Origin of the sequence: Flavobacterium aeripolare (assembly GCF_013294025.1) — a bacterium.
Taxonomy (GTDB): domain Bacteria; phylum Bacteroidota; class Bacteroidia; order Flavobacteriales; family Flavobacteriaceae; genus Flavobacterium.
In genome coordinates this window covers 403,701-461,371 of sequence record NZ_JABSNL010000002.1, presented here as the reverse complement: position 1 = coordinate 461,371, position 57,671 = coordinate 403,701, and the positions used below count along the sequence as shown (strand labels likewise).

At 34.4% G+C, this 57,671-nt stretch carries 45 protein-coding genes and 4 tRNA genes (1 of these 49 only partly in view); 15 read left to right on the top strand and 34 right to left on the bottom strand.

All coding sequences use genetic code 11. The annotated features are described in order from the left end of the window. From HNQ00_RS04405 to HNQ00_RS04380, 6 genes are all read right to left on the bottom strand, one after another. Nucleotides 1–399: the 5' end (the start) of a tetratricopeptide repeat protein gene (locus HNQ00_RS04405; RefSeq protein WP_173837111.1), read on the bottom strand. Its footprint begins 2,202 nt before the window's first position; 399 of the gene's 2,601 nt are visible here — the first part of the coding sequence; the start codon lies at nt 397–399; its stop codon lies beyond the left edge, outside the window. Then, complete coding sequence (locus HNQ00_RS04400) at nt 399–2,033, bottom strand: 5'-methylthioadenosine/S-adenosylhomocysteine nucleosidase family protein (protein ID WP_173837110.1); 1,635 nt, start codon at nt 2,031–2,033, stop codon at nt 399–401. The genes HNQ00_RS04405 and HNQ00_RS04400 overlap by 1 nt, the downstream gene beginning before the upstream one ends. A gap of 71 nt (nt 2,034–2,104) precedes the next feature. Beyond that, nucleotides 2,105–4,984, bottom strand: coding sequence for a type I restriction endonuclease subunit R (locus HNQ00_RS04395; protein ID WP_173837109.1), 2,880 nt, complete (start codon nt 4,982–4,984; stop codon nt 2,105–2,107). Nucleotides 4,985–4,986: 2 nt separating this feature from the next. After that, the gene (locus HNQ00_RS04390) at nt 4,987–5,559 is read right to left on the bottom strand and encodes a hypothetical protein (protein ID WP_173837108.1); all 573 of its coding nucleotides are present in this window, start codon (nt 5,557–5,559) and stop codon (nt 4,987–4,989) included. 10 nt (nt 5,560–5,569) lie between these two features. After that, nucleotides 5,570–6,811: a restriction endonuclease subunit S gene (locus HNQ00_RS04385; protein ID WP_173837107.1), complete on the bottom strand. Its 1,242-nt coding sequence runs from the start codon at nt 6,809–6,811 to the stop codon at nt 5,570–5,572. Nucleotides 6,812–6,813: 2 nt separating this feature from the next. Then, nucleotides 6,814–8,376, bottom strand: coding sequence for a type I restriction-modification system subunit M (locus tag HNQ00_RS04380; RefSeq protein WP_173837106.1), 1,563 nt, complete (start codon nt 8,374–8,376; stop codon nt 6,814–6,816). 548 nt (nt 8,377–8,924) lie between these two features. Between HNQ00_RS04380 and HNQ00_RS04375 the strand changes: the two genes are divergently transcribed. Continuing rightward, nucleotides 8,925–9,443 carry a hypothetical protein gene (locus HNQ00_RS04375; protein ID WP_173837105.1) on the top strand — a complete coding sequence of 173 codons (519 nt, stop codon included), beginning with the start codon at nt 8,925–8,927 and terminating at the stop codon, nt 9,441–9,443. Nucleotides 9,444–9,559: 116 nt separating this feature from the next. Here HNQ00_RS04375 and HNQ00_RS04370 read toward each other — a convergent pair whose 3' ends face one another. The 13 genes from HNQ00_RS04370 to proS all read right to left on the bottom strand — a co-directional run bounded on the left by HNQ00_RS04370 (nt 9,560) and on the right by proS (nt 18,031). Further along, nucleotides 9,560–10,006: a hypothetical protein gene (locus HNQ00_RS04370; RefSeq protein ID WP_173837104.1), complete on the bottom strand. Its 447-nt coding sequence runs from the start codon at nt 10,004–10,006 to the stop codon at nt 9,560–9,562. A gap of 25 nt (nt 10,007–10,031) precedes the next feature. Then, complete coding sequence (locus HNQ00_RS04365) at nt 10,032–10,835, bottom strand: relaxase/mobilization nuclease domain-containing protein (RefSeq protein WP_173837103.1); 804 nt, start codon at nt 10,833–10,835, stop codon at nt 10,032–10,034. Between the two features lie 2 nt (nt 10,836–10,837). Next, the gene (locus HNQ00_RS04360; protein WP_173837102.1) at nt 10,838–11,134 is read right to left on the bottom strand and encodes a plasmid mobilization protein; all 297 of its coding nucleotides are present in this window, start codon (nt 11,132–11,134) and stop codon (nt 10,838–10,840) included. Between the two features lie 164 nt (nt 11,135–11,298). Next, complete coding sequence (locus HNQ00_RS04355) at nt 11,299–12,150, bottom strand: toprim domain-containing protein (protein ID WP_173837101.1); 852 nt, start codon at nt 12,148–12,150, stop codon at nt 11,299–11,301. A gap of 297 nt (nt 12,151–12,447) precedes the next feature. Continuing rightward, nucleotides 12,448–14,316, bottom strand: coding sequence for a hypothetical protein (locus tag HNQ00_RS04350; RefSeq protein WP_173837100.1), 1,869 nt, complete (start codon nt 14,314–14,316; stop codon nt 12,448–12,450). Nucleotides 14,317–14,413: 97 nt separating this feature from the next. After that, a complete protein-coding gene (locus tag HNQ00_RS04345) occupies nt 14,414–14,698 on the bottom strand; it encodes a helix-turn-helix domain-containing protein (protein ID WP_173837099.1) in 285 nt (94 codons plus the stop codon). Between the two features lie 119 nt (nt 14,699–14,817). Then, nucleotides 14,818–15,591: a hypothetical protein gene (locus HNQ00_RS04340; protein WP_173837098.1), complete on the bottom strand. Its 774-nt coding sequence runs from the start codon at nt 15,589–15,591 to the stop codon at nt 14,818–14,820. Between the two features lie 140 nt (nt 15,592–15,731). Next, a tRNA-Arg gene (locus HNQ00_RS04335) sits at nt 15,732–15,805 on the bottom strand. An 83-nt stretch (nt 15,806–15,888) separates the two neighbouring features. Beyond that, the gene (rpsT, locus tag HNQ00_RS04330) at nt 15,889–16,140 is read right to left on the bottom strand and encodes a 30S ribosomal protein S20 (protein ID WP_173837097.1); all 252 of its coding nucleotides are present in this window, start codon (nt 16,138–16,140) and stop codon (nt 15,889–15,891) included. Between the two features lie 38 nt (nt 16,141–16,178). Continuing rightward, nucleotides 16,179–16,250: transfer RNA gene (locus tag HNQ00_RS04325), tRNA-Glu, on the bottom strand. Nucleotides 16,251–16,287: 37 nt separating this feature from the next. Continuing rightward, nucleotides 16,288–16,359 (bottom strand) — tRNA-Glu (locus tag HNQ00_RS04320). Nucleotides 16,360–16,403: 44 nt separating this feature from the next. Next, nucleotides 16,404–16,475: transfer RNA gene (locus HNQ00_RS04315), tRNA-Glu, on the bottom strand. A 77-nt stretch (nt 16,476–16,552) separates the two neighbouring features. Then, on the bottom strand, nt 16,553–18,031 hold the full coding sequence (proS, locus tag HNQ00_RS04310; RefSeq protein ID WP_173837096.1) for a proline--tRNA ligase: 1,479 nt from the start codon (nt 18,029–18,031) through the stop codon (nt 16,553–16,555). A 101-nt stretch (nt 18,032–18,132) separates the two neighbouring features. Here proS and HNQ00_RS04305 point away from each other — a divergent pair, with 101 nt between their 5' ends. The 5 genes from HNQ00_RS04305 (at nt 18,133) to HNQ00_RS04285 (ending at nt 23,712) form a co-directional block, all read left to right on the top strand. Further along, on the top strand, nt 18,133–19,221 hold the full coding sequence (locus tag HNQ00_RS04305; protein ID WP_173837095.1) for a hypothetical protein: 1,089 nt from the start codon (nt 18,133–18,135) through the stop codon (nt 19,219–19,221). A 39-nt stretch (nt 19,222–19,260) separates the two neighbouring features. After that, the gene (locus tag HNQ00_RS04300; protein ID WP_173837094.1) at nt 19,261–20,769 is read left to right on the top strand and encodes an OmpP1/FadL family transporter; all 1,509 of its coding nucleotides are present in this window, start codon (nt 19,261–19,263) and stop codon (nt 20,767–20,769) included. A 205-nt stretch (nt 20,770–20,974) separates the two neighbouring features. Continuing rightward, a complete protein-coding gene (gene rimO, locus HNQ00_RS04295) occupies nt 20,975–22,288 on the top strand; it encodes a 30S ribosomal protein S12 methylthiotransferase RimO (RefSeq protein ID WP_026706678.1) in 1,314 nt (437 codons plus the stop codon). Between the two features lie 40 nt (nt 22,289–22,328). Further along, a complete protein-coding gene (locus tag HNQ00_RS04290; protein WP_173837093.1) occupies nt 22,329–22,793 on the top strand; it encodes a hypothetical protein in 465 nt (154 codons plus the stop codon). Between the two features lie 16 nt (nt 22,794–22,809). After that, nucleotides 22,810–23,712 carry an N-acetylmuramoyl-L-alanine amidase gene (locus HNQ00_RS04285; protein ID WP_173837092.1) on the top strand — a complete coding sequence of 301 codons (903 nt, stop codon included), beginning with the start codon at nt 22,810–22,812 and terminating at the stop codon, nt 23,710–23,712. Nucleotides 23,713–23,911: 199 nt separating this feature from the next. Here HNQ00_RS04285 and HNQ00_RS04280 read toward each other — a convergent pair whose 3' ends face one another. The 6 genes from HNQ00_RS04280 to HNQ00_RS04255 all read right to left on the bottom strand — a co-directional run bounded on the left by HNQ00_RS04280 (nt 23,912) and on the right by HNQ00_RS04255 (nt 32,701). After that, entirely contained in the window at nt 23,912–24,925 is a 1,014-nt protein-coding gene (locus HNQ00_RS04280) for an outer membrane beta-barrel protein (RefSeq protein WP_173837091.1), read from the bottom strand. 531 nt (nt 24,926–25,456) lie between these two features. After that, the gene (locus HNQ00_RS04275) at nt 25,457–26,998 is read right to left on the bottom strand and encodes an acyl-CoA carboxylase subunit beta (RefSeq protein ID WP_173837090.1); all 1,542 of its coding nucleotides are present in this window, start codon (nt 26,996–26,998) and stop codon (nt 25,457–25,459) included. A 3-nt stretch (nt 26,999–27,001) separates the two neighbouring features. Next, nucleotides 27,002–28,444 (bottom strand): acetyl-CoA carboxylase biotin carboxylase subunit, encoded by a 1,443-nt coding sequence (gene accC, locus HNQ00_RS04270; protein ID WP_173837089.1) that lies wholly within the window; start codon nt 28,442–28,444, stop codon nt 27,002–27,004. Nucleotides 28,445–28,534: 90 nt separating this feature from the next. Then, nucleotides 28,535–29,020 (bottom strand): acyl-CoA carboxylase biotin carboxyl carrier protein subunit, encoded by a 486-nt coding sequence (locus HNQ00_RS04265; protein ID WP_173837088.1) that lies wholly within the window; start codon nt 29,018–29,020, stop codon nt 28,535–28,537. Nucleotides 29,021–29,107: 87 nt separating this feature from the next. Further along, on the bottom strand, nt 29,108–31,312 hold the full coding sequence (locus HNQ00_RS04260) for a B12-binding domain-containing radical SAM protein (RefSeq protein ID WP_173837087.1): 2,205 nt from the start codon (nt 31,310–31,312) through the stop codon (nt 29,108–29,110). Between the two features lie 105 nt (nt 31,313–31,417). Further along, nucleotides 31,418–32,701 (bottom strand): MFS transporter, encoded by a 1,284-nt coding sequence (locus HNQ00_RS04255; RefSeq protein ID WP_173837086.1) that lies wholly within the window; start codon nt 32,699–32,701, stop codon nt 31,418–31,420. Between the two features lie 346 nt (nt 32,702–33,047). Between HNQ00_RS04255 and HNQ00_RS04250 the strand changes: the two genes are divergently transcribed. From HNQ00_RS04250 to HNQ00_RS04215, 8 genes are all read left to right on the top strand, one after another. Continuing rightward, the gene (locus HNQ00_RS04250; protein ID WP_254598437.1) at nt 33,048–33,659 is read left to right on the top strand and encodes an RNA polymerase sigma factor; all 612 of its coding nucleotides are present in this window, start codon (nt 33,048–33,050) and stop codon (nt 33,657–33,659) included. 90 nt (nt 33,660–33,749) lie between these two features. Beyond that, on the top strand, nt 33,750–34,862 hold the full coding sequence (locus HNQ00_RS04245) for a FecR family protein (protein WP_173837084.1): 1,113 nt from the start codon (nt 33,750–33,752) through the stop codon (nt 34,860–34,862). Between the two features lie 147 nt (nt 34,863–35,009). Beyond that, nucleotides 35,010–38,723 carry a SusC/RagA family TonB-linked outer membrane protein gene (locus HNQ00_RS04240; RefSeq protein ID WP_173837083.1) on the top strand — a complete coding sequence of 1,238 codons (3,714 nt, stop codon included), beginning with the start codon at nt 35,010–35,012 and terminating at the stop codon, nt 38,721–38,723. Between the two features lie 11 nt (nt 38,724–38,734). Next, nucleotides 38,735–40,213: a RagB/SusD family nutrient uptake outer membrane protein gene (locus tag HNQ00_RS04235; protein ID WP_173837082.1), complete on the top strand. Its 1,479-nt coding sequence runs from the start codon at nt 38,735–38,737 to the stop codon at nt 40,211–40,213. A 12-nt stretch (nt 40,214–40,225) separates the two neighbouring features. Further along, nucleotides 40,226–41,083: a zinc-binding metallopeptidase gene (locus HNQ00_RS04230; RefSeq protein WP_173837081.1), complete on the top strand. Its 858-nt coding sequence runs from the start codon at nt 40,226–40,228 to the stop codon at nt 41,081–41,083. A 15-nt stretch (nt 41,084–41,098) separates the two neighbouring features. Then, on the top strand, nt 41,099–42,430 hold the full coding sequence (locus tag HNQ00_RS04225) for a DUF4302 domain-containing protein (protein ID WP_173837080.1): 1,332 nt from the start codon (nt 41,099–41,101) through the stop codon (nt 42,428–42,430). Nucleotides 42,431–42,609: 179 nt separating this feature from the next. Continuing rightward, entirely contained in the window at nt 42,610–44,199 is a 1,590-nt protein-coding gene (bshC, locus tag HNQ00_RS04220; protein ID WP_173837079.1) for a bacillithiol biosynthesis cysteine-adding enzyme BshC, read from the top strand. A gap of 83 nt (nt 44,200–44,282) precedes the next feature. After that, complete coding sequence (locus HNQ00_RS04215) at nt 44,283–44,702, top strand: nucleoside-diphosphate kinase (RefSeq protein WP_173837078.1); 420 nt, start codon at nt 44,283–44,285, stop codon at nt 44,700–44,702. A 107-nt stretch (nt 44,703–44,809) separates the two neighbouring features. Here HNQ00_RS04215 and HNQ00_RS04210 read toward each other — a convergent pair whose 3' ends face one another. The 3 genes from HNQ00_RS04210 to HNQ00_RS04200 all read right to left on the bottom strand — a co-directional run bounded on the left by HNQ00_RS04210 (nt 44,810) and on the right by HNQ00_RS04200 (nt 48,022). Then, on the bottom strand, nt 44,810–45,754 hold the full coding sequence (locus tag HNQ00_RS04210; RefSeq protein WP_173837077.1) for an NAD(P)H-dependent flavin oxidoreductase: 945 nt from the start codon (nt 45,752–45,754) through the stop codon (nt 44,810–44,812). 305 nt (nt 45,755–46,059) lie between these two features. After that, nucleotides 46,060–47,247, bottom strand: coding sequence for a tRNA 2-thiouridine(34) synthase MnmA (gene mnmA / locus HNQ00_RS04205; RefSeq protein WP_173837076.1), 1,188 nt, complete (start codon nt 47,245–47,247; stop codon nt 46,060–46,062). Between the two features lie 76 nt (nt 47,248–47,323). Next, entirely contained in the window at nt 47,324–48,022 is a 699-nt protein-coding gene (locus HNQ00_RS04200; protein ID WP_173837075.1) for a toxin-antitoxin system YwqK family antitoxin, read from the bottom strand. 337 nt (nt 48,023–48,359) lie between these two features. On the opposite strand from HNQ00_RS04200, the gene HNQ00_RS04195 reads away from it, so the two are divergent. Continuing rightward, nucleotides 48,360–49,319: a fasciclin domain-containing protein gene (locus HNQ00_RS04195; protein ID WP_173837074.1), complete on the top strand. Its 960-nt coding sequence runs from the start codon at nt 48,360–48,362 to the stop codon at nt 49,317–49,319. A gap of 67 nt (nt 49,320–49,386) precedes the next feature. Here the strand turns inward: HNQ00_RS04195 and yidC are convergent, their stop codons facing one another. The 6 genes from yidC to guaA all read right to left on the bottom strand — a co-directional run bounded on the left by yidC (nt 49,387) and on the right by guaA (nt 57,654). Next, on the bottom strand, nt 49,387–51,285 hold the full coding sequence (yidC, locus tag HNQ00_RS04190; RefSeq protein ID WP_173837073.1) for a membrane protein insertase YidC: 1,899 nt from the start codon (nt 51,283–51,285) through the stop codon (nt 49,387–49,389). A 67-nt stretch (nt 51,286–51,352) separates the two neighbouring features. After that, nucleotides 51,353–52,966 (bottom strand): CTP synthase, encoded by a 1,614-nt coding sequence (locus HNQ00_RS04185; RefSeq protein ID WP_173837072.1) that lies wholly within the window; start codon nt 52,964–52,966, stop codon nt 51,353–51,355. A gap of 319 nt (nt 52,967–53,285) precedes the next feature. Then, nucleotides 53,286–53,519, bottom strand: coding sequence for a DUF3820 family protein (locus HNQ00_RS04180; protein WP_026706700.1), 234 nt, complete (start codon nt 53,517–53,519; stop codon nt 53,286–53,288). 63 nt (nt 53,520–53,582) lie between these two features. Then, the gene (locus HNQ00_RS04175) at nt 53,583–53,984 is read right to left on the bottom strand and encodes an OsmC family protein (protein ID WP_173837071.1); all 402 of its coding nucleotides are present in this window, start codon (nt 53,982–53,984) and stop codon (nt 53,583–53,585) included. Next, a complete protein-coding gene (locus tag HNQ00_RS04170) occupies nt 53,984–55,996 on the bottom strand; it encodes a LysM peptidoglycan-binding domain-containing protein (RefSeq protein WP_173837070.1) in 2,013 nt (670 codons plus the stop codon). The genes HNQ00_RS04175 and HNQ00_RS04170 overlap by 1 nt, the downstream gene beginning before the upstream one ends. Before the next feature lie 128 nt (nt 55,997–56,124). Then, the gene (gene guaA, locus HNQ00_RS04165) at nt 56,125–57,654 is read right to left on the bottom strand and encodes a glutamine-hydrolyzing GMP synthase (RefSeq protein WP_173837069.1); all 1,530 of its coding nucleotides are present in this window, start codon (nt 57,652–57,654) and stop codon (nt 56,125–56,127) included. Nucleotides 57,655–57,671 lie beyond the last annotated feature (17 nt).

The window sequence follows — 57,671 nt, the reverse complement described above, 5'->3', positions numbered from 1 at the left end:
TAATTTTCCTTTAATAGATTTTAATAGCATCCTCAGCTCTTTCTCATGTTGCTTATGAGGAGGTAAGTCACTATTCGCTTTTCGATATTCCCTAACATCTATTTCAAGTTGAGAAAAAACATCTAAGTTAGTTTCAATTGCAGTATCAATAATATTTCTAAAACATTGAGTTTCATTGTCAAATAAATTTGATAAATCAATATAGATAAATCTGTCATCATCATTACTATATTTTCTTCGAGCATTAATTAACAGATTAGTCTTTCCCATTTGCCTTGATACCAAAACATAACCCGGTCTACCCATATCCTCCAAAATATTTTTTACTTGTCGGTCTGCACTTCTTTCAACATAAAGGTTTGAAGGTACAATTGTATATGGTTTAAGAATTTTATTCATTATACGGTAATTTCAGAAGTTGTTTGAATAATTGCATTTTCTATATTTAATGTAGTAATCCCACCAAGTATATAAACATTTTTGAAGAACTTTTTGATCCATCTTGGAGAACCTTTTGAAAGTCTAATTAATTTTTTATTAATTAAATTATCAAGTTTCAAATCGAGTTCTTTTTGAATTAAGGTTAAGAGTAAAGTCAGCTCATCATTTGTCCAATCTTCAAATTCAATAAACCTTATTAATGATCTAATTTTTTGCTGATACTCTTCTATGTTTTCTTCAGGGGAATAAATTGATGACAATACATATTTTATATTAACATTTGCATTTACAAGTGAACTGGATATAAATAAAGAGAATATTCTTTTTGTGAAAACTTTGAAAGATTCGTCATTTCCTAAAGGAATTTCATCTATTAAGATAAAAATAGTTTTATCGGGAAAATGTTTTTCCAAAAGTAAATTAATTTTGCGTATTGTCTTTTGATGATTTTTGTTAACATCTATTTTACAATCAGGCTCTAAAACAGAACTAAGCTCTATGTATATTTCATTAAAAAAGTCATCTATTCCAAACCCCACACAATTCGCAAGACTTACAGAAATACTTTGAAAACTATTCTGAATAATATTTCTAATTACAGAGATTGATTTTCCCCTACCTGATTTTCCATGAACCCAAATCGATTGATAATTTAAGCAGTTCAATATCAATTCATCTATTTTTCTTTCGATGTAATATTCTTCTTTTTCTACGTTGTAAAGATCAAAAAGTACTTTGTTAACTTCCGAAGGTTTTTTGTTTCTGGATAATATGTCCAAGATTTTATCTTCGTAAGGATTTAGTCCAATACTCTTAAATGCCTCAAAACTAGAGAAGACTTCTAAGCAAAGTGAAGTGGCAGAAAGCATCGCTGTTTTTTGATTTTCATCTTTGTTCTTATCTTTATTTCCATCTGCAAAATCACAAATTCCTTTTACTAAAATCCATTCGGTTTGACCATTGGCAGCTGCGTAAAGTCCAACCCCTTCCATCTCTCCTCCTTTAGCCTGTCCGTTAAAAGAAGTCAACTCATCCCGACGTTTGATACTATTGATTAATTCTTCACCAGAAAAAACTGGCGCTATAATTTTATTAGCTTTCCTTGAATCAAGTGGATAGTCCCAACCTCTAGCATTTTTAAACTTATTAATAAGTAAAGTACTGGTTGGAACAGCTTGTGCTCTTATAGTAGATTTTTCATCTGTTATTTTTTTGAAATTATATGGAATAATACTGTTGGCCACCAGAACATCACCTACTTTTTGTTCTTTGTCATCAACACCAAATGCGATACCTATCATCAATGTGACTTTAGGTTTAATAAACCTTATTGCTTCTCTAACTGTAATTATTGAACTTGTGGCTCCAATGGATCCCATTGTATCGCACTGCAAATGTATACAGAGATACCCACCAAAAACACCCTTATAATATGTTCTCTCTTCGTGATTTGCAAAAAGTATTTTTTCTTCACCAGAAACTGCTCTTAACTTAGAATGCAGTATTTCAGTTTCAACATCTGTTGCCGTTACAATTAGTAAAATTGTATCTTCAACATTAGTTAATTCATTTTGTTTTATTTCTTTATACATTTATTATAAATAGACTTTTAATATTTATCTTCTTCGTACTATTAGTACTTCATTGAATTTTCATCCCCCATCTAAGCTACCATCCCCTTCTCAAACAACTCCACAAACTCCTTCATCTTCGCAATAATCCTATCCCCAATGACTCTTGCTTGCAAAATACTTGGTCTGTTGTCTAGGCATTGAAAAACCTCGTCTTTGATGGGTTCACGACCGCTGTAGATGTAGGCATCGATTAAGGCTTTGAATTGTGCTTTGTCTAGGTGTTCCTCTTCACAGAGCTTTCCTAAAGCTAGTACTTTTTGTTCCTGCCAGAATTTCTCAAATTCTTCTTCAATGTTATCGCCGTCTTTGATGTTCGGCAGGTTCTCGTCTATGAATTTCTGAATCAATTCTCGCTTGCTTCGCAACTGAATGTCTCCACCCAATAAATCCAATATGGCTTTGCGCTGCGCTTTGGCCTCAGAAGTGTTCGTGCCTTTCAATTGTGATATCAATTTCAATATGTACGCCACATTGATTTGATCACGGTGGATCAATTCCAACTCAAAATCGATATCGTCTAAGATTGATGTTTTCTGTTTCTTGGTGTCTCGCTTTACCTTCTCATACAAATCAAGGTACTTACTTTTGTAATCCTCAAATTCTTGTTCGTCTATGGCAATATCTTCCCAATCAAAATCGGTGTAAGATTGCAGTACGTTCATGGCACGCAACAATTTCCTAAAGGCTTGCACAAACAAAGCTTCGGCATCTTCGGTTTCTAGGTCGTCAACACTTTGAAAGGTTGGCGTGATCTCTCGCATTGTTTTTAGAGCTTCTTCAAACCTTTCAGCGATTTTATCATAGTCCGGCATGGTCACCACCTCGATGGCATCTTTGTTCGAAAACAAAGTAATAGCCTCGTCTGTCGCTTTTTTTAGATTTCGAAAAGAAAGTATATTACCCTGCGATTTCTGTTCGCCTAAAATCCTGTTTGTTCTCGAATACGCTTGAATTAAGCCATGCTGTTTCAAGTTTTTATCTACGTACAAAGTATTTACCTTTTTAGCATCAAAACCAGTTAGCATCATGTTCACGACAATCACAATATCCAAACGATCTTTGGCATCATTGAAGTTTTTCTTCTCACGATCTTTCAATCGTTTGCTAATGTCTTTGAAATACGATTCAAACAACGCTGAATCCTTCGTTGTAAAACTCCCATTATACATTTGGTTGTAATGCCCAATATAGGTTTCTAGTTTGTCGCGACTGTGGCTAGACGCATAGGCCGTTGGCCCTTCTGCAGCCATACCAAATTCGGATTCTTCATCATCTGGAAGATAGTCTTGTGCTTGATCTGAATCTTCATTGGCGCCAAAAGTAAAAATTGTAGCAATGCGCAAATCATGTTCTCCTGCTTCTTTCTTTTGTTGGAATAAATCATAATACTGCACGGCATTCGGAATGCTACTTACCGTTAACAAAGCTGAATATTGCTTGTTGAACGTTTTTTGATCGTGATGTGCTATAATGTAATCTACAATTTTCTCGATACGCATAGGCGAATCCAATACTTCTTGTTTGTCGATGTCTTCGACTTCTATATCAATAAACGATTTGCTTTTGTTCTTGTATTTCCCCACGTATTCTATTCCAAAACGAAGTACGTTCTCGTCTCGAATGGCATCGGTGATTACGTATTTGTGAAGGCAGTCGCCAAATAAATCTTTGGTGGTGCGCTTTCCCTTATCATTTTTAGAAGCATTCTCGGCAAAAATGGGTGTTCCTGTAAAACCAATCAGCTGACTTTTATCAAAAAATTTGGTGATCCTTTCATGGGTTTCACCAAATTGCGAACGGTGGCATTCATCAAAAATGAAAACTATTTTTTTATGGCGTAGCGGTTCTATTTGGTGTTTAAAACGGTCTGAAACGGCATTGTTTAATTTCTGAATCGTCGTTAAAACTAACTTGGTGTTGTCTGTCAATTGTTTTACTAAAGATTGGGTATTGTCGGTTACATCAACGCTGTCTTTTTTGAAGGCGTTGAATTCATTCATCGTCTGGAAATCCAAATCCTTTCTATCTACCACAAAAACCACTTTGTAAACATCGGGCAAATCCATCAAGATCTGACTGGCTTTGAACGAAGTTAGTGTCTTACCCGATCCCGTTGTGTGCCATATATAAGCATTGTCACTAGTGTGCGTAACTTGCTTGATGATGGCTTCAGTCGCATAATATTGGTACGGACGCAACACCATCATGATTTTGTGGGTTTCGTTGATCACAATATAATGAGCAATCATTTTACCTAGTTGTGTAGGATTTAAAAACGCTTTCGCGAAAGGCATTAATTCGGTGATATTTTTATTAGTGGCATCTGCCCAAAAGAAAGTTTGCTTAACCGATTGCAGTTCGTTATTAGCCAAATATTTGGTATTTACACCATTGCTTATCACAAACAATTGCACGTACTGAAAAAGCCCGCTATTGCTCCAAAACGAATGCAATTGGTAGCGATTGATTTGGTTAAAAGCTTCTTTGATCTCTGTACCCGAACGTTTCAATTCTATTTGTACCAAAGGCAAGCCGTTGACCAAAAGCGTGACATCATAACGGTTTTTATAACTTCCTTCTAATGAAATTTGATTGGTAACCTGGTATACATTAGCCGCCGTATTTTCGCTATTAAAAAAACGAACATAAAACGAAGTACCATCTTCCTTAGTCAACTGAAAACGGTCGCGCAAGGTTTTTGCCTTTTCGAAAACACTGCCTTTGGCAAGATGATTCAAAACGGCATCAAATTCCTTGGTTGTAAATGTGGTTTGGTTGAAAAGCTCCAACTGACTTTTAAGATTAGAAACTAAAGCGTCTCCATCTTGAATTTTTACAGACGCATAGCCTAAACCCTGCAATTGCTGGATTAGGTTGTTTTCTAATTGTAACTCGGATTGGTGTGCCATAGTTATCTCCTTTGAAATAATGATAATTCTAATTCTGCTAGACTGTGATTAGCAAAGAATTCTTTTTTACTTATTAATTCACGTGCACTATTCATTACCTTCAAATAGTGATTTTCATCTGTAAATTGTGTCCAAGCTTTTAATTCTAGTCCTCTAATCCCTAAAGCTTTCAGTTCTTTATTCAACAGTTCTTGAATGATTCGATCTACTGGAAAATGCGGTGGAGATTGGATATGTCCCAATGACCACATGTACTTTAGATAGAGATTTAGCATTTTTTGCGCTATGCCAAAATTGATTTTCTCATTATTAAACAGTTCCGAAAAATTAGAACTATAATCACTTACTCTTTTAATATTTTCAATATGCTCAGTATCACTGACCATTGTTGTTTTATAACTATCTAATATCGTGTCTTCTATAAAAGATCTAATACTTTTTTTGAAAAATCCTTTTTTTTGTTCTTCCTGATCCTTCGATCTATAAATATTTGATCTTTGAAAAGCGCCGCCAAAAGTTAAGATCCAAATTTCATTTTGAATAAAATCGTATTGTAGTTTCTGTAATACTGTCATAATACTTTTTTTAAACAAACATTTGTTGCATCAACCCTTTTTTCCATATCGTGGCTTGGTCTATTTGTTCTTGGCAATGATTGATTTTGACATCAATCGCCGATAGAAAATTTGCGATTTTCGTTTGTTCGGGTAGTGAGGGAAACGGTATTGGCATTTTGTAAAAATCACCCGTTGAAAAACTCATTCTATCATCTCTTGCGCCATAATTTGAAATATCTTCCATATGTTTAAACCACATAGATGATGCAAAGAATTTTTCAATAAAATCTAGATTCCCAGTTTTGAATCTAAAAGCAGAATATAAAGGTGACATAATTCCAGTTTCTAAATGATTTCTTGATATTGGGCCAACTGGTGCTGTACTAGAAATTCTAGGGTTGTATATAAAGTCATCGTTTTCAATTACATAATAACCAGTCAAATTATTTTTATTGGCGATGTCTTTATCAAAAAAGTCTCTCTGATTTACAATTCCTTGCACAGCAGAATTAGTAAAAACTAAACTAATTTTATTGTCTTTATTCTTTACAATTCTTTTTTCAGCAACCTCCCCCAACTTTTTCTCCTCCCAATCCGCATAATCATTGCCATTATCATCTTTAAACCTAAGTTCTTGTGTGAAAATTTGCTGCATCACGCCTTTTTTGTATTGCTCCAAAAGGGTTTTCTTTTGGTTTAGTGCGGTTAATTTTTCGTCGACTGCGCTGATGAAATTGGCGATTTTGGTTTGCTCGGGAAGTAAAGGGATATATACTTTATATTCCAAGAGATCAGCTACTGTTATATTAGCTTGATTAGCATTACCTCTTTTTATTTCCTTTATATGAGAAATATATTTATCTGAATTAATGTATCCGAATATAAAGCCATTATCTATAACTGTGGAAGAATTAAATTTAAGTAAATTTTGATTTAAAAGTCCTTCATTATCATTTGTAACAAAAATTCCACGACCTACTGCAGATTCTATTAATTCTGGCTTTGATCCAACAGTAGTAATTATAATATCAGTCTTATTAATTTTATATTTACCATAACCTTCACTATTATCTACATAAATTTTATCATTCGTATTCTTAATTGTCCTAGCACTTAAATCTGAAACTCTGACAATTCTGGTTCCTTTATCAGAATAAAATTCAGACTTAAATGCAAATCCTTTTACATAATTTGTTACATCACCCAACTTGTTCTCTTCCCATTCCCCCGTAAACTCAGGAAAACGTACTTGTGGTATCAATTTTTCCATAATTAAAAAGGTATTTCAATTCCTAATTCTGTACAAAAAGCTGCAATCGATTTATCGGTCGTACTTATTTGTTGGTCTAAAGTTTTAATTTCGAGAGCAATGGCGTTGATATCGATACGAGCTTCGGCCTCGAAGGTGTCTACGTAGCGCGGGATATTTAAATTATAATCATTTTCGGCGATCATGGCCAAATTGGCGATTTGCGAATATTTATCCTCGGCCGTGCGGTTTTTATAGGTGTTGATAATTTTAGCAATGTGTTCGTCTAGCAGTATGTTTTGGGTTTTTACCTTATCAAAATGTTGGCTGGCATCGATAAATAAAATATCATCGGGGTTTTCGCGTGTTTTTTTGAGGACCAAAATACAAGTCGGAATCGAGGTTCCGTAAAAAATATTGGCGGGAAGGCCAATCACGGCATCGAGGTAATTTTTGTCTTCGATTAGGTATTTACGTATGTGACCTTCGGCACCACCGCGAAACAAAACGCCGTGGGGCAAAACGATAGCCATGGTTCCGTTGTCGTCCAATTGATGCACCATGTGTTGTACAAAGGCAAAATCGGCTTTGCTTGATGGCGCTAGTTTTCCGTAGGCTGAGAAACGCTCATCGGTCATAAACAGCGGGCTTGCGCTCCAGTTGGCCGAGAAAGGCGGATTGGCAACGATGGCTTCAAAACGCTGATCGATGTGTTGCGGACGCTCCAAGGTATCTTCGTTCTTGATGTCGAAGCGTTTGTAGTGTACGTCGTGCATAATCATGTTCATACGACAAAGGTTGTAAGTCGTAGGATTCATTTCTTGACCGTAAAACTCGCTTACGTCTTTGACCTCTTTGGCCACACGCAACAATAAGGAACCTGATCCACAAGTGGGATCATAAACGCTTTTTAGTTTGTCTTTGCCCACAGTTACCAGTTGCGCCAATACGCTACTGACTTGTTGTGGGGTGTAGAACTCGCCTGCTTTTTTTCCTGCGCCACTGGCAAATTGCCCAATGAGGTATTCGTAGGCATCGCCCAAAACATCAGAGTCGGTATTTTCTAGGTCGAAATCTATTTCGTCTAAGTGTGTAAGGACTTTTACGATGAGTTCGTTTTTGTCGTTTTCAGACTTTCCGAGTTTGTGAGAAGTCAAATCCAAATCAGAAAACAAGTTTCCGAAATCTTCTTCGCTTTCAGACCCCATTGTACTTTGCTCAATATGCGTGAGTACTTTGGCAAGGTCGCCTAGAATGAAATTGTTTTTACCGCCTGCGTTTCCTCTGTGTGCCAATTCAGAAAACAGCTCTGACGGCTCTAAGAAGAAACCGAGTTTATCAATAGCCAATTGCTTTAGTTCTTCAAGTAAAAGGGCTTCGTCTGGGTGGCCTTCGACTTGTGCAAAGGTCAATCCGTCGGGTTGTAAGATGGTGTTGGCATACAAATCCATCTTGGTGCTTAGGTATTTGTAAAAAATGAATCCTAATATATAATCACGGAAATCGTCGGCGTCCATTTTGCCACGAAGGGTGTTAGCGATGTTCCAGAGTTGTTGTTCTAATTTTTGTTTTTGTTCGGCTGCCATGAAGCAATTGGAGTTTTGTATTAAATAAGAAAATTATGACTGCTAATGTATAGAAATTATCCTAATCTATAATAAGAGAATCTGTAAGATCATCGAAAATAATTATATATTTTCTTTCCATTAGTTTCTTATGGCGTCTTTTAGTTGCTCCTTAACCTATTAGGAATTTGCTGTCGAAATAAAAAATGTAAGTTGAAAAGTTATTCTAAAAAATCCTTGAGCTCCTTCAAAAAGCTCTAAAGGATTTTTTGGAAATAACTTTGTTAATGAGTGAATTTAATTTTAAATCTAAGTGAGAAATTAAAACTAAAAAAGAATCATTCTCAATCATAACATTTTGTAAATTTGCCAAACAAACAAGCGTAAGCTGATTAGTTGAGTTACAGAAAACTGCGAATCTTCTTTAAAACTCTATAACTGGTCAGACTTACGCCCGTGCCTTATATGGGCGTGGGCTAAGTCTTTCTGAGTTTAAGGTTCTTCGCAGTACCTCTGTAACAGCTTGACATTAGACTCGCGCCTTTTTTTTAACTTCAAATAAGGCATACATGAATAACAACGAATTTTACAGCCCAATTAAATCATTAGTGAACTTGATCTTAACTGGTGAAAAGGAAATAAGTCAAGATGGTGAATCTATTCCAATAACACAGGAATTTGTAGATTCTATAGTCAACGAAGATGATGATTTTTACAACCTTCATTATTTAAACTGTATAGCTTTATTTTTAGATGAATGCGAAAGTCAGGAACGTATTGACATCATGAAAATTTATAATGAGAACATCATTTTCATATTTGGCACCTTGATTTTAAATGGTCAACTTATGGACGCAGCAATAACAGAGGATAAGGATGTCCATACTATACTTGACGAAATATTTTCCGATTATGTAATCTATAAAAGATTGCAACCTACCCTATGTTTAGCTATATATTTTTATATTGAGAACTTATCAAAAATTGAATTTAAGGATAGATTAATATCAAGATTTGAATATGAAAAATTTATCCAATATAATTCAATAAAGCGAGTGATTGATGGTGATATTGATATTGAAGCTTAAAATTATTTCTTTTAAAACCAAAAAAGCCAATCATCTTTGATTGGCTTTACTATTTAATATTTTTGATCTTAGTTTTGAGACCTCATAACATCGAAAGCATTTTTATTATAAAAATACTATTTCGTCATCTCTATTGCTGTTCCCATAGTTCTTTCTAAATGAGATTGATCGTTTAATGTAGAACTTTTATGTTTTTTATTATAGAAACTGATAGCTAATAAGCAGGCCATTATAGTCATGAAGAACAAAAATATGACTAAGGCACGCAGACGACTGAACATCGAGGAGCTTTGCAATTTTTCTTTTTCTAAAATTAGAGTATGTTCTTTCAGAACTTGGCTTAACTTATGATTCAATTCCTCCAATGCCACAATTTGTTTGTCATTTATAATTTCCAAAGGTTTAAAATCCAGCTTTGGTTCATAGTTAGACAATTGTTCCATTTTCTGAATTAATTCTTCGTTAACTTTCAACAGAAGGACATTGTTCTTTTCTATTTTTTCAATCTGTTCTACAAAGACTGATAGGCTATCTGCAAGCTTTGGTTGTATATTTTTTGCCATCACTACATTATGATTTATCTATTAATTAATATCCTGCACCTCTGTCCTTAGACAATGTTTTTACAACTTTCAAGGCAGTCTGAAATGGTGCTAGTGGCTGCATCATAGCTGATAAGCCTAAATGGCGATGTATTTCTGAAGCTTTGAAAACATTTTTAGATACTGTATCTATCAACTTGTGCCCTTGCACCTTACCTTGCTTATTTAATACAGTTTCAACTTTAATCCCAAGTTTTTGCATTCCTTGTTGGTATGCGGTGTAACTAATTGGCTTCGCTTTTAGGACCAACAGATGTTTTTCATGTATTTCCTTTCTCAATCCTTTGAAATTTCCTTGCTGCACTTCTAATGCTTTTATTTTTTCAATCATCTTTTCTTTGGCTGAAATCAATCCTCTATCTTTTGCAATTTCATGAGCTGCCCATTGTGCTTTTTTACCAATATGATGATCAGGTAGTAATTGACCATTACTCTTTACTCTATTGGCAATTACATGTATGTGTTTATGCTCTTTTTCAGTATGAACAAAGGCAATGTATTGTTGCTCATCAGTGTCTATACCTAATTTTTGAAGAAATTCTCTTGTCATGTCCTTTAAATCTTTATTAGATATTTTTTGACCTTCTATAAGATCGGGAGAAAGAACTAAGCTGAAGGTTTTGTTTGTAGCTCTTTGATTGAGGTCTTGTATGTCCTTCATTTCTTCCATAATTTCTTTTGGATTTGTTCCACAAAGAAGATTCCTATCTAATTCATAACCTTTTTCTTCATCAATAACGTAATTGCCAAGTGCTCCACCACCGCTGCATGCTTTTGCTAATCCTATCATAACTATTTGAATTTCATTAAATGCGCTCTAATCTCTTTACTTGCCTCTAACGTTTCCCTCTTAAATCCATCGGTATCACCAAGTTTAAAAAGATTTGAAATCCTTCTAAAATTATCTGAGAACTTTGAAAGTAGCTTATAGCATTCAACTTCTTCGGCCGTTAATTTACTGGATAATTTATAATTAAAAACGAGACCTCGCATTAGTTCCGACACAGTTATTCCGCTATCCAAAGCTTTCTTTTTTATAATTAAATTTTCTATTTTAGAAACTCTAAATTTGATTATATCTTTTTTCATTTATGTTCTATTGAAGTTTAGAGAATTGCTTATTTATAAGCACTTACATTCCTATTTTTGCGACCTTCGGGAGAAAAAACGAGTTGCCAATTTGGTTCAAATGCGGAGCAATTTGTGACCACATTGACACATCTCGATCAATTACTACTAAAACGAGACGGACATTAGATACTTAAAATCCATTCGTTAATATCCTTGTAATCTTTAAAAATAGCTCTACAATCAATTGCGTCAGGGAATCTTTCTCTAATAAAATTTGTGTACTTATCACCTGTAATATCATGGTCTAAATACAATTCTATCTTTGCATATTGATTCAAAATATTTACATTCTTAACTATTAAAACAGCTGAATTTAATATCAAATAATCGGATATATTTTGACTTTCATCATCGCTAATCTGAAGAAAACTCAAGTAGTCAAAGAAACCCTCGAATACTTTTAAACTACTGCTATGATTTTCTACAAGTGTGATATCTTTTTTCCCGATACAAATTTTAGCATATTTAGAACGAAGCTCCCATCCGTCACTATTATTTCTAAAACCAATTGCAAAATATTTTTTCTCGTTGATTATGTAATGTAATTCCTTAACAGATCCTATCGCATGTACCTTAGTTATACCTCTACTAGTTAAATATTGTTTTAGGGCGATATGCTGAACGAAATCTATTTTAACCACCTCGTTACCGTTATTATTCTTTTTTGTCTCATAAGCACCTATAATTTGCTTTTGAAAGGAAAAAGAATCGAGTGTACTCAGATATTGTAAAGCTTCGCTCACTGTACAACTTTTAACTTTGACAACTAGATCGATACCATTACATCCTCCAATTGCATTAGAAAAGCAGTACCAATAGCTATTTTTTCTGTTAATATGAAACGATGCGTTCTTTTCGGTCGGTGAAAAAGGACTTTTAATCCATATGTCATTCCCTGATTCTCTCTCAATTTCTAGCCCCAGAGATTTTAAAATTATTTCAATGGGAATTTGTTTTGCCTGTTCTATATTCATTGCTGATTTGTTTGTTTTATACAACGTAGTATTTAAAAAACTCTCCTTTTAAAGCGAAAACACTTCCTACACTTCCTACACTTCCTACTTTGTTGATATATAGTTATTTAAAAATAAAAAAGGCTAAAAAAGCGTAGGTTTGTGTAGGAAGTAGTAGGAAACCAAAAAATGACTTCCTACACCTTCCTACTACTTCCTACCATGTTTCCTACTACTTTTAACTATTAAAATACTAATAATCAATGTGTTAAATAAGTGTAGGAAGTGTAGGAAACCATTATTGCTTTAAAGGAGGGGTTAATGCTCATTAATTTGCCATTCTATGGCACTGATAATTTCATCTTGGATTTGTAATTTCGATACATCTATCTGATATCCAGAGGTTGTTCTTGCGTCTTTACCTTTTTCATACTTGATGCTACTAACTTCTTTTACGAAGCAAGCATCTTTTTTGATGAAATCTTGCAGCGTAGCTTTACTTGGAGCAGTTTCTCTGTACTGTAGCATCCATTGTCTTTGAATCTTGTTATAGCATGATGTAAATTGAAAGGAAAGCTTATTACCATCTAAACGCAAATCCCTAAAAACAACAATTCGATCGTCTTTGTTTCCACGCATTGAAGCTAGAAAACAGTCCCAAAATTTAGTACCTATACTGGATGAATTTAATTTTCTTGTTTGATTATCGGTACATTTTTCAAAATGCCTAATCATTTCGCTATAGGTAAAAGGGAATGACACTACATCTTTGAATATTTCATAGGTAGCTCCTAAAATAGCTAAATTGCTAATCACTCGAGTATGCTTTACTTCGAACTGATTAATAAACTTTTCTTTAGTATGCCTAAACTTACTTTTGAAATTTAGCTCAACTAGTGAACGATTTACTACTAAAGAATCTGTAAAATGACTAACTCCCCGCTTAGTGTAGTCTTTTAGTATATCATACTTTTTTGTCTCTTCAAGCGTAAATGTCTTTGATTGAAACTCCAACCATAACAACCTTGAAATTAATGCCTCAGATTCAGGATATTCATTACCTGTCAATAATGTTGAAGATAAAATGGGAACGGTATCTGTACTTACTTTACTTTCAATAGTTCCAAACTCATAACCTCTACGGTCCCAAAATCCCTTGATAGTTCCGTCTAACTTGCTATCCCCTCTTTTATATTCTGAAAGATGGCAGATAATATTAGTAAATTGCGCAAATTTCCTGATTTGTCCCTTCAAAGTAGAAGCACCTCCCTCAAGATTTATGGCTGATTGTGGTATACCGAAAAAACTTTGACAACATTCTGCCAATTGGTCTTTTCCACTTGATCCTGGTCCATATAAAAATAGAATGGGAAAGTTTCCTATTTCACTGACAATAATATCTTGAAACAAACTGCTTATCGTAAATAAGATAGCCGAAATCGCATAGTCTTTATGCACCTGCATCATCAGCTGAAAATACATATCCATAGACACGTCAGAATCAATAAATATCATCTTCTTTTGAGATAAATAAGCAGACATATTATTTAGATAAATCTTGTTAGCGGAAGGCACATAAAAAGACTTACCGCCATGCGTAAATATGCCGTTTTCATCTATTTCTAAGCTATCACCATTTAAAAGGTTGACTTTATTGTTCCATAGCCAAAATTGAAACCCAATTTGATATCCTAGGCAATCAATCTTATGACCGTGCCCCATTTTATCAAATAAATAAGCTTTCAGCATCTTAAAATCTTGGGAACTGCCCGTAAACAAAAAGTTTCCTTGTCGAGCGATGCTGTTTTCAAAACTAGCCAGAGTATTAAATAAATCAGAAGGGATGTCAAAAATCTTTTCAAGATTGAAAACATTCTTAATCTTCAATAATTTGATGGGGAATTTTTCATCCTGAATATGCTGTAAAATTTTAATCTCAAAATTTGATATTTCTTGAAAATAATAAGATTCATCATCTCCTTTTTCTTTCTTTCGCCGAATAAAAATTTTGTTGTCAGACATGAAGAGTTTATACTTTTGAATATCACTTTCAATGTTTTTAAATTGTGCCGTTATATTTTTCGGTAAATCATCATGTGAGAATTCGTCCTCTTTTTCTCTATGTTTTTTATTTGACGCATGAGCATGAATGCTCGTAGGTGCGTCCTTGTCGATTGCAATTTTCATTATACAATAAAATTTTTATTGTATCTTTGTGAGATACAAATGAGTTAGAAATAAAATAGAACACAATCTTCATAGTCGTTAGCTATGATGATTGTGTTTATTTTTTCCAAGGGTTCTCATTTAATTCCTGTTCGTTTATTGCATCAATTTTGTTTCTTAATAGAAAATTTTCAAGGTCTGATCTGTGAAAATAAATTAGCTTTCCTAAAGGACGAAAGAATGTTATTTTCCTCCCTGATGTCAGCTTATATAAGTAAGACGTTTTCATACTTAAAAATTCTGCAGCTTCTTCAGCTGATAGAATAGGTTTAACTGATAGACTTAATTTTTGAATACTACTCTCTATACTGAATAGTTTTTCTTCGATTTGTAGATTGCTCATGTTTTCTTTTATTTGCGTTAAGTTTCTCATCGTGAGAACCATGATGCAAATAAAAGAATACTTTATCCCAGAAGCGATGAGGCGTTAGGGCTTACGTCCTATAAAACGCTCACATATAATTATAGATTTGTTTCTTTTGATCTTTTTAAAGTTCTTGTTTTCCATTTCTGGACATTATCAGGTTTCATTTCAAATGTATTAGAATTTTGAGAATCTAAATAATTAAAATATTTATTTGAGAGGGCTGCAATCTCACCGTTAGTTAATACAGAAAAATTACCAAAGGAGAAGCTTTCTATAAAATCTAAAATAGAATCGACATTGAATGTATTATTCTTGTTTTTTCGTACGAGCCAAGATATTTTTGACTTTGGTTCATTTAGATAAGCAAATTGTTCTATTTGTGAAAATTCACATGAAAACCATTTATTTTGCATTCCCGATTCAAACTTATTTTTTAATTCTTCAAAGCTTAATTTACTCATTGTAATTATAGATTTCTTATTAGTTATTTCACTATAATTCTTATCGGAAGAAAGCTCATTATGAGTTTTTAAATACCGCATTGTGGGAGTCTGTATTTTATCATTTATAAAGAACGATGCGCCTGCCAAACTAATCGTACCTAGAAAGAAAATAAGACAAATATCAAGCAAAGATTTGGGATGTACGAAAGGTTGATAGGTAAACCAAATCATTAGTGAAGCAACTAAAAATAAAATTAATAAAATTTTTAACTTTTCAGGATTTAAATTCTCATTCCATTCTACCCTTTCGTTAAAGTAATACTCACATACAATAGGACTAACATTCAAATACAGCCTTACTACCAAAATAGAATAAATTGAGAATAGAATTACATAGTATGCAGCAATGATGTCAACAGTTTCCATATTTTTACTTTTAGATTTGTCAAAAATAGGAAAAAATAAGCGGAGTATTATATACCTTGTTTGCCTATAGTGTTAGTCAAATGTTCGTTTCAAGGCATAAAAAAAGCCCTTACATAAATGTAAGGGCTTGATTTTCAAAGTGAAGGCAGAAGGATTCGAACCTTCGACCGCCTGCTTAGAAGGCAGGTGCTCTATCCAGCTGAGCTATGCCTCCTTAGATAAATTAAATTATCAATAAGTTTAAATAAAAAAGCCCCTTTAATAAGAGGCCTTTTTTATTGTATCTTGTTGTTGTTATTACAACTTAGCAACAAATTTAGTCAACTTAGATTTCAAGTTAGAAGCTTTATTATCGTGGATAATATTCTTTTTAGCTAACTTATCAATCATAGATATAACATTAGATAATTTTGATGTAGCATCAGTTTTATCAGTAGCTATTCTTAACGCTTTGATCGCATTACGAGTAGTTTTGTGTTGGTATCTATTTAATACTCTTCTCTTTTCGTTACTTCTAATTCTTTTTAGAGCTGACTTATGATTTGCCATTTTATTATATTTTTTTTCTTTACTATTCTTTATACTTGTAGTCCGTAAGGGAATCGAACCCCTGTTACCAAGACGAAATCTTGGCGTCCTAACCCCTAGACGAACGGACCATTATCCCTCTAGTTATATAATCATTACGATTATTTGTAGCCCGTAGCGGAATCGAACCGCTCTTACATGGATGAAAACCATGCGTCCTAACCGATAGACGAACGGGCCATTATCACCTTAAAATGGTGAACTTTTTTTGCTTTTCAGAATTGTAGCCCGTAGCGGAATCGAACCGCTCTTACATGGATGAAAACCATGCGTCCTAACCGATAGACGAACGGGCCCTGCTTCTGTATTGCGGATGCAAAGATACAACTATTTTTGAGTCGCACAATAGCTAAGACAAAAAAAACAATCTTTTTTAATATGCTTTAGCAAACAAGACTCTTTTAGTGGACGGATTCCCAGTAAATACGCAGGTTCCCGCTTCCTCAATAGCATCTAAAGGAATACATCTTATTGTTGCTTTAGTCAATTCTTGAATGCGCTCTTCAGTAGCTGCTGTTCCATCCCAATGTGCTGACACAAAACCACCTTTGTCATTTAAAACAGTCTTAAACTCCTCAAAACTATCAACCTTAGTAATATGTGAATTTCGATATTCTAAAGCTGTATTGAATAAATCTTTTTGAATTTGTTCCAGCAAATCGCTTACATAAGACGCAATCCCTTCTTTAGAAACTACTTCTTTTGTGGCAGTATCTCTCCTTGCAATTTCAAAAGTACCATTTTCTAAATCCTTTGGACCAATCGCTATTCTCACAGGAACTCCTTTTAATTCCCACTCAGCAAATTTAAATCCTGGTTTTTGAGTCGTACGATTATCAAATTTAACAGATACCCCTAACTTTTTAAGTTGCTCACTTAAAATTGTCACTTCTGCAGCTATTTGTTCTAATTGCTCATCAGTTTTATAAATTGGCACGATAACAACTTGTATAGGAGCTAAATTTGGAGGTAAAACCAACCCTTTATCATCAGAGTGCGTCATAACAAGAGCACCCATCAAACGTGTTGATACACCCCAAGATGTACCCCATACATATTCCTGCTTTCCTTCAGCATTTGCAAATTTTACGTCAAAAGCTTTTGCGAAATTCTGACCTAAGAAATGTGAAGTTCCTGCTTGCAAAGCTTTACCATCCTGCATTAAAGCTTCGATACAATACGTTTCTTCAGCTCCAGCAAAACGTTCTGACTCCGTTTTGATCCCTTTAACAACTGGTATAGCCATAAAATCTTCGGCAAAATCAGCATATACATTCATCATTTTCTCTGATTCCTCTACTGCCTCTTCTCTTGTCGCATGCGCTGTATGTCCTTCTTGCCAAAGAAATTCGGCAGTTCTCAAAAACAAACGTGTTCTCATTTCCCATCGAACCACATTAGCCCATTGATTTATTAACAACGGTAAATCACGGTATGACTGCACCCAACCTTTATAAGTTGACCATATAATTGCTTCACTTGTAGGGCGAACAATTAATTCCTCCTCTAACTTTGCATTGGGGTCAACCATCAATTTACCTGGCTTGTCAGGATCATTTTTTAACCTATAATGCGTTACAATTGCACATTCTTTTGCAAATCCTTCTGCATTTTTTTCCTCCGCTTCAAACATGCTTTTAGGCACAAATAAAGGAAAGTAAGCATTCTGGTGTCCTGTTTCTTTAAATTCTCGATCCAATTCCCCTTGCATTTTTTCCCAGATAGCGTAACCGTATGGTTTGATAACCATACACCCTCTTACTCCTGAGTTTTCGGCTAGATCTGCTTTGACAACCAGTTCGTTATACCATTTAGAATAATCTTCTGATCTTGTTGTAAGGTTCTTGCTCATATTGAATAGTTTGGCATAAATTTTGCGTTATAATATTTAACTAAATAGTTCAGCAAAACTAACTATTTTTGTAATGTGCAACAATAAAAAAACCTAGAGATATGAAAACTAATACTTTTTCATCCAGAAATATCGTTTTATACAGTACCATTGGGCTTGTAAGTCTGCTATTGACAGCGTGTGGATCTTACCAAAATAGCTCTTATTACGATAATGACGGCATTTATGGCGCAACCGCCCAGTCTAATCAAGTAGAAAGACCTTACCAGGGAACATACGATAACCAATACGCAAATAGCAACAACAGTGCTAGCAACAACAATCAAAGTAATTATTATGCCGATTATTTCAGTTCTCTTCAAGACGGAAATCAGTCTACAGAGGTTTTTACTGATATTGATAGTTATAATGGTAATGATCAAAATAATAACGACGGAGGAGTTAGTCAAAACTACGCTGGCTGGGGAGATAACAGTACAGGCACCACAATTCAATTAAATAACTACGGTTATGATGGAGGCTATGGTGGTTATGGCTTAGGATATTCAAATTTCGGCTTTGGTTTTAACAACTTTGGATATAATAATTTTGGATGGGGTAACAATGGTTGGGGTAATTACGGATGGAATAATTATGGATGGAACAATCCCTTTTATGGATACCGTTATAACACAATAGGTTTCTACAACCCGTACTTCAACAATTTCTATAATCCCTATTTTAGTAATTACGGATACAATAATTACAATACTCCACGTTATAACAACAGAACCTACTCTTACAATTCTAGCCGTAGAGGATCATCAAACAGCAATACGGCATATAGCAATAGAAATGGTTATTCTACAAATAGAGTAAGCAGCTCTAGAAGTAACAGCAATGAATATAGAAGAGCAGATAATGCAAATAATAATGTTAATTTCTCAAGAAGATCTAATCAAAATGGAACTTTCAGTCAACCTGTAAGAGCTAATTCAAATACAGTCAACACTAGAAGACAATCTACTAATACTAGAACGTACACTCCTACAAATACTACAAGCAGAAATAGTAATAACTCTAGGAATGAAAATTCTAGTAGACCTAATTCTTCAAGCTATTCAACAGGGTCAAGTAGTCGCTCAAGCTCTTCTGGATATTCTGGAGGATCAAGATCTAGTGGTGGTAGCTCTAGAAGAGGTGGTAATTAATTTTAAGGATTTATACAATAACATATTAGTAGGTAAAAAATGAAAAAATATATTTTTATATTCTTAACAGGTCTTTCTTTTTCTGCAGTGCAGGCACAAGAAATTCGCGATGCACTGAGATACTCTCAAGACAATTTAAATGGTACTGCAAGATACAGAGCCATGAGTGGTGCATTTGGGGCACTAGGAGGAGATTTATCATCTATAAATGTCAACCCTGCAGGTTCTGCAATTTTTATTAATAATCAATTTGGCGTAACACTAACCAATAATAGCAATAAGAACGATTCAGATTATTTTGGTAACAAAACAACTGAAAAGGATAACAACTTTAAAATCAATCAAGCAGGTGGTGTTTTTGTCTTCAACAATCAAAGTAACAGCAGTAAATGGAAAAAAATCAGCGTAGGTGTTAATTATGAAAATGCTAATAATTTCAATAACGCTAAGTACTCTGCTGGTACTAATGCTAACGACAACTCTATTGATGGTTATTTTTTAAGCTATGCAGATGGAGTACCATTAAAAGTTTTAGAAGATAATAATTATCGAAATTTAAACAACAACGATCAACAAGCATATCTAGGATATAATGGATATATCATTAATCCTGCAACTAACGATAGAGAAGAAACGCTATACAACTCTAATGTACCTGGAGGTGGAAATTTCTACCAACAAAATGCAGAAAGAAGTGAAGGTTACAATGGCAAACTATCTTTTAACGTAGCAACATCTTATGAAGATAAATTATTTATAGGATTGAATTTAAATTCTCATTTTACTGATTACAGAAGATTCTCTAGTTTTTATGAGATCAATGACGCTCCTTTATCGACTCCCTATACGATTACAGATGTGCGTTTTGATAACGAATTGTATACGTATGGCTCAGGATTCTCGTTTCAAGTGGGTGCTATTGCAAAAGTAACAAATGAATTACGTGCAGGATTAGCTTATGAGTCTTCTACTTGGTATCGCTTGAATGATGAATTTACTCAAGACTTATTTACAACTACGACTAACGCAGCTGGAGACATTAGAAGTAATCCACTTGCAGATCCTAAAACCACAAATATTTACGATGTATATAAATTACAAACACCAAGTAAAGTAACAGGGAGTTTAGCTTATATTTTTGGTAAATCAGGATTAATTAGTGTTGATTATGCCATTAAGGACTATAGTAAAACTAAGTTCAAACCTGAGAACGACGCTTACTACACATCACTTAATAATTCAATGGGAGACCTTCTAGACAACACCTCTGAACTTAGAATAGGTGCTGAATACAAAATCAAAGAACTTAGCTTGAGAGCAGGATATCGCTATGAGCAAAGTCCGTATAAAAACGAATCTACAATAGGTGACTTAACTGGTTACTCTGGAGGTTTAGGATATAATTTTGGTTCCACTAAAATAGACTTATCTTATGCTTATGCCGAAAGAAGCACACAACAAGGTTTCTTCACGCAAGGCTTTACAGATGGAGCTACTATTAACAACATCTCTAACAATGTATCACTTACATTTTTATTTGAATTGTAATAGCTAATGATAATTCTTATTAAACCGTATCGCGATTTTAAAGCAGTACGGTTTTTTTTAGCCCTGATGGTAGCGGTATCCTTTTTCTAGCTTTGGTTTTGCTAGAAAAAGATATAGCGGACAGCAGGATTAGCTTCATAAATATAGGAATCTTTTACATTACCCGAAATAAAAATTGTAATTTTGCACTCCAATTTACAAATCTATGAGAACCAAGTCTTTAAAAAAGAACAAAATCAACGTGATCACTCTTGGGTGTTCAAAAAATATATACGACAGTGAAGTATTAATGGGTCAACTTCGTGCAAACGGAAAAGAGGTTGAACATGAGGCTCCTGCTGATAAAGAAGGAAATATAATTGTTATAAATACCTGCGGATTTATTGATAACGCTAAGGCTGAATCAGTAAACATGATCTTAGAATATGCAGATAAAAAGGAAAAAGGCTTAGTAGACAAGGTTTTTGTGACTGGATGTTTATCTGAGCGTTACAGACCTGATTTAGAAAAAGAAATTCCTAATGTGGATCAATTTTTTGGAACTACTGAGTTACCGCAATTACTAAAAGCTCTTGGTGCAGATTATAAGCATGAGTTATTAGGAGAGCGTTTAACTACTACTCCTAAAAATTATGCGTATTTAAAAATTGCCGAAGGTTGCGATAGACCGTGTAGTTTTTGTGCGATCCCTTTAATGAGAGGAAAACATGTTTCTCAACCAATTGAAAAATTAGTAAAAGAAGCAGAAGGATTAGCTAGAGATGGTGTGAAAGAATTGATTTTAATCGCACAAGATTTGACCTATTACGGACTTGATATTTACAAGAAACGTAATCTTGCTGAATTACTTGAAGCACTAGTAAAAGTAGAAGGAATAGAGTGGATTCGTTTGCACTACGCCTTCCCTACTGGTTTCCCAATGGATGTATTAGACTTAATGAATCGCGAACCTAAAATTTGCAATTACATAGACATTCCTTTACAACATATCTCTGATTCGGTTTTAAAATCGATGAGACGTGGTACCACTCAAGAAAAAACAACTAAACTATTAAGAGACTTCCGTGAGAAAGTACCTGGAATGGCCATACGTACTACTTTAATTGTAGGATATCCTGGAGAAACACAAGAAGACTTTAATATTCTTAAAGACTGGGTACAAGAAATGAAGTTTGATAGAATGGGATGTTTTGCTTATTCTCATGAAGAAAACACACACGCATACTTACTTGAAGACGATGTACCAGATGATGTAAAACAAGCTCGTGCAAATGAAATAATGGAATTACAATCGCAAATATCATGGGATTTAAACCAAGAAAAAATTGGACAAGTTTTTAAATGCATTATTGATCGCAAAGAAGGCGGTCACTTTGTAGGAAGAACAGAATTTGATAGTCCGGATGTGGATAATGAGGTTTTAATTGATGCGTCAAAGCATTATCTAAAAACAGCTGATTTTGCGATGATCAGAATTACTGAAGCTACAGAATTTGATTTGTACGGAGAACCAGTTTAAGAATACTTTTAATTTTAAATCTCTAATTAAAACAACTAATATGAAAACAGTTCAAGCAGCATTTGTTTATTTTTTTTTATTAAGTTTTGGTACCATTTCTGCTCAATATGGGAATAATGGATATGGTAACAACGGTTATGGCAATAATGGTAACGGTCGTGGAAACAGCATGAACCAGATGAACCAAAATAGAGAACCTGAGAAACCTAAGGAGATTCCTGTAGAAGTTACTGTTGGTAAAATAATGGAACGAATGAAGGCTTCATTAGAGCTAGATGCGCTTCAAGAAATAGCCATTGCTAATGTAATTACTGAAAGCTTGAGATCACAAGGGATTTTAATGAAAGATGAAAGTAATCAAGAACAAAAGGTCAAGGAGTACGAGGCTCTGTCTGAAACGACAGATAGAAAAATAAAAGAGTTCCTGAACGCTGATCAAATAGAAAAGTATAAGGCGCTAAAAGATGACCGTACAACTCCTACAAAGAAGAGAAGAAGAAAGTAGTTAACGAGGTTATTACATGAAAAAACAATTATATTTTTTAGCTATTGTTACGACAATTGTATCTTGTTCTCCCAATCCCTATAAAGGAAGCGAAGAGGAGTACAACAGCAAATTGAAAACGTACACAGAAACAATTTCTAACAAGGTTCCAACAGAACTTCCTGCAGTATCAAAAAGTACCATTAGTATTGACAGCTCTTATTCAAAACAGCTGTATACATTTAAGGATAGCCTTAATAATGTTGCAGCTTCATCTGCTGAGAACAATAGAAATGTAAAATGGATTGGAACAGTGAATTTTAATTTACGAAAGCCAAATTTTATTATTTTACATCACACAGCTCAAGATTCTACCGCTCAAACGATACGCACATTTACGTTAAGCAGAACACAGGTAAGCGCACATTATATTATCGATGATAATGGTGAAGTTATACAAATGTTAAACGACTACTTGAGAGCGTGGCACGCCGGATCAGGAAGTTGGGGTAAAGATACCGATATCAATTCTTCATCAATAGGTATCGAGCTAGACAATAATGGTAAAGAGCCATTCTCTGAAAGTCAAATAAGCAGTTTGATGGCTTTATTGAATAGATTAACAAAAGAATACCGCATTCCTAAACAGAATATAATTGGGCATTCTGATATTGCTCCAAGTCGCAAACAGGATCCAAGTGCATTTTTTCCATGGAAAACCTTAGCCGACAATGGATTTGGGATTTGGTATGATGATACTTTAGAAGAGGCACCATTAAATTTTAATCCAGAATTAGGCTTGCGAATCATTGGGTACAATACAAAAAATTTAGGATCAGCTGTTTCAGCCTTTAAGCTACATTACATGCAAAGAGACGTTAATTCAGTATTAGATCAAAATACAATAAATACTATTTATGCGGTCTACAAGAAGCAATAATTTAGTATCTCATTTATTAAAAGGGAGTTTCACAAATAGTGCAACTCCCTTTTTTTTTGAGCAAAAAATGCACTACTTACCCAAAAAAAAACTGCCATCATACAAAAGTACTTTGGCAGTTTAAAAAAAAAATATAGGGGGAATAACAATCTTATATAAACACGTTTAGCATTTACATGTATATTTTTAACGATTACTTTTAAAATCCATATACTACACCTACAGCAAACTGCGCTGCAGATTTAGTTGGAAGCAAATCAGAGTCTACAAAGATATCATCAGAAGCGTTATCTAATCTAAGCTCTGGAATTATTGTAAGTCCTCCTGCTTTTAAGTTTGCAGACAAAGTAAAAGCTGTAAACGAAGTGTCTCCTGATCCTTCTTTGTAGTCAAAGTATTCAGCTCTTAGTCCCAATCCAAAATTATCAGAAATTGCGTAAGATGGATACAAAGCCGCCCCAGTATACCCTGCATCACCTTCATTACTATAATCAGCAGCATTCAATCCTAATTTAAATTTGTCAGAAACTTGAAATGACGCAGTCAAGTCTACTATTGTACCGCTAACAGAACCATCCATAAAGTTCAAGTATGCACTAATCTTATCTGTGGGTGTGAACGATAATTGTGCACCTACGGCATTTAAGCCCTTTAAAGAATCAGCTTTATAAGCATTCCAAGCGTCGTTAAAAGCACCCACCATTATACCTACTTTATCTGAGATTGCATAATTTACCTTTACTCCTGCATTTTGAAACGGTCCATTTGTAAATAGGTAAGAGGTAGAATAATTGTAATTACCTAAAGGCGATATCACTTCATAGCCAATAAATGTCCCCATGAAACCCGCCGTAAAGCTCAATTTCTCTGTCGCTGAATAAGTAGCGTATAAATTCTGGATATGAAATGAGTTTGCTCCTAACTCATCATATGTCCCATCTGAATTAAGTATTGATTGAAACTGTCCTCTAGGTCCAAACGATATTTCCCCTACAAAAGAGGCTTTACCTGTAGTTTTCTTTAAGGCAATATCAATCATACCTAAAGAAACTGAATTTTGATCATTTGCAAAACTTGTAGGTATGTTTGCTGTTTTTGAAAAATCATATTTATAATAAAGATCTCCAGATCCTGAAATTTCTAATGGTGAATTTTGTGCGAATGATGTACCGGCAGCGAATACCAATATAATCATAATTAGTCCTTTTTTCATGTACAAATCTTTTTAGTTACTTCTTTGGTTTTGGTTAATTAGCAGAACTGAAAATGGATTATGGTAAAATCCAGCATATTAGACAAGGCGAGAGCTCTTCGTTTTGTACTAATTTATCTCAGTAATACGGTACGAATTTATTAACATTTAGTAAGTAACCGCAAAATTGAGCATACTAAAATGCCCATAATTTGAATTATTACGGATTTGAAATAATGCGAACGTTAAAAAAATTATTTAGCAATTTTCGCACCCAAATATTATACTAACCGCATAGTAAATTTAGACAAATAGTAATTTTTATCACCATAAATACAAGGTAACCCCATAAAAAACAATACAGATCTTCCAAAAAATAACTTTTAATAAACGACACCCCCGTATTTATTAGCAAAACTTAAAACAAGATTACATCAGTGACTTTAAACTAGTCATAGTAATTGTGCTAAGAAACACTTGAATTTCAATATATGTATGCAAAAAAAAGCCAGCTACAAGAGCTGGCTTTTTTTTACTACTTTACATTATATGCTATAAAGGAATATTTCCATGTTTTCTATTAGGAGTAACACTTACTTTGTTCTCCAGCATACTAAAAGCTTTAATCAATTTCCTTCTAGTATCTTGCGGCAAAATGACTTCATCGACAAAACCTCTTTGTGCAGCGGTGTAGGGATTAGCAAACAAATTAGCATATTCAGTTTCTTTTTCTAGTAATTTAGCTGCAGCATCTTCGGCCTCACTAATTTCCTTTTTAAAGATAATTTCTGAAGCTCCTTTTGCTCCCATTACAGCAATTTCAGCAGTAGGCCAAGCAAAATTCATATCGGCTCCAATGTGCTTAGAGTTCATAACATCATAAGCACCACCGTAAGCTTTTCTAGTAATCACAGTGATTCTGGGTACGGTCGCCTCACTTAAGGCATATAATAACTTAGCACCATGTACAATAATACCATTCCACTCCTGATCTGTACCAGGCAAGAAACCAGGCACATCCACCAAAACTAATAGTGGAATATTGAATGCATCACAAAAACGAGTAAATCTTGCTGCTTTTATAGAGCTATTTACATCTAAGACACCTGCTAAATACAAGGGTTGATTTGCTACAATACCAATACTCCTACCACCTATTCGAGCAAAACCTACTAAAATATTTTCAGCAAAATTCTTATGAATTTCGTAAAATGAATCTTCATCGATAATCCCGCTAATCACCTCATGCATATCATACGGTTTATTAGGATTATCAGGTATTATCGTTGCTAGTTTATCACGCACTTCATCGTTTAACTCATAAGGCAATTTCTTAGTAGTTTCCTTATTGCTTTGTGGTAAATAACTAAGTAGGCGTTTTAAATCTTCTAGACACTCAATATCATTGCTTGATGTTATGTGCGCCACACCAGACTTAGTAGAATGCGTACTTGCACCTCCTAATTCCTCTGAAGTAACTGTTTCATTTGTCACGGTCTTTACAACATTAGGACCAGTAACAAACATATAACTGGTATCTTCGACCATCATTGTAAAATCGGTCATAGCAGGTGAATACACCGCCCCACCAGCGCATGGTCCCATAATAGCCGAAATTTGCGGAATTACACCAGATGCTTGAACATTTCTAAAAAATATATCTGCATATCCTCCTAAAGAGCGCACACCCTCCTGAATACGAGCACCACCTGAATCATTTAACCCAATCATGGGCGCACCCATTTTTACTGCCATATCCATGACCTTGCAAATTTTTTCGGCATGAGTTTCTGACAAGGCACCCCCAAAAACCGTAAAATCTTGTGCAAAAACATACACCAATCTTCCGTTTATAGTTCCATAACCTGTAATCACACCATCCCCATTGTAGATTTCTTTCTCCATTCCAAAGTCGGTGGTACGATGCGTCACTAACATCCCTATTTCCTCAAAAGAACCTTCGTCCATTAAATAGGTAACACGCTCACGAGCGGTCAACTTTTTCTTCTCGTGTTGTTTTGCAATACGTTTTTCTCCTCCGCCTAAATGGGCTTTGGCAATCTTATCGTTTAATATTTTTATCTTAGCATCCATAGTTTAAGAATTTGGTAATCTTACAATTTTTTGATCTTCAAAATACTGCTTCAAAGCTAGCAATGCAGCAATTTTAGCTTCTTCATTTAATGCTGCCTTCATCTTTTCACCATCGTAATAGTTTTTGACAAAATGGGTATCAAAATTTCCTGATCTAAAGGCATCGTGCTGACATACAAATTTACCAAAAGGCAATGTTGTACTCACTCCCACAACATTGTAATCATCAATCGCCTTGATCATTAATTGAATTGCTTCTTCCCTAGTTTGACCGTAAGTAATTAATTTGGCTAGCATGGGGTCATAATAAATAGGAATATCCATTCCTTGCTCAAAACCATTATCTACACGAATCCCTTCACCTACAGGCAGCGTGTACACTTCTAAATTACCTACACTAGGTAGAAAATCATTTAATGGATCCTCAGCATATACTCTTAACTCTAGGGCGTGTCCCATAATTTTTAAATCCTCTTGCTTCATTTGCAAAGCCTCTCCTCGCGCCACTCTAATTTGTAATTCAACTAGATCTGTACCAGTAATCAACTCTGTCACGGGATGTTCTACTTGCAAACGCGTATTCATTTCGAGAAAATAAAAATTATTATTCTCATCTAATAAAAATTCGACCGTACCTGCTCCTAAATAATCACAAGATTTAGCGACTAAAACTGCAGCTTCACCCATCTTTTTACGAAGTTCAGGAGATAGCACGGCAGATGGTGCTTCCTCTATAACTTTTTGATGGCGACGTTGAATACTACATTCTCTTTCAAATAAATACAATATATTACCGTGACTATCGGCCATAATTTGGATTTCGATATGTCTTGGTGACGCCACGTACTTTTCGATAAAGACAGATCCATCCCCAAAAGCATTAGTAGCTTCACTAATTGCTCTGTTCATTTGCGATTCAAATTCTTCTTCATTTTCAACCACGCGCATTCCTTTACCACCACCACCAGCAGACGCCTTAATCAAAATAGGAAAACCCACTTGAGTCGCTACTTTTTTAGCTTCTTTGATATCTGTAATGGCTTCGTCTAAACCAGGAACCATAGGAATATTATACGCTTTAACAGCATCTTTTGCTGCTAGCTTGCTTCCCATAATTTGGATTGCTTTAGACTTGGGACCTATGAATACAATACCACTAGCCGCTACATCCTCGGCAAATTGCGCATTTTCACTTAAAAATCCGTAACCTGGATGAATAGCATCAACATTCAATGACTTAGCAACAGCTATAATTTTGTCTCCTAAAAGATAGGATTGGTTTGAAGGCGCTTCCCCTATCCATACTGCTTCGTCAGCAAATTTTACGTGAGGAGCGTTTCTATCTACGGTAGAATATACTGCTACAGTTTTGATTCCCATTTTCTGGGCCGTTTTCATAACTCTAATAGCTATTTCTCCTCGATTAGCAACTAATATTTTTTTCATATTTTTATAGATAAAAGAAATTCCAGCGCACTGAAAAGCACTTCACAGTACAGTCAATTGCGATTCACTCCTTGTTTCTTACTTAAAGTTTTATTCAAATTCGATTAAAAGCTGTCCCTTATCTACAGCATCACCAGTAGCTACGGCAATCGATTTTATGACTCCGTCACGAGGGGATTGAAAACTATTTTCCATTTTCATAGCTTCGAGAATCAATAAAGGATCTTTTTCTTTAACAGTTTGCCCCACCACAACATTTATCTCTAGAATTAGTCCTGGCATAGGTGCTTTTATAGCATTAATTTGTTTAGACAAGCCTACCTCAAACCCTAGTTCTTTAATTAATAAGTCTAGGTCATCAGCTATTGCAACAGTATATAAGTTACTGTTCACTTTTACAGTGTAGCTTTTTTGATGAAAATTAGAAGATTCGATGGTTGCTTTATAAGGAGTGCTATTATGCAGAGCGTGGTAGTCTTTGCCTCCAGTATTTACTGCGTCAAACTTAGAAACTTCCTCTTTGTTAATAGTAAAGAAAAAAGAGTCATTGACACTTATTTTGTAATTATCGCGCATTTTACTAGTTTTTTACTCGTAAAAATAAGTAAAAGAAAACGTTTTCGCAGATATTAAATTATTTTTTTTATGCTTAAAAATTACGTGCTACAATATAAGAAGCCCATAATCTCTTAAGGTGTTTACTGGTTTAGAATACCAAAAAAGCTCAAAATTCTCTAAATTTGTTTCAAAACTCAGCTTGAGCTCTTGAAAAGTAAATGTCTTACTATTTGCGACAGCAAGCAACGGTAAAGTATGCAATAACCACTCTCCTTCTTGATCATTTAACACAATCTCAAAGCTTTCTTTCTTATCATGAAAAGTAAATGACATCATTTGCCATGAGTTTCCTTTTTTAGACTTAGTGTATTTATTAATAGCAGGTTTACCTCCTAACCACACGATCTTAGCATTAGACTTACTACTTAAATCGATATCGCTAGTTAAGGCGTTGTATATGAAATCTTCTGGAATTTTTGATTTGGGAATTTTAAAATCAAACCAATCTTGTAGTTCGTAGTCAAAGCAAATCCCATGCATGAAATTAAACAATGATTTTTTTAACCCAAAACTAAATTTGTCATGGTCAATTCCAGTATTGTCAATGTAATTGATATCGTTATTTGCAAAAGAACCTATTGCTTCGGTTTCTTTTTTCACACCAAATTTCTCAGGATACAAACCCACTGGGCTGTGCGCCGTCATGGCAAATTGATGCCAAAAACCAGATTGCAAAACACCGGCTTCAAAAAGCTGGCGTACCATCTCCAGACTATCTACTGTTTCTTGAATTGTTTGGGTAGGATAGCCATACATTAAATACGCATGCACCATGACTCCTGCCTCAGTAAAATTACGAGTCACCTTAGCCACTTGCTCGACAGTTACCCCTTTATCAATCAATTGCAATAAACGATCTGAGGCTACTTCTAAACCTCCTGAGACTGCAATACAGCCCGAAGCTTTTAAGAGAAGACACAAATCTTTACTAAAGCTTTTTTCAAATCGAATGTTTGTCCACCAAGTTACTGATAGCTTTCGTCTTAAAATCTCTAACGCCAATGCACGCATTAACGCTGGCGGGGCTGCTTCATCTACAAAGTGAAAACCATTCTCTCCCGTTTGCTCCATCATTTCCTCCATGCGATCGCAAAGTAAATTTGCAGCCACAGGTTCATATATTTTAATATAATCTAATGATATATCACAAAAAGTACATTTTCCCCAATAGCATCCGTGTGCCATGGTAAGTTTATTCCACCTCCCATCTGACCACATACGGTGCATGGGATTGACGATTTCGATAACAGAAATATATTTATCTAACAACAGATCAGAGTAGTCTGGAGTACCTACTTGCGATTGTTTATAATCAGATTTAGACGAATTATTCTTATAAACGACTGCTCCATTTTCCAGCAGAAATGTTCGTTTAAATGCGCCATAACTAGGATTTTCAATATTTAGAATTAGTTCCTCAATAGGTACTTCACCATCATCTAGTGTGATGTAATCAAAAAATTCAAACACCCTACTGTCAGAAAGGGAACGTAATTCTGTATTAGGAAAACCACCTCCCATCGAAATCTTAATTTCAGGATAATTTGCCTTCACCCATTGTGCCGATCGGAAGGCACTGTATAAATTCCCTGGAAAAGGAACCGAAATTAAAAACAAGGTAGGTTTTATTGATTCAATTTTTTCTTTTAGGTTCGAAAGTAAAATGCGATCGATGTACGTAGGATCCTGCTGCAAGGCACCATATAATTCATCAAATGTGTTTGCAGATCTACCTAATCGCTCTGCATACCTACTAAAACCAAAATTAGCATCTACGCACTCCACGATAAAATCTGAAATATCTTCGAGATATAAAGTTGCAAGATGTTTTCCTTTGTCCTGTGTACCCATAGTCCCAAAAGCCCAATCGAGTTCTTCAAGCTGAGCAAAACGAGAAGCTTCGGGCAAATAATCTTCTTGACAAATTTGTAAAGCTAATGTAGGGTTCTTGCCTTGTAAAAAAGCAATAACAGCATCGATTGTTTTAATATACTCCTCTTGCAAGGCATAAATACGCTTTGAATTGTCTGAAATCGTATTTATTGATTCTTCAAATTTAGCACTTGATATGCTAAATAAATTTGATAGCCCTTCCTTTGAAAACAACTTTAAAATTACCTCTATCCCTAAATCTGCTTGAACAGCATCTATAGCTTTTGTATTTAAAAACCCCTTGATGTATGCCGTGGCAGGATAAGGAGTATTTAACTGTGTAAACGGAGGTGTAACTAAAAATAATTTGGTTTTCAAAAGAGATATTTTTCTGCAAAAATAAGTGATATTACTTCGTATTCATAGAAAAGTTAGCTCTTTAAAAAAAAATCTATTTAGAAACCTGATTTTCGAATAAATGTCTTAAAATTTATGTTCCTTTTTACTAATTACAAGTAGTGCAATTACAGAGACAATTGCTGCTACAGAGAGATAAAAACCTACATAAGTAAGACTATAATTTGTGGCTAACCATATCGCTGCCATAGGAGCAAATGCAGCACCAATGATTCCTGACATATTAAAAGCTAGCGACGTGCCTGAGTAGCGCACAGTAGTAGGAAATAATTCAGATAAAAAAGTACCTAGAGGTCCATAGGTGCACCCCATTAAGCTCATCCCTACACATAAAAACAAGGTTACCACAATAGGATTTCCGCTGTTCATTGCCGTAGAAAACAGAAACCCAAACAAAGCAATAGCTACAGTTACATAAATTAGTGTTTTTCTACGTCCTATTTTATCAGCAATTAAAGCTGAAAGAGGAATAAAAAGTGCAAAAAACAAAACAGAAAATAACTGCATTAAAAGAAAATCTCTTTTACTGTAATCTAAATCAGATGTCGCCCAACTTAAGGTAAAAACGGTCATTAAATAGAAGAACAAAAACGTAGTCATAGCTGCTAGTGTACCAAATATCAATTGATTTTTATAAAACTTAATCAATGTCAAGAAAGGAACTTTGTTTTCGGTTTTTTCTTCTTTTGCATTTTCGAATGCTGGAGTTTCTGTAATATTTAATCGAATGTAAAACCCTACCAGAACAAGCAACGAACTAGCTATAAATGGTATTCTCCATCCATAATCAATAAATGCTTCAGCAGTCATGGTATCCGTTAGAAGTAAAAAAACACCTCCCGATAATAACAAACCTATGGGCGCTCCTAACTGAGGAAACATTCCGTACCATGCTCTTTTATGAGGAGGTGCATTTTCAATCGCGAGTAAAACGGCTCCGCCCCACTCTCCTCCTAAACCAACACCCTGTCCGAATCGACAAAGCATTAACAGTAAAGGAGCGGCAATACCAATACTCGCGTAACTAGGTAAGAACCCAATACAAACTGTCGAAATCCCCATCGTAAGAAGTGCTATAACTAGCGTCGTCTTCCGTCCTATTTTATCACCATAATGTCCAAAAACGGCAGAACCTAGCGGTCTTGATAGAAAAGCTATAGAAAAGGTTGCAAGAGAGAGTAAAGTAGAATTAGTACTATCTGCAGATGGAAAAAACAATTGCGGAAATACTAGTACGGCAGCATTTGCGTAAATATAAAAGTCAAAAAACTCTATCGTTGTTCCTATAAGACTTCCAAACAAAACATGCTTGAGAGAATTCTTCTTAGGGCTATGCGTATTTTCATTCATTGGAGGTATTTTTTTTTATTAAAATTCAACTATTTTACTTAAACAGCGAAATAATTTAACCTCAAAAAGCTCTAAAGGAAAGAGAAATACACATAATCCAGTTTTAAAACAGATTCTTTCTGAATATAATAAAAATCACCAATTCACCACACAGGATGTAAGAAATTATCTATTGCGAATTCTGCAATTCAAACGGACTATTCTTTGTAATTTTTGAATAATGCCAAGCTATATTCATAAAAAAACTAATAAGTCTTACAAGTATAATTTTAATTTGTGTATCTATATTATTATACGTAAAATTACAAACCTTAACAAAACCTTAATATACAAAACCACCACCATTTTGCATACTAACCAAAAAACTAGTACCCCTATACTTGACGACACTCAATTATGGATTGACTTAAAAGCAGGAGATGAAAAAGCTTTCTCGATGTTATTTGAACGACATTATGAACATTTAATTAGATATGGTAATTCGTTCTCTAACGACAGTGACAAAATTGAAGACTGTGTTCAAGATGTATTTGCTGATGTTTGGCTTTACAAGAACAAGTTAGGAGAGACCACAAATGTAAAAGCATATCTACTCTCAAGTGTACGTAAGAGGATTTCAAGATTACAAGAAAGAGATCGCATCTTTAATAAAGTAGCATCTACAGATGTTGTCAACTTCTTATTTGATTTTTCTATCGAACACCAGTTAATAAATGATGAAGTTACAGCTGATAAAGTATATCAATTAAATAAGTTAATCAATTTATTGCCCTCAAGGCAAAAGGAAGCATTGTATTTAAGGTACAATCAAGGTTTGAGCGTAGAGCAAATTGCAGAAATGCTTGATGTAAATTATCAATCAGCAAACAACCTACTACACCGTGCAGTTCTCAATTTAAGAAAGGACTGGAACATCAGCCTAACCGCACTCCTACTACTATCAACAGCTATATTATAATATTTTATTAAAAAAAATAAAAAATAATCATAATTTAGTGAGTATATAACAAAGAAAGCGTCCTTTATGTATATGTAATCTTATATTTAAATGCAAATACGCGATCATTATACCGAAGTTGAAGACTTCTTAGCAGATGCTTCTTTCCAGACCTGGATACGTTCAAACGTAGATCAGGACAATTGGGAAGAATGGACATTAGAAACTGCGACCAGAGCTAAACTCGTTCAAGATGCTCGTCTATGGATACTAGCTACTAGAACTCCAAAACCTAACTTTACTACTACCACCATCCAAACAGCATTACATGCCACTTGGAGTAAAATAGAACAGCGTGAAAACGCTACCAACAAAAAAGTACTTAACTTATGGAATAGCAATTGGCTTAGGTCTATAGCGGCAGTTTTGGTTTTTGGATTACTCGCTACTTGGACCTTTAGCCATTTCTTTCTTCCTATGAACGATCAAAAAGTGTACAACGAGCTTCTAGATGAAAACTATGAAGGATTAGTAGAACAAACTAACAACTCTAGTAAAGCACAAACGATCACACTATCTGACGGAAGTTCTGTTTTATTACAGCCTAAAAGTAAATTGAGTTACCCTAAAATATTTACAGGTTCAGAACGTAGCGTGTACTTATCAGGTGAAGCTTTCTTTGAGATAAGTAAAAACCCAAAGAAACCTTTTTTAGTCTACGCTAACGAAATCGTAACTCGTGTCCTTGGAACAAGTTTTAAAATTAGCGCTTACGCTAATAAACCTAATATTGAAGTACTCGTTCGTACCGGAAAAGTTAAAATTGAATCGAATCAAAGTATCATGCCGTCCTCAAAAGACGAAGATATTACTTTACTTCCTAATGAGGCAGTTCGTTTTACAAGAAAAGATTTAAAATTTAAAAAAATAACCGACATCACAAAAGACGAAGCCTTGATAGGTTCTTTAAGCAATATAGAACAATTAAGTTTTGATTTTAGCGACATCCCAGTGAGTCAAATTTTTAAAACATTAGAGCAAGCCTATTTAATTAATATAGCTTATCCAAAAGTAAAAATGAAAGAATGTCACTTGACTAGTTCTCTCAATGACATGCCATTGCCAGAAAAATTGAAGATTATCTGCAAGGCATTAGGAAATAATACGAGTTATGAAATGAATGGCAACCAGGTGATCATCACTTCTGATGGTTGCGAATTATAAATAACCTCATGAAAAATTAAAAAAAAAACGCCGATAATGCTGTAACATTATCGACGTTTGAATGAAATCAAATTGTTTTCTGTAAAAAACAATTTGTGATGTTTCGACAATACCCTTTAGAAGTACTAATTAAAACAAACCAAAATTATGAAAAAACCTGTTGTTAAACAACGATTACTCTTTCGAATCATGAAAATAACCCTATTCCAACTCCTGCTGGCCTTTGTGTTTTCAACAGTTACAATGGCAAATAGCGTTAATGGTCAAAAGAAACTGGACACTAAAGTAACTTTAGAACTTGAAAACTTAACTTTATCTAATGCTCTTAACAAACTTGAGAAATCAGCAAAAGTTAAATTTTCATACAACTCTAGAATTAGTCAGTTAGACCAAAGAGTAAGCTATAGTGCAAATGACGAGTCATTAGCTTCTATATTAGCTAACATTTTAAAACCTTTAAACATTGCTTTTTCTGAAATTAGCAATCAAATCGTTTTACAAAATAAAGCACCGCAACTAGACGACAAAATAGTTGCATTTTTACCTACAAATACTGTAAGCACATCTTTCATGGTTGCTACCGTAACTGGTAGAGTTCTTGACGAAACAGGAAATCCACTTCCTGGAGCTACAGTTATGGCAAAAGGAACTAAAGTGGCTGTACTTACTGACATGGACGGTAACTTTAGCATTAACATGCCTGCAAATAGCACAATGATTGTTGTTACTTATATAGGTATGAAAACAGTAGAAGCTACTGTAAAAGCAACACCTATGACGATCGTTTTAAACGAGTCAGGACAAACGCTTAACGAAGTTGTCATTACTACAGGATATGAAAAAACATCTAAAAGAACATTTACAGGTGCGATTAGTAGAATCTCTGAGAAAGATTTACTTGTTGAAGGTGTGGTAGATATTAGTAGAATGATCGAAGGTAAAGCTGCCGGTGTTACTGTTCAAAACGTAACAGGAACTTTTGGTACAGCTCCTAAAATTACCGTTCGTGGATCTTCTTCAATCTTTGGAGATACAAAACCATTATGGGTAATCGATGGAATCGTACAAGAAGACATCGTGAATTTATCTTTTGCTGATTTAGCATCAGGAAACTCTGAAACACTTTTAAGTTCGTCAATCGCTGGATTAAATCCAAATGATGTATTGAGTATCGAAATCTTGAAAGATGCTTCGGCAACTTCAATCTACGGATCAAGATCATTAAATGGTGTTGTGGTAGTGACTACAAAACAAGGTAGACGTGAATCACCTTTATCAGTTACTTATTCACTTGAGCAAACAGCACGTCTTGTGCCTAGTTACAATCAATACGATATTTTAAATTCTCAAGAAACAATGGGAATATTAAAAGAAATTGAAGCAAAAGGATTCTTAGGATTACCTACAACAGCTCAGGGCCGTTACGGTGGTGTTTATAACATCCTTGCAAATGCAATCAACACCTATGACACTACAAATGGAAAATTTGGTGTGAGAAATGATGAAGCTGGAAGAAACGCATTTTTACAGAAATACGAACTAGCTAACACTGACTGGTTTAAAACATTATTTAGACCATCTATTACACAAAATCACTCTTTGAGTTTTTCTGGTGGAGGTAAAAACAATGGCTATTATGCTTCACTCGGATTTTATAGCGATCCAGGATGGACTACAGCTGATAAAGTAAACCAATTGACATCTAACATTAAGAATACTTTTTATATCAACGATAAGTTAACAGTAGGTGTATCGACACAAGCATCTATAAGAGATCAACAAGCTCCTGGTAGTTACGATAGTTTAAGAGATGGTGTGAACGGTAGCACAACTAGAGATTTTGACATCAACCCTTTTAGCTACGTCTTAAATACAAACAGAGCGTTAAGACCTTATGATGATAACGGAAACTACGAGTACTATAGAAACAACTGGGCTCCGCTTAACATTGTTGAAGAGTTGAAAAACAATTATATGGATATCAAAGTAAAAGATATTCGTTTTCAAGCTGAATTAGGATATAAAATTAGCCCTAAATTAACGTACAACTTTGTAGCAAATGCGAGATACGCTAACACTATTAGAGAGCACAATATTCTTGAGCAATCTAATATCGTAGGAGCTTATAATGCTCAAGAAACTACAATTGTAAGAGATCAAAACATCTTTTTATACGAAAATCCAGATGACTTAACAGCTCCAAAAGTTTCAGTATTACCAAATGGAGGTATTTTGAGAAAATTCTCTAATGATTTGACTTCGTACAATATTAGAAATAGTTTTACTTATAAAAATGTATTTAAGGACAAACATGAAGTAGACGCTTTATTTGGACAAGAAATGCGTTCTGTAGACAGAAACAGTAGTAATTTTACTGCTTACGGTTTACAATACGATAGAGGATTAACCGCTTTTACTGACCCTAGATTACTAGAAAAAGTAATCAATGGAGGAGAGTCGTACTATGCTTTTACTGAAGAGAGAGAAAGAACTGTAGGTTTCTTTACAAAATTAGGATACACATATGACCGTCGTTATACAGGATCTATCACAGGACGTTATGATGGGTCAAACAGACAAGGAAATAGTGGGTCATCAAGATGGTTGCCTACCTACACTGTCAGTGGTAAGTGGAACATCATGGAAGAAGATTTCATGAAAAATGCAACAGCATTAAGCAACTTAAGCTTAAGAGGTTCTTATGGTTTGACTGCAACTGCTGGTCCTGCTACTAACTCACTAGCTATTTACAAAAGTTTTATTACAGATCGTTTAAACCTTAATGATAGAGAAACTGGTCTTCGTATTGAAGATCTTCAAAATGGTGACTTAACATGGGAAAAACAATTTGAAACAAACATAGGATTGGATTTAGGGTTGTTTAATAACAGAATCCAATTAACAACAGATATCTATAGCAGAAAAGCTTTTGATCTAGTTGATGCAGTAACTACTTCAGGAATTGGTGGACAAAAATTCAAGTTAGGGAACAATGCCGATATGGAAACTAAAGGTCTTGAACTATCTTTAACTACTCAAAACTTGAATAATTCGAGACTAAAGTGGTCGACTACTTTTAACTTCTCAATCTATGATCAACAGATTACTAAGCTAGCAAATGTACCTACAGTTTTAGGGCTAGTTGACGGTACTGGAGGAAATGCTATAGGTCACCCTAGAAACGCATTGTACTCTTACCAATTTACTGGATTAAACAATCAAGGACTTCCTACTTTTATCATGCCAGAAGGAGAAAGTGACAATGTTGCAGGTGCTAATTTCCAAGATTCAGAGGACGTGACTAAGTACTTGAAATATGAAGGATCAATTGAGCCAAACAAATCAGCTGGTTTAAGCAATACATTTACGTATGACAACTGGTCTTTAAACATCTTTATAGTTGCCTCGGGAGGTAATAAGGTTCGTTTAAACCCAATTTACGCTTCAACTTACGATGATTTAACTGTTTTTACAAAAGAATTCACAAACAGATGGTTGAATCCAGGTGACGAAGCATTAACTAATATTCCTGTTATTGCTGATCAAAGATTAATCTCAAATTATGCAGCTGACGGAAGAAGTTTAGTAAGAGCATACAACGCTTACAATTATTCAGATGAGCGCGTTGCAGATGGATCATTTGTACGTCTTAAAAATGTGTCATTAACTTATGAATTTCCTTCTGACTTTAAGAAACGCATAGGATTAAGTAGATTTTCTATGAAAGCATCTACAGCAAATCCATTGTTAATCTATTCAGATAAAAAATTAAATGGTCAAGATCCTGAGTTCTATAGAACTGGAGGAGTTTCTCAACCTATCACGAGCCAATACACATTCTCACTTAACGTATCATTCTAATTATAAAAGACATGAGAAAAATAAATATAACCTTATCACTACTTGTAGTTTTAAGTCTTACTAGTTGTGACGATTTCTTATCTGAAATTCCAGATAATAGAACACAACTAGATAGTCCAGAAAAAATATCAGAAATTCTTGTAGAAGCATATCCTCAAGCAAACTATATGTTGTTTGCAGAGACTATGTCAGACAATGTATTTGACAGTGGTGATTTAACACTTACCAATGTTCAAAACTCATTAGACTACAACTGGGAAGTACAAATAGAAATACAACAAGACTCACCATCATCTTATTGGGACGCATGCTACAGTGCAATTGCTCATGCTAATCAAGCACTGGATGCTATCGAGAAGCTAGGAAACCCTGCAAATTTACAACCGCAAAAAGGGGAAGCATTATTAGCTAGAGCATACGCACATTATATGTTAGTATCTCTATTCTCTCAAAGATATGACCCAGCAACAGCTAAGTCTGAATTAGGTATTCCTTACGTTTTATCTCCTGAGACAAAATTACTTAAGGTATACAAAAGAAATACTATCGAGGAAGTTTACAATTACATTGAGGCAGATGTAGAAGAAGGCTTGAAGTATGTTAATAATGACTATGCACAACCAAAATTTCACTTTAACGTAGCAGCTGCTAATTCATTTGCTAGCCGTTTCTACGGTGTTATAGGTAAATGGGACAAAGTAATCGCTGTTTCTAATGCTTTAGGTAATAAACCAGTAGGAGAATTAAGAGATTATCAGTCTTATTTAGATTTAGATTTTAATACAGGTCAGCGTAAATATTCACAAGAAAGTGAAAACACTAATTTATTAATTGCTTCTGCATCATCAACTTATTCAAGAACTTTCAGCAGCAACAGATTTCAAATGACTGGTGCAGATAGAGATGTACTCTTTGGTAATGCAACAAATTTAGCTAACAAAGGATATTTATATCGTCCATTATCTTATAATGGTCAAATCACCATTTTTGTTCCCAAGTTTGTAGAGTATTTTAGATATACAAATGTAAATGCAGGTATTGGTCAACCTTTTGACGCCTTAGTACTTTTATCAAATGATGAGTTATTCTTAAACAGAATTGAAGCACACATCATGACAAATCAACTAGCTATTGCTAACGAAGAAATCGATTACTTCCTATCACAAAGAATAACAGGCTACAATCCTGCTACAGATAAAGTATCAGAGGCAAAAATCGTAGCTAAATATCCAGTGATTGCTAATGAGTACACTCCTTTCTACAGCATGACAGCTGTTCAAACATCATATGTTAAAGCAGTTGCTGAAATGAGAAGAAGAGAATTTGCACATGAAGGTTTGAGATGGTTAGACATCAAGCGATTTGCACTATCTATAACGCATAAATCATACAATCAGCCAGACAATGTTCTAGCTAAAGACGATGTACGTAAAGCGGTACAAATACCATTACACGTTACAAATACTGGAGTAGAAAAAAACCCACGCTAAAACTTAACCGAAATGACAAAATATAAATTATATAAAAATTTGCTTGTGCTCTCTTCAGTATTACTTCTAGGAGCTTGCGCAAATGATGAACCTCTTAAAGAGAGTATTTTAGACACAACTCCTGCTGTTAACTCACCTTTAGACAACTGGATAGATACTAATTTCTTAACTCCTTATAACATCAATGTACAATATAAATGGGACCAAAATGTAGTTGATAATAATCGCTATTTGTTTCCACCTACACTGACAAAAGTTCAACCAGCTTTAGAAATTGTACAAAAAATTTGGTTGCAAAGTTATGCTACCATTGGAGGACCAGATTTTGTGAAAATAATTGCACCAAGAGAGTTTGTTTTAGTTGGTGGTATTAACTTAAATACGACTGGTACTATTACGTTAGGACTTGCAGATGCAGGACAAAGAATAACTTTATTTGAAACAGACAAAGTAGACAAAACAGACCGTGAAAATGTAAAGCGATTTATAAAAACGATTCAACACGAATATATTCACATCTTGAACCAAACTAAACCATTTGACGAAAAGACCTTGGCTAAAATAACGCCTACAGGATATACCTCAAACTGGTATGCAACCTCTACGGCTGTGGCTAATGAAGAAGGTTTTATATCTGACTATGCAAGATCTAACATCAATGAAGATTTTGCTGAAATGGCAGCAACTATGTTGATCAACTCTAAAGCAGAATATCAAGCAATTTTAGATGGAATTGAAGATGAGAAAGCTGTAGCTAATATTAAAGCTAAAGAGGCAGTTGTAGTAAAATATTTCAAAGACTCTTTTAATATGGATTTTTACAAATTAAGAGACGAGGCTGAGAAAAACACTAACGAACTTACTAAGTAAATAATAACAAACACTATGAAATTAAAATCTATATTTAATTATATATTGATTGCTATTTTAGCAATACAATTAGTTTCTTGCGATAATAAAGAAACTATAGAGTCGCCCTTTGGAGCAACTCCAACCGAGCGCCTCACAGCCAAGCAGAAAGAACTAAACGATTTACTAGAATCTTCTGAATTTGGATGGAAAGCAGTATACTTTACTGATGTTACACAATTAGGAGGCTTTACACATGTCTTTAAGTTTAAAGATGGAAAAGTAGACATGGCATCTGACTTTGATGATGACACGGCTGTATATTCAAGTGAATATTCTATCGAATTAGGAAGTACAACAAGTTTACTATTCAGTACAAGTAATAGAATTCACTTGTTATCTGACTCTAATAATGCTCCAACACCTGCCTTAAGAGGAAAAGGATACAAAGGAGATTTTCAGTTTCTTTATTATGGTCAAGAAAATGGCGAAATCATTTTTAGAACCAACAGAAGCTTTGAAGAATTGCGTTTTGTGAAAGCAACTGCTGCTGACTGGACTAATCTAGCCAAAGCAAGAGCGATGATTCCTAATGTTATAGGCGCTTCATCTAGACCACTTTTTAGATTATTAGAAACAAATGACGGTACTAAAATTGACCAATTTGATTTCAACTTTACGCCTGCATCTCGTTATGCAGTCGCTAACTCAATTGTTGCTGGTTCTAGCTTTTCTTACAACGTAGGAGTGGCATACACCGCGACTGGAATTACTGTACAACCAGCAGTTAAAGTAGGAACGCAAGAACTAACAGATTTTACATATGATGCAACAACTGGAAGTTTTAATGCCACTGGTACAGGAGGAGTTACGGCAACTATTAGATATTCTAATAAACCGCTAGTTATTACTGATGATTATTTAGCTCTCTTAGATGGAAATCCATCAACTGCTTTTGGTTATATCGCACCGTTCTTGACAACTGCAGTAACAACATCTACTTTGACACAAACACTTTTAGCAGAAGTTAATGCTAACCTACCAGCCGGAGTTACTATTAGTAGAGTACAATTTAACTTTAATACTATTTACGGTAGCTATGTAGAGTATCGTTTTTCTGGAGGAAAATCAACTGAATACCACAATGTTCAAGTAGTTGAAGACCCAACAAATAAAACTATAATATTACAAGATTTAGGATGGGATTCAGGTAGCACACCTGCTGCATTAGCTAAAATAGATGCTGAATTAATGAATCCAAAAGGGCTATACGTCAAACGTGAGAACTTTACAGTAAATTATTCTAATGCAGTTTACACTTTCACAAGTGCTTCGAGCAATTTTAGATTAACAACTTACGCTTTATAATAAAAGTTAAAAATGTTTTTTTTTATAGAAGGTTGCTCGTCATGAGCAACCTTCTTTTTTTTTAGCCAACTCGCTAAATACAATACTAGCATTTTCCATAATTCACAAAGCTTTCATAAACCTAAAATGTGTAACTTTACTTTTTAGTACTTTAGCATTAAATTTAGAAATTCACACTTATGCCAACCGACTGTATCAGCTATCAAAATTCTGGATATTTCTCGCCATTGATGAATGATTATTTAGACGAAAAATCAAATTTAAAATCACTATATAACCGCTTTCCGAAGATTGAAAATTTTGAAAAGCAAATTGCAGAAAAGCAAGCCAACTTTAATAATGCATCACGACCGCAACTAGTGGCTACTTTATTAGAGCAATATCAAGGAGTGCCTACTTCTTATTTGACACTACAAAACATTGAGAGCTTAAAAGTTGAAAATACATTTACAATCATCACGGGCCATCAACTTAATTTATTTAGTGGTCCACTGTACTTTCTATATAAAATAATATCAACTATTAATCTTACCAAAGAATTAAAAGCAACTTACCCTGCGTCTAACTTTGTACCAATTTATTGGATGGCAACCGAAGACCACGATTTTGAAGAGATCAATTATTTTAATTTTAAAGGAAAGAAATTTAGATGGAATAAAGAAAGTACGGGTCCGGTAGGTCGACTATCAACTGATGGTTTATCTGAGTTTTTTAATCTATACCAGCAAGAATTAGGCTCTAGTACAAATGCAGCCACTCTTAAAAAAATGTTTGAAGAAGCATATTTAAATCATGACAAGCTAGCTGATGCTACTAGATACTTAGCTAACGCTCTTTTTGGAGCGTTTGGATTAGTTATTATCGATGCTGACAATGCCAATTTAAAACAAAACTTCGTTCCCTATATAAAGGAAGAACTATTGCATCAGCGTTCTTTTAAGGCAGTGATGGAGACTACTACACAATTAGAGCAATATAACATACAAGTAAATCCAAGGGAGATTAATTTATTTTATATCGAAGACGATTTACGCGAACGCATTATTTTCGAAAATAATAATTACAAAGTAAACCACACAAATTTAGTTTTTTCAGAAGCTGAAATAATGACTCTCGTAGAAACAAATCCAGAGAAATTTAGCCCTAACGTAATAATGAGGCCACTGTATCAGGAGGTAATTCTACCTAACTTATGTTACATAGGTGGTGGTGGTGAAATTGCATACTGGCTAGAACTCAAATCATTTTTTGATACAGTTGAAGTTACGTTCCCTATGTTATTGGTTCGAAATTCAGTTCTACTTGCCACAGAAAAACAAATCAAAAAAGTCGACAAACTCAATTTATCTTGGAGCGACTTATTTTCTAAACAGGAAATACTTAAAAATAAAGTGACCCAAGAGCACTCAGCTTTTCCTATTGACTTAACAAATTATAAACTACAATTACAGCAGCAATTTGCAGATTTGTTCACATTAGCCGCTCAAACAGACAAGTCGTTTACGGGTGCTGTGAAAGCGCAGGAAAAAAAGCAAATAAAAGGATTAGAAAACCTAGAGAAACGCTTATTAAAAGCACAGAAGAGGAAATTCTCAGAAGAAATAGAACGCGCTACCGACCTTCAGAATGAATTGTTTCCAAACAAAAGCTTACAAGAAAGACAAGCTAATTTCTCAGAATTCTATTTGGAATCCGGTTCAGATTTAATTCCCAAATTAATTGGTACGTTGAAGCCATTAGATCAAACATTCGAGATTATTACTATATAATTTTTTTTCAGTGGTATCTTTAAGAAATTAGCACGTTATTAAACAAAATAAACTATTTTTGCACAAAATTTAAAAAATAAAAAATGGCTACTAATAGAACATTTACAATGATTAAGCCGGATGCAGTAGCAAACGGACACATCGGAAACATTCTTGCAATGATTACTAATGCAGGATTCAAAATCGTATCTTTAAAATTAACTCAACTTACAGTTGCTGATGCTCAAGCATTTTACGCTGTTCACTCTGCAAGACCTTTCTACGGAGAATTAGTTGAATTCATGTCAAGAGGACCAATCGTTGCTGCTATTTTAGAAAAAGACAATGCAGTTGAAGACTTTAGAACTTTAATTGGAGCTACTAATCCTGCTGAAGCTGCTGAAGGAACTATCCGTAAAGCATATGCTACTTCTATTGGAGAAAATGCTGTTCACGGTTCAGATAGTGATGAGAATGCAGCTATTGAAGGTGCTTTCCATTTTGCTGGAAGAGAGCAATTCTAATAAAAAACATATCGCGCTTAATTAATTTTAATCGCTTAAATATAAAGGTGGATACTATAATGTAGTATCCACCTTTTTTTATATACTTTAATTGACGGAATATATTTTTAAAAATCCATACTAATCAAAGCTACTTTAGCATCTTTAAATTCAGCAATCATTTCATTAACGATTTGCCCCGCTGGTTTAATGTCATGTATTAAGCCTGCAATTTGACCTATCTCTAACTCTCCTTCGATCAAATCTCCTTCAAACATTCCTTTTTTTGCACGAGCACGGCCTAACAATGTCACTAGGTCTTCTTTACTACCATTATTATCATAAAGTGACTGTACATCATTAAAAAACTTATTTTTAATCAATCTAACAGGCGCTAATTCTTTCAACGTTAATTGCGTTCCACCCTCTTCTGTTGTAACAATTGTTTGTTTAAAATCATCGTGAGCACTGGATTCAATTGATGCTGCAAACCTACTCCCTACTTGCACTCCATCAGCACCTAGTGCCATTGCAGCCAGCATTCCTCTCCCACTACCAATACCTCCAGCAGCAATAACTGGAATAGTAATTTTTTCTTTCACCATAGGAATTAGCGTTAGCGTTGTAGTTTCATCCCTTCCGTTGTGACCTCCTGCTTCAAAACCTTCGACTACCACAGCGTCAACTCCTGCGTTTTGCGCTTTCAACGCAAATAGAGAACTACTTACCACATGCACGACCGTAATTCCTTTCTCTTTTAAAAATGCAGTCCATGTTTTAGGATTACCTGCCGATGTGAATACAATCTTGACATCTTCATCCACGATGATATTCATAATCTCTTCTATGTTAGGATATAACATGGGAACATTTACCCCAAAAGGTTTGCTAGTAGCTTTTTTACATTTCTGGATGTGTTCACGCAATACTTCTGGATACATAGATCCTGCGCCTATTAAGCCTAATCCGCCTGCATTGCTTACTGCACTGGCTAATTTATAACCGCTTACCCAGATCATTCCTCCTTGGATTATGGGATATTGTATATTGAAAAGTGTATTTATCGCATTCATAAAATATTGAATTTTAGAAATTCCTATTATTAATCAAAATCTAGTATTCAAATTTATCGAAAATTAAACGAAATCAGAAAAAAAGTAATTATTATATCTATAATGTTCGAAAACATAAACCCCTACAACTACTATTTTCGGTTTTACGTATAATCAAGATAGGCACTAAAATTCTAGGATTAGTACGCTGTTTAATTATCTATATGGTATTAGAAAACAATAAGAACTAACTTTCGAATATAAAAAAAAACCAGATAAAAGCTTTATAGCATCTATCTGGTTGTTCTATAAAATAGGGAAGCCTGTTACGAAATAACTCCAGAACCTATTAATTCATCTTCTTGATACCAAGCTGCAAACTGCCCCTCTGTAATTGCTGATTGCGGTTCATCAAAGGCGATGTACATCCCTTCTTCATGTTGATGTAAGGTTGCTTTTTGTAACGGTTGACGGTAACGTATGCGAACCATCATTTCTATTGATTCCCCATTGGCTATAGCCATATCAGAACGAACCCAATGCACTTCAGCGTTTGCTATGAATAAACCTTTTCTAAACAATCCAGGATGTTGACTACTTAAGCCAGTATAAATTGTGTTTGTTTCTACATTAGTTCCTATAATAAATAAAGGATCTTTTGTACCACCTACATTAAGTCCTTTTCTTTGACCAATTGTAAAATAATGCGCTCCTTGATGCTTTCCTACTACTTTACCCATATCTGGAGTGTAGTTAATTTTTGAAGCATCTTGAATCAATTTATCTAAAGCCGTAGCTTCTTCACTTGCTACAACAGTATAAATCGCATCATCCTTATCTATTTGTACAATCTTACCTTCTTTTGGTTGTAGTTTTTGTTGTAAAAATTCAGGTAAACGAACTTTTCCAATAAAGCACAAACCTTGAGAGTCTTTCTTTTCAGCGGTAACTAGTTCCATTTCAGCAGCGATTGCGCGTACTTCCGGTTTTGTCAATTCGCCTATAGGAAAAAGAGATTTAGCTAATTGCTCTTGTGATAATTGACATAAAAAGTAAGATTGATCCTTATTAACATCAGCACCTGCTTTTAATTGGTAAACAGTATCACCTTTTATAGTTGTTTCACTTTTACGGCAATAGTGTCCTGTAGCGACATAATCAGCACCTAAACTCAGTGCTATTTTCATGAACACATCAAACTTTATCTCTCTATTACAAAGTACATCTGGATTAGGAGTACGTCCTTTTTCGTATTCATTGAACATGTAATCGACAATTTTCTCCTTATATTCTTCACTTAAATCTACTGTTTGAAAAGGAATTCCTAATTTCTCTGCAACAAGCAAAGCATCATTACTATCCTCTAGCCAAGGGCATTCATTAGAAATTGTAACAGTATCATCATGCCAGTTTTTCATAAAAAGACCAATCACTTCATATCCTTGTTGTTGCAATAAATATGCTGCAACACTTGAATCTACACCTCCAGAAAGTCCTACTACAACTCGCTTCATTTTTTTATTTTTTTGAGACTGCAAAGTTACAATGTTTTAAATTACTATCTAAGTCTGCTCCTTTTAAATTAACGCGCTATTTAGAACTGTTTTCCTGAAAATCAAAGTTAGTTTCTCTTACCTTCTTTCCTTTTTCGAAAAACTCCCAAATACCAACTTTCTTGTTATTTAAAAATTTTCCTTTGGAAACAACTTCACCTTTTACATTTCTAAAAATAGCCAAACCATTGTATTGGTCATTTTTATATAAAGTTTCCTCAAGTACAACATCATTTTCAGAATAGATTTTACAAAGTCCGTTCTTTTTACCCTGAGCATACATTACTTCTTCAGCGATTTTACCACTTGGATAAAAAACCGATCTCATTCCTGTTAATTGTCCCTTTGAGTAATTCTCTAAGGTCATTACAGCTGTAGATGCTTTGTGATAGTATTTCCAAGGACCCTCAAAACTTTTATTGATTACCACTCCTTCACTTACTTTGTTCTTAGCCTGATCATAGAAAACAGTATAAGCACTACCGTCTTTCTCATTAAATTCTCTAGTTGCTATCACTGAACCTGCTCTTGTATCGTCAAAAAATTTAAAGGTACCTACCTCTTTACCATGAGAGAAAACACCTTCATACCTAGGTCGTTTTGATAATTCATAAGTCCCTTTCCATAAACCATCTTTTTTTGCAGCTGCATCAACCGCATTTATTGTCTCTTGTGCTAAACCTGTATTAGCTATTAATAGTACAGCCAGCATCAAAATCTTATTATGTAAATTCATTACTCTTATTTTATTTGTTTGTGTAAAATTAATGTTTTACAATAAGATTTTGATCTAAACATCTTAAAACTAATGTAATGCATATTGATTTTTCTCATTAATAAAATGTTAAAACTGTTTAATTGATTGCTTGTTATAATTAGATGTTTTAAGCTCAACTAAGATGCACAAGAAGTAAACAACTCCATAAATTTACTTTAATTAACATTTAATCAATGACTTAAACACGAGTTAAAGTTTTTATAAGATTTATTATTGTTTATCTTTTTAGACAATATATTAAACAAAATAATATTAAATTGCTCAAAATTAATAACAACAATTAACAGAAACGATTATGAAAAAAATTTTAAAACCTTTACTTTTTGCAGTAGTTGCTGCACTAGCATTAGCATCTTGCAGTAGCGATGATGAAACAACGACACCTACAGTAGACAATAGCATTACCGAAATTGCTTCTGCCAATGCTGATTTTTCAATCTTAGTTCAAGCCTTGACCAGAGCTGAGCTAGCATCTACATTACAAGCAGATGGAGATTTTACAGTCTTTGCACCCACAAATGCTGCTTTTACTTCATTTTTAAGTACAGCAGGTTTTGCGTCTATAAACGATGTGCCCAAAGATGCTTTAAAAGAAATTTTATTAAATCACGTTATTACAGGTACAATAAAATCTACTGATTTATCAACTACATACATTAAGACAATGGCAAAAGGAACTGCATCGACAACCAACAATCTAAGTATGTTTGTAAATACAGCCAATAATGCGGTAAAATTAAATGGAGTTGCAACGGTTAAAACGGCAGATATTATGGCTTCTAACGGTGTTATACATTCAGTTGATGCTGTTATTGGATTGCCTACACTTGTGACACATGCTACAGCTAATCCAAATTTTTCTTCATTAGTAGGTGCTCTAACAGCAACTGGCCAGCCTGACTTTGTATCAATTTTAAGCGGAACAGGTCCGTTCACAGTTTTTGCGCCTGATAATGCTGCATTTACCGCATTAGATGCTGAGTTGGCTCCAACTGGAATTGCAGGAGTTTCTGCAGCAAACCTTACTAAGGTCTTACAGTATCACGTTGTATCAGGAAATGTACTAGCCGCAAGCTTAACAGAAGGACAAGTAGTACCAACATTACAAACACCACAATCATTCACAATTGAGTTAACTGGTGGGGCTAAAATTAAAGATGCAAATGGAAGAATGTCAACAATTACAGCCACTGATGTACAATGTGCAAATGGAGTGATTCATGTAATAAATAAGGTTTTACTACCTACTTTATAATATTCGAAAAAAAACTTTGCAAAAAAAAAGCTTCCATCACTGGAAGCTTTTTTAGTATCTAAAATAGTTATTTCTTTTTCTGTTGCGCTTTTGCCGCTTCTTGTTGTTCCATAACTTCTTGTAATTTCTTTTGAAATTTACCTTGTTTCTTAGGCTCTTTCAATTTATTTTCTTGAATTTGAGCGTGAATTTTATCACTATCAATAATGTAGTTTTTAATCACTAACATAATTCCAATAGTAATCGAATTCGAAATAAAATAATACAAACTCAATCCTGAAGCATATCCGTTGAAGAAAATTAACATCATCAATGGAGAAATGTAAATCATGATTTTCATCATCTTAGCCATATCTGGCATTCCTTCTTGTTGCGGAGCGGCCATTTGTTGATCTCCAGTTGTCATTTTCATGTAAAAGAAAATTGCAATCGAAGCTAAAATAGGGAACAAACTAATGTGATTTCCGTAAGCTGGAATCGTAAATGGCAATTGATAGATTGAATCAAATGATGATAAATCGTCTGCCCATAAAAATGGCTGTTGTCTTAATCCTATTGCCGATGGGAAAAATTGAAACAATGCATAGAAGACCGGCATTTGCAGTAAACCTGGCACACATCCCGCCATTGGGTTTACACCTGCCTTATTGTACAACTTCATTGTTTCTTGCTGTTTCTTCATTGGCTCTTTCTTGTATTTTTCACCAAGTTCAGCTATTTCAGGACGCAATACTTTCATTTTTGCTTGAGACAAGAATGACTTATAAGTAATAGGTGATAATACTAATTTTACTAAAATCGTAAAAAGTACAATTGCCCAACCATGAGAAATAAACAAGCTCAAGAAACCATACATTGGAATAAAAGCATGACGGTTAATCCATCCAAAAATTCCCCAACCTAAAGCAACAATATCCTCTAAGTTTCTATCGTAAGATTTTAATAGTTTGTAATCTGTTGGTCCGTAGAACCAATTCATACTTTGATCAATCTCTCCATTTTTAAACGCTAATGGAACAACTGCTTTAAACTGTTTAGTAAAGGTCGTATCAATTGCGCTGTCTTTTACCAAATTAGTAGACTGCAATTCTGCTTTTTCAAACGGAGTTTTTGTCAATAATATTGAAGAGAAAAAGTGCTGTTTGAAAGCAATGTAGGCCACACCTTGAACAACATCATCTTCATGACTTCCTAATCCTAAGTAATTACTCTTACCTTCTTCATGCTCGTAATAAAGCTCAGAATAACGGTTTTCATAAGTAATACTTTTTTCATTAGTAAAAGTTTTTAAATCCCACTCTAAGTTTAACGGTTTAGTAGTATTCAAAACTTTACTTAAGCCTTGCGATTGAATATCAAAGTCTAACATATAATCGTCAGCCTTAAGAACGTATTTGTATTCTAAATATTCATTAGCACCAGCTTTTAAACGCATCGACAAAATTTGGTCTTCACCATTTTTAGTTAATGTTGGTTCAAAATAAAGATCTTTTGTATTTAAAGTATGATTGTCATTAGTAAACAACTGAATATTTAAACTCGCATTATTATCTTTAACTAATTGCACTAATTGTCCAGACCCTTTTTTAAACCTTTCAAAGTTTTTTAAAGTTGCTTCAACAATGTACCCACCTTTATTAGCAATTTTTAAAACTACTAATTTGTTTTCGATTGTAGTAACACCACCTTTAGCTGAAGGAAGTCCTGCCGAATAAGCAAAGTTACCAAGAGTCTTTTGTAATTTAGCTGTTTGAAGCGTGTCATTTGAAGCAGCTACAACCACGTTTTCATTAGAACTAGGGCTACTTACCGCATTTGCTTTTTCCTTAACAACCAATTCTTTTTTAGCTTTTTCTGCTGCTACCTGTGCATCTGTAGGTTGTTGTGTATACCACATCCAAACAACGATACCAAAAAGTAGTACAAAACCAATTAATGAATTAGGGTCAAACTTTTTTTCTTCCATTACTTATAATTATTATTAATCGCCAAGTTTACTATTAAACTTCGAGGCTTTTTTTTTATGCGTATTCTTATTTTTTATGTGCTATAACTGCTGCAGCAACAAAATCAACAAAAAGTGGGTGCGGGTTAGCAACCGTACTTTTATATTCTGGGTGGTATTGTACCCCTATGAAAAACGGATGATCTTCTATCTCTACAATTTCTACTAATCCTGTATCTGGATTGGTACCTGAGGCTTTTAATCCTGCTTTGTCAAGAGCTTCTGCATACGCACTATTAAATTCATAACGGTGACGGTGACGCTCGCTAATTGCTGTTTGACCGTAAATTTTATATGCTAGTGTACCTGGTTTGATGTCACATTTCCACGCTCCCAAACGCATTGTTCCACCTTTATCTGTTACGGTTTTTTGCTCTTCCATTAAATTAACAACAGGATGAGCAGTTTTTTCGTTCATCTCTGTAGAATTCGCATCAGCATATCCTAATACGTTACGAGAATATTCGATAACAGCCATCTGCATTCCTAAACAAATTCCAAAAAACGGCATCTTGTTTTCACGTGCATATTGTACCGCAGCGATCTTTCCTTCTATTCCTCTTTCACCAAAACCTGGAGCAACTAAAATAGCATCTAAATCTTTAAATTTCTCTGCTACATTAGCACTATCAATGTGCTCTGAATGAATAGAAACTACATTTACTTTAGTCTCATTTGTAGCTCCTGCATGAATAAATGCTTCTAAAATTGATTTATAACAATCTTGCATTTCTACATATTTCCCAATCAAACCAATGTTAACTGTGTGCTTAGGATTTTTTAATCTTTTCAAGAAAGTGTTCCACGTTTTTAAATCTGGAGCTGCTTTCTTAGGCAAATCTAATTTTTTCAAAGCCACTACGTCTAATCCTTCTTCAAGCATTAAATTAGGAACTTCATAAATTGTTTTAGCATCGATCGACTGGATTACAGCCTCTCTTTTTACATTACAAAAAAGCGCTAATTTATTTCGAATCTCATCAGATATTTCGTGCTCAGTTCTGCAAACAAGGATATCAGCTTTGATTCCGCTTTCCATCAATGTTTTTACAGAGTGCTGCGTAGGTTTTGTTTTTAACTCACCCGCTGCCGCTAGATATGGAACTAAAGTCAAGTGAATCACGATAGCATTATTCTCACCCATATCCCAAACTAATTGACGTACAGACTCGATGTAAGGTAATGACTCAATATCTCCTACAGTACCACCAATTTCAGTAATAACAATATCATAATCACCTGATTTACCAAGCAATTGCATTCTATCCTTAATTTCGTTAGTAATATGTGGAACTACCTGAACAGTTTTCCCTAAGAATTCTCCCCTTCTCTCTTTTTCAATTACCGAAAGATAGATTCTTCCTGTAGTAACGTTATTTGCCTGAGAAGTAGGAACGTTTAAAAAACGCTCATAATGACCTAAATCTAAATCAGTTTCAGCCCCGTCATCAGTTACATAACATTCCCCATGTTCATATGGATTTAATGTTCCTGGATCAACGTTTAAATAAGGATCAAATTTTTGAATTGTTGTCCTGTACCCTCTTGCCTGTAACAATTTTGCTAAGGATGCTGCAATAATTCCTTTTCCTAAAGAAGAAGTCACACCACCGGTAACAAAAATATATTTTGTTTGATTCATTATGTTGTAGTTTGTATTGTAGTTGTGTAAAAAACTTGGCAAAAATACGATTATAAATTGAGAATATGCTAATTTAAAAAAGAGATAATTTTCGAAAAGACCAATTAGCAATCGCTCCACAACGTTTTACATAAACAATTCAATAACAGCAACATAAAATAAAAAACAAAAAGACAGCAGCACATCTTATTCCCATTAGTAAGAGTTTTATCTTTTTTTTCGAAAGAAAATTAAAAATTGACACTCATAATAACTTGTAATTCTTTTAACTCATGGTAATACCAGCAAACAACAAATAAAAAAGCAGCAACTTAGAAAGTTACTGCTCTTTTGGGTATCGCTTTTTTATGTTGCGTATCAACTCTTCAAGACCATTCAATTTTAATTCATAAATTAATTTCAACTGGTCGCCTAACTGTCCCTTCGGAAAGCCTTTATTATGATACCAGACCACATAGTACTCTGGTAAATCGATAAGAAAACGCCCTTCGTATTTACCGAAAGGCATTTTTGTATGCGCTAATTTTATTAGCTCTTTTTGATTTTGATCCATCTATTATTTGATCAGTAGCATTAGGGCAGAATTATAAACTTACCCTTTAAACTACTTTGATTTTTAATTCCAGCTAAAAGTAATGTCTTTTTCAATTTCTGGGTGCAAGCTCAGGAACACTGGGCAAGTCATTGCGGCGCGTTCGAGTAGCGTTCTTTGTTTTTGATCACTGGTCCCAACCAAACTGAAATCAATTTTAATAGAACCAATTCTTCTAGGATCAGCATTCATCACTTTGGTAACCTCAGCAACAGTCCCTTTCATGTCAATAGCTAAATCTGCAGCTTTGATTCCCATGATCGTTATCATGCAACTAGCTAATGCATTTGCAACTAAATCTGTAGGAGAAAAAGCTTCTCCTTTACCTTTGTTATCAACAGGAGCATCAGAAATAATCTCAGTTCCAGATTGAATATGAATTGACGAAGTTCTTAAATCTCCTAAATAGCTTACTTTTGATGTCATTATTTTGCTTCTTTTATAATTAAATCTGTATCATAATACATGATGTGCACCCCTTTGTTTGTGTACCCACCATCGTCTTTTTTATAATATTCAAATTTATTTTCTATTCGATCTGTAGCTACCGTTTTTATTGTTTGTTCGAATTTTACATTTTGAACCAATCGCATCATCGTATCAAAAGTCACATCAAAACCGCGAGTCGCATAATCCGAAGGATACACATTATTGATTCTTTTATAATTTTTGTCAAAAATTGCTGCTTCTGGAGAGACATTATCACGTGTAATTGAAGGGTACATCAATTTTAACTTTGTCAAGTTTGTAAATTTAATTTCTTCAAAATCTAAAGTTTCATTAGGTTCTAAAATTACCAATTGTACTTGATAGCTTGACATCGAACTCAACATTGCAGAAATTGTGGTTTTAATCATCCAAGTATTTGCCGTTTCCATCACCACATAGTTCATGCGATTTTTAACTAATAATCCTTTCAAACTTTCAGCAGAAACACTACCGTTTCCTTTAAAAGCTACTAGAGGAACTCCCGGTTGATACTCTTTTAAATATGACAAAATAGATTCTTTCTTTTTATCAACCACTGCCATTATATTTCCGTTTTGAGAGCGCATGTAATCAAACATGGTATTCTTAACCGTTTCATTATTAGGAACCGCTTGATATAAATTAGGGTAAGCATTTCCAACATCTTTAGACAAAGGTGAAACCACAGGAACATTGTTAGCAGAAAGTGCTTGAGCAGCTACCTCAGCATTACTTTGATAAAAAGGTCCTACGATAGCATTTGCAGTTTGCAAATTATTTGCTTTGATCAATGACAGTACATTTGAACTATTTTTAGTCTCTTCAGAATCGTATATTTCAACATCAATAGGCAAACCTAATGTTTTAGCTGAGTCAATAGCTATTAATGCTCCTGCATAAAAATCAAGAGTCATGTTTAAAAACTTATCCTTTTTTAATCTACTATATTCAGATGAACTCACATCTTCATCAGCTGCAGAGACATTGAATGGTAGCAACATTGCCAATCTTTTACGCTTACCTACCGCAATATTTTTATTCAAAGAAACATACTCTTTTTTACCTTCTACCGCTGCTACATAGTTTTTTGTAGGAGCTTTTATAAACATTCCTATAGTAACTCCTGCATTTAGCTCCGGGTTTAGCTCTAACAATTCTCTTTGTGAAATATCAAACAGCTTAGACAGACTATATAACGTTTCTTTTGGTTGTACTTCATAAGCGATGTATTGTGGTACAGTATCCTTTACAACAGCACTCGCTTTCACCTCTTTGTAAACAGCTGCTGCTGGAGCAGTAATCTTTGAATCTGTTGCTACTGATCGTTTCCCTTTGATTAACAATTTATAACCAATAGGTAAATTAGTCACCACCTCTGGATTTAATTTCTCTAATTGTTCAATTGTAATTCCGTATTGTCTTGAGATGGAATACTTTGTTTCTTTAGGCAAAACATCATGATATACTGCAGTTTCCTCCGTCTTTTTAATAGCTCTTTCCTCTTTCTTTGTGGCTTTCACATTATTCTTAACGACTGATTTTGAAGGAATATTCAATAGCATACCTATTTTTAATCCGTCAACAAGAATTTCTGGATTAGCCTCTGTTAAAGCCTCTTCTGAGACATTGTATTGCTTTTTAATACCATAAAGCGTTTCTTTAGGCATCACTAAGTGCGTTGTACCACCTACTACGGCTGATTTCTCAGCATTTACAGTTGCAGGTTTACTACTCGCTAGTATCAACTTCCCGTTAGACTTGGCTGGAATTAGTAATACACTATCTGCTTTTAGTCCGCTTTGCGCATCAGGATTTAATTGATAAATATCAAAAGGCGTCACTTGGTATTTTTGTGAAATTTGAGTAATAGTCTCTCCTTTTTCAACTTTGTGAGTCAACGTTTTATTTTGCGAAAAAACAGATCCCGTTAAAAACAAAAAACTAGCACAAGTAGCAAAAAAATATTTCATTATATGGATTTAAAAATTAATGTATCAAAGATAGCAAAACGGTATCAAATTTTATTCCAAAAATCTGATACCGTTTTATAAATTTATGGCATTTAAGTTTATTAATAGCCTAATATGTATTTAAAATGTTATTCCCACTCTATAGTTGCAGGTGGTTTAGAGCTAATATCATAAACAACTCTATTCACTCCTTTAACTTTGTTTATAATATCATTTGACACCTTCATTAAGAACTCATAAGGCAAGTGTACCCAGTCAGCAGTCATACCATCAGTAGATTCTACTGCACGTAATGCTACTACTTTTTCATAGGTACGCTCATCACCCATTACACCCACACTATTAACAGGAAGTAAAATAGCACCGGCTTGCCATACCTTATCGTATAGTCCCCAAGATTTTAAACCATCAATAAAGACAGCATCTACGTCTTGTAATATTTGTACTTTTTCTAGTGTGATATCTCCTAATATACGAATTGATAATCCAGGGCCAGGAAAAGGATGTCTCCCTAATAACTCAGGATCAATCCCTAATGAAGCTCCTACTCTACGCACTTCATCTTTAAAAAGCATGCGAAGTGGTTCTACAATTTTCAACTTCATGTAATCAGGCAAACCTCCTACATTGTGGTGTGATTTTATCGTTGCAGAAGGTCCTTTTACAGAAACCGACTCAATAACATCTGGGTAAATTGTCCCTTGTGCTAACCACGTTACATCTTCGATTAACTGGGATTCAGCATCAAAAACTTCGATAAAAGCATTTCCTATCGCTTTTCTCTTTTTCTCAGGATCAGTTACTCCTGCTAGAGCACTATAAAAACGTTCAGAAGCATCTACTCCTTTTACGTTCAAGCCCATTCCTTCATATTGATCTAATACGCTTTGAAATTCATTTTTACGTAATAAACCGTTGTTTACAAAAATACAGTATAGGTTTTTCCCAATAGCTTGATGCAATAACACTGCCGCCACTGTAGAATCTACTCCTCCTGATAAACCTAAAACAACTTTATCATTCCCTACTTTTTCTTTTAATTCTGCTACCATCTCTTCTACAAAAGCGTTCGGCGTAAAAGTTTGAGGAACCTCAGCAATTTTAACTAAGAAATTCTCTAACATTTTAGCTCCATCAGTTGAGTGAAATACTTCAGGATGATATTGAATCGCATAAGTAGTTTCGCCTTCAATTTTGTAAGCAGCAAATTCTACATCGTGTGTACTTGCTAATTTTACAGCATTTGTAGGCAATGCTTTTATACTATCACTATGACTCATCCACACCTGGCTATTTACGGCAACATCTTCAAAGAAAATTTCATTCTCTTTTATGTAAGATAAATTTGCTCTACCATATTCTCTTGTGTTTGATGCTGCTACTTCTCCTCCGCTAAAATGCGCCAAATATTGTGCTCCGTAACATACGGCAAGCATAGGCAATTTGCCTCTAATTTGAGATAAATCAGGATGAGGAGCGTCTTCTCCACGAACAGAGAATGGGCTTCCACCAAGAATTACGGCTTTGTAACTAGATAAATCACTCGGTATGTGATTGTAAGGGAAAATTTCGCAGAATATATTTAATTCGCGAACTCTACGCGCAATAAGTTGAGTGTATTGCGATCCGAAGTCTAAAATAAGTACGTTGTGTTGCATGCGCAAAAATACTTTTT

Coding starts and splice junctions, on each gene's coding strand:
- HNQ00_RS04400 (WP_173837110.1), bottom strand. CDS start 2,033: ATGTATAAAGAAATAAAACAAAATGAATTAACTAATGTTGAAGATACA.
- HNQ00_RS04395 (WP_173837109.1), bottom strand. CDS start 4,984: ATGGCACACCAATCCGAGTTACAATTAGAAAACAACCTAATCCAGCAA.
- HNQ00_RS04390 (WP_173837108.1), bottom strand. CDS start 5,559: ATGACAGTATTACAGAAACTACAATACGATTTTATTCAAAATGAAATT.
- HNQ00_RS04385 (WP_173837107.1), bottom strand. CDS start 6,811: ATGGAAAAATTGATACCACAAGTACGTTTTCCTGAGTTTACGGGGGAA.
- HNQ00_RS04380 (WP_173837106.1), bottom strand. CDS start 8,376: ATGGCAGCCGAACAAAAACAAAAATTAGAACAACAACTCTGGAACATC.
- HNQ00_RS04375 (WP_173837105.1), top strand. CDS start 8,925: ATGAATAACAACGAATTTTACAGCCCAATTAAATCATTAGTGAACTTG.
- HNQ00_RS04370 (WP_173837104.1), bottom strand. CDS start 10,006: ATGGCAAAAAATATACAACCAAAGCTTGCAGATAGCCTATCAGTCTTT.
- HNQ00_RS04365 (WP_173837103.1), bottom strand. CDS start 10,835: ATGATAGGATTAGCAAAAGCATGCAGCGGTGGTGGAGCACTTGGCAAT.
- HNQ00_RS04360 (WP_173837102.1), bottom strand. CDS start 11,134: ATGAAAAAAGATATAATCAAATTTAGAGTTTCTAAAATAGAAAATTTA.
- HNQ00_RS04355 (WP_173837101.1), bottom strand. CDS start 12,150: ATGAATATAGAACAGGCAAAACAAATTCCCATTGAAATAATTTTAAAA.
- HNQ00_RS04350 (WP_173837100.1), bottom strand. CDS start 14,316: ATGAAAATTGCAATCGACAAGGACGCACCTACGAGCATTCATGCTCAT.
- HNQ00_RS04345 (WP_173837099.1), bottom strand. CDS start 14,698: ATGAGCAATCTACAAATCGAAGAAAAACTATTCAGTATAGAGAGTAGT.
- HNQ00_RS04340 (WP_173837098.1), bottom strand. CDS start 15,591: ATGGAAACTGTTGACATCATTGCTGCATACTATGTAATTCTATTCTCA.
- rpsT (WP_173837097.1), bottom strand. CDS start 16,140: ATGGCAAATCATAAGTCAGCTCTAAAAAGAATTAGAAGTAACGAAAAG.
- proS (WP_173837096.1), bottom strand. CDS start 18,031: ATGAGCAAGAACCTTACAACAAGATCAGAAGATTATTCTAAATGGTAT.
- HNQ00_RS04305 (WP_173837095.1), top strand. CDS start 18,133: ATGAAAACTAATACTTTTTCATCCAGAAATATCGTTTTATACAGTACC.
- HNQ00_RS04300 (WP_173837094.1), top strand. CDS start 19,261: ATGAAAAAATATATTTTTATATTCTTAACAGGTCTTTCTTTTTCTGCA.
- rimO (WP_026706678.1), top strand. CDS start 20,975: ATGAGAACCAAGTCTTTAAAAAAGAACAAAATCAACGTGATCACTCTT.
- HNQ00_RS04290 (WP_173837093.1), top strand. CDS start 22,329: ATGAAAACAGTTCAAGCAGCATTTGTTTATTTTTTTTTATTAAGTTTT.
- HNQ00_RS04285 (WP_173837092.1), top strand. CDS start 22,810: ATGAAAAAACAATTATATTTTTTAGCTATTGTTACGACAATTGTATCT.
- HNQ00_RS04280 (WP_173837091.1), bottom strand. CDS start 24,925: ATGAAAAAAGGACTAATTATGATTATATTGGTATTCGCTGCCGGTACA.
- HNQ00_RS04275 (WP_173837090.1), bottom strand. CDS start 26,998: ATGGATGCTAAGATAAAAATATTAAACGATAAGATTGCCAAAGCCCAT.
- accC (WP_173837089.1), bottom strand. CDS start 28,444: ATGAAAAAAATATTAGTTGCTAATCGAGGAGAAATAGCTATTAGAGTT.
- HNQ00_RS04265 (WP_173837088.1), bottom strand. CDS start 29,020: ATGCGCGATAATTACAAAATAAGTGTCAATGACTCTTTTTTCTTTACT.
- HNQ00_RS04255 (WP_173837086.1), bottom strand. CDS start 32,701: ATGAATGAAAATACGCATAGCCCTAAGAAGAATTCTCTCAAGCATGTT.
- HNQ00_RS04245 (WP_173837084.1), top strand. CDS start 33,750: ATGCAAATACGCGATCATTATACCGAAGTTGAAGACTTCTTAGCAGAT.
- HNQ00_RS04240 (WP_173837083.1), top strand. CDS start 35,010: ATGAAAAAACCTGTTGTTAAACAACGATTACTCTTTCGAATCATGAAA.
- HNQ00_RS04235 (WP_173837082.1), top strand. CDS start 38,735: ATGAGAAAAATAAATATAACCTTATCACTACTTGTAGTTTTAAGTCTT.
- HNQ00_RS04230 (WP_173837081.1), top strand. CDS start 40,226: ATGACAAAATATAAATTATATAAAAATTTGCTTGTGCTCTCTTCAGTA.
- HNQ00_RS04225 (WP_173837080.1), top strand. CDS start 41,099: ATGAAATTAAAATCTATATTTAATTATATATTGATTGCTATTTTAGCA.
- bshC (WP_173837079.1), top strand. CDS start 42,610: ATGCCAACCGACTGTATCAGCTATCAAAATTCTGGATATTTCTCGCCA.
- HNQ00_RS04215 (WP_173837078.1), top strand. CDS start 44,283: ATGGCTACTAATAGAACATTTACAATGATTAAGCCGGATGCAGTAGCA.
- HNQ00_RS04210 (WP_173837077.1), bottom strand. CDS start 45,754: ATGAATGCGATAAATACACTTTTCAATATACAATATCCCATAATCCAA.
- mnmA (WP_173837076.1), bottom strand. CDS start 47,247: ATGAAGCGAGTTGTAGTAGGACTTTCTGGAGGTGTAGATTCAAGTGTT.
- HNQ00_RS04200 (WP_173837075.1), bottom strand. CDS start 48,022: ATGAATTTACATAATAAGATTTTGATGCTGGCTGTACTATTAATAGCT.
- HNQ00_RS04195 (WP_173837074.1), top strand. CDS start 48,360: ATGAAAAAAATTTTAAAACCTTTACTTTTTGCAGTAGTTGCTGCACTA.
- yidC (WP_173837073.1), bottom strand. CDS start 51,285: ATGGAAGAAAAAAAGTTTGACCCTAATTCATTAATTGGTTTTGTACTA.
- HNQ00_RS04185 (WP_173837072.1), bottom strand. CDS start 52,966: ATGAATCAAACAAAATATATTTTTGTTACCGGTGGTGTGACTTCTTCT.
- HNQ00_RS04180 (WP_026706700.1), bottom strand. CDS start 53,519: ATGGATCAAAATCAAAAAGAGCTAATAAAATTAGCGCATACAAAAATG.
- HNQ00_RS04175 (WP_173837071.1), bottom strand. CDS start 53,984: ATGACATCAAAAGTAAGCTATTTAGGAGATTTAAGAACTTCGTCAATT.
- HNQ00_RS04170 (WP_173837070.1), bottom strand. CDS start 55,996: ATGAAATATTTTTTTGCTACTTGTGCTAGTTTTTTGTTTTTAACGGGA.
- guaA (WP_173837069.1), bottom strand. CDS start 57,654: ATGCAACACAACGTACTTATTTTAGACTTCGGATCGCAATACACTCAA.